Source organism: Bacillus sp. KNSH39 (assembly GCF_052656585.1).
The window spans coordinates 2,997,637-3,053,905 of the sequence record NZ_JBQXYO010000001.1; the positions used below are offsets into that span (position 1 = coordinate 2,997,637).

At 36.5% G+C, this 56,269-nt stretch carries 63 protein-coding genes, 3 pseudogenes and 1 other annotated feature (2 of these 67 running past the window's edge); of the genes and pseudogenes, 21 read left to right on the forward strand and 45 right to left on the reverse strand.

Annotation, left to right across the window (positions count from 1 at the left end; genetic code table 11):
• Window positions 1-508, reverse strand: a pseudogene (locus ACUL40_RS15270) (NAD(P)-dependent malic enzyme); it reaches 700 nt to the left of the window's first position.
• 133 nt (window positions 509-641) lie between these two features.
• Entirely contained in the window at window positions 642-3,968 is a 3,327-nt protein-coding gene (gene dnaE / locus ACUL40_RS15275) for a DNA polymerase III subunit alpha (RefSeq protein ID WP_000673728.1), read from the reverse strand.
• A 42-nt stretch (window positions 3,969-4,010) separates the two neighbouring features.
• Here dnaE and ACUL40_RS15280 point away from each other — a divergent pair, with 42 nt between their 5' ends.
• Complete coding sequence (locus tag ACUL40_RS15280; protein ID WP_002005839.1) at window positions 4,011-4,424, forward strand: YtrH family sporulation protein; 414 nt, start codon at window positions 4,011-4,013, stop codon at window positions 4,422-4,424.
• Window positions 4,421-4,924, forward strand: coding sequence for a sporulation membrane protein YtrI (gene ytrI / locus ACUL40_RS15285; protein ID WP_001265736.1), 504 nt, complete (start codon window positions 4,421-4,423; stop codon window positions 4,922-4,924). Before ACUL40_RS15280 ends, ytrI begins: the two co-directional genes overlap by 4 nt.
• Before the next feature lie 51 nt (window positions 4,925-4,975).
• Here the strand turns inward: ytrI and ACUL40_RS15290 are convergent, their stop codons facing one another.
• A complete protein-coding gene (locus ACUL40_RS15290) occupies window positions 4,976-5,908 on the reverse strand; it encodes a DHH family phosphoesterase (RefSeq protein WP_000545136.1) in 933 nt (310 codons plus the stop codon).
• Window positions 5,909-6,067: 159 nt separating this feature from the next.
• Here ACUL40_RS15290 and ACUL40_RS15295 point away from each other — a divergent pair, with 159 nt between their 5' ends.
• Window positions 6,068-6,373, forward strand: coding sequence for a YtpI family protein (locus ACUL40_RS15295; RefSeq protein ID WP_001144776.1), 306 nt, complete (start codon window positions 6,068-6,070; stop codon window positions 6,371-6,373).
• 7 nt (window positions 6,374-6,380) lie between these two features.
• Here ACUL40_RS15295 and ACUL40_RS15300 read toward each other — a convergent pair whose 3' ends face one another.
• Together ACUL40_RS15300 and ACUL40_RS15305 are read right to left on the reverse strand one after the other, a co-directional pair.
• On the reverse strand, window positions 6,381-6,644 hold the full coding sequence (locus ACUL40_RS15300) for a DUF3949 domain-containing protein (protein ID WP_000093045.1): 264 nt from the start codon (window positions 6,642-6,644) through the stop codon (window positions 6,381-6,383).
• Between the two features lie 210 nt (window positions 6,645-6,854).
• Window positions 6,855-8,168, reverse strand: coding sequence for a CBS domain-containing protein (locus ACUL40_RS15305; RefSeq protein ID WP_000201572.1), 1,314 nt, complete (start codon window positions 8,166-8,168; stop codon window positions 6,855-6,857).
• A gap of 244 nt (window positions 8,169-8,412) precedes the next feature.
• Between ACUL40_RS15305 and ACUL40_RS15310 the strand changes: the two genes are divergently transcribed.
• On the forward strand, window positions 8,413-8,574 hold the full coding sequence (locus tag ACUL40_RS15310) for a hypothetical protein (protein ID WP_000976303.1): 162 nt from the start codon (window positions 8,413-8,415) through the stop codon (window positions 8,572-8,574).
• Between the two features lie 40 nt (window positions 8,575-8,614).
• On the opposite strand, the gene ACUL40_RS15315 is transcribed toward ACUL40_RS15310, so the two are convergent.
• Window positions 8,615-9,298, reverse strand: coding sequence for a metal-dependent hydrolase (locus tag ACUL40_RS15315; RefSeq protein WP_000868927.1), 684 nt, complete (start codon window positions 9,296-9,298; stop codon window positions 8,615-8,617).
• Window positions 9,299-9,447: 149 nt separating this feature from the next.
• Here ACUL40_RS15315 and pepQ point away from each other — a divergent pair, with 149 nt between their 5' ends.
• Window positions 9,448-10,545 (forward strand): Xaa-Pro dipeptidase, encoded by a 1,098-nt coding sequence (gene pepQ, locus ACUL40_RS15320; RefSeq protein WP_000994026.1) that lies wholly within the window; start codon window positions 9,448-9,450, stop codon window positions 10,543-10,545.
• Window positions 10,546-10,576: 31 nt separating this feature from the next.
• On the opposite strand, the pseudogene ACUL40_RS15325 reads toward pepQ, so the two are convergent.
• Together ACUL40_RS15325 and ACUL40_RS15330 are read right to left on the reverse strand one after the other, a co-directional pair.
• A pseudogene (locus tag ACUL40_RS15325) lies at window positions 10,577-10,942 on the reverse strand (DUF3221 domain-containing protein).
• A 20-nt stretch (window positions 10,943-10,962) separates the two neighbouring features.
• On the reverse strand, window positions 10,963-11,337 hold the full coding sequence (locus tag ACUL40_RS15330; protein ID WP_000816717.1) for a hypothetical protein: 375 nt from the start codon (window positions 11,335-11,337) through the stop codon (window positions 10,963-10,965).
• A 93-nt stretch (window positions 11,338-11,430) separates the two neighbouring features.
• Between ACUL40_RS15330 and ACUL40_RS15335 the strand changes: the two genes are divergently transcribed.
• On the forward strand, window positions 11,431-12,258 hold the full coding sequence (locus ACUL40_RS15335; protein WP_000941475.1) for a DUF2785 domain-containing protein: 828 nt from the start codon (window positions 11,431-11,433) through the stop codon (window positions 12,256-12,258).
• A 14-nt stretch (window positions 12,259-12,272) separates the two neighbouring features.
• Here ACUL40_RS15335 and ACUL40_RS15340 read toward each other — a convergent pair whose 3' ends face one another.
• From ACUL40_RS15340 to ACUL40_RS15375, 8 genes and pseudogenes are all read right to left on the reverse strand, one after another.
• Window positions 12,273-12,479 (reverse strand): hypothetical protein, encoded by a 207-nt coding sequence (locus ACUL40_RS15340; RefSeq protein ID WP_001248908.1) that lies wholly within the window; start codon window positions 12,477-12,479, stop codon window positions 12,273-12,275.
• A gap of 63 nt (window positions 12,480-12,542) precedes the next feature.
• A pseudogene (locus tag ACUL40_RS15345) lies at window positions 12,543-12,683 on the reverse strand (anti sigma factor C-terminal domain-containing protein); the annotation flags it as partial.
• A gap of 228 nt (window positions 12,684-12,911) precedes the next feature.
• Window positions 12,912-13,256 (reverse strand): DUF6176 family protein, encoded by a 345-nt coding sequence (locus tag ACUL40_RS15350; protein ID WP_063220476.1) that lies wholly within the window; start codon window positions 13,254-13,256, stop codon window positions 12,912-12,914.
• A 2-nt stretch (window positions 13,257-13,258) separates the two neighbouring features.
• Window positions 13,259-14,047, reverse strand: coding sequence for a GNAT family N-acetyltransferase (locus tag ACUL40_RS15355; protein ID WP_065211805.1), 789 nt, complete (start codon window positions 14,045-14,047; stop codon window positions 13,259-13,261).
• Window positions 14,044-14,376 (reverse strand): cupin domain-containing protein, encoded by a 333-nt coding sequence (locus tag ACUL40_RS15360; RefSeq protein ID WP_065211804.1) that lies wholly within the window; start codon window positions 14,374-14,376, stop codon window positions 14,044-14,046. Before ACUL40_RS15360 ends, ACUL40_RS15355 begins: the two co-directional genes overlap by 4 nt.
• Before the next feature lie 44 nt (window positions 14,377-14,420).
• The gene (locus ACUL40_RS15365) at window positions 14,421-14,825 is read right to left on the reverse strand and encodes a hypothetical protein (RefSeq protein ID WP_445422982.1); all 405 of its coding nucleotides are present in this window, start codon (window positions 14,823-14,825) and stop codon (window positions 14,421-14,423) included.
• Between the two features lie 142 nt (window positions 14,826-14,967).
• Window positions 14,968-16,101 (reverse strand): alanine dehydrogenase, encoded by a 1,134-nt coding sequence (ald, locus tag ACUL40_RS15370; protein ID WP_001219403.1) that lies wholly within the window; start codon window positions 16,099-16,101, stop codon window positions 14,968-14,970.
• A gap of 214 nt (window positions 16,102-16,315) precedes the next feature.
• A complete protein-coding gene (locus ACUL40_RS15375; protein ID WP_002024902.1) occupies window positions 16,316-17,107 on the reverse strand; it encodes an SDR family oxidoreductase in 792 nt (263 codons plus the stop codon).
• Between the two features lie 147 nt (window positions 17,108-17,254).
• Here ACUL40_RS15375 and ACUL40_RS15380 point away from each other — a divergent pair, with 147 nt between their 5' ends.
• Entirely contained in the window at window positions 17,255-17,713 is a 459-nt protein-coding gene (locus ACUL40_RS15380; RefSeq protein ID WP_001066673.1) for a universal stress protein, read from the forward strand.
• Window positions 17,714-17,754: 41 nt separating this feature from the next.
• Here ACUL40_RS15380 and ACUL40_RS15385 read toward each other — a convergent pair whose 3' ends face one another.
• Window positions 17,755-18,450, reverse strand: a complete 696-nt coding sequence (locus ACUL40_RS15385; protein WP_100651132.1) for a hypothetical protein — start codon at window positions 18,448-18,450, stop codon at window positions 17,755-17,757.
• Between the two features lie 95 nt (window positions 18,451-18,545).
• Here ACUL40_RS15385 and ACUL40_RS15390 point away from each other — a divergent pair, with 95 nt between their 5' ends.
• Window positions 18,546-18,725, forward strand: a complete 180-nt coding sequence (locus tag ACUL40_RS15390; RefSeq protein ID WP_000342760.1) for a hypothetical protein — start codon at window positions 18,546-18,548, stop codon at window positions 18,723-18,725.
• 43 nt (window positions 18,726-18,768) lie between these two features.
• Here ACUL40_RS15390 and ACUL40_RS15395 read toward each other — a convergent pair whose 3' ends face one another.
• The 3 genes from ACUL40_RS15395 to ACUL40_RS15405 form a co-directional block, all read right to left on the reverse strand.
• A complete protein-coding gene (locus ACUL40_RS15395) occupies window positions 18,769-19,122 on the reverse strand; it encodes a DUF3139 domain-containing protein (protein WP_000725032.1) in 354 nt (117 codons plus the stop codon).
• Window positions 19,123-19,220: 98 nt separating this feature from the next.
• Window positions 19,221-20,609: an argininosuccinate lyase gene (gene argH / locus ACUL40_RS15400; protein ID WP_000041246.1), complete on the reverse strand. Its 1,389-nt coding sequence runs from the start codon at window positions 20,607-20,609 to the stop codon at window positions 19,221-19,223.
• Window positions 20,606-21,811, reverse strand: coding sequence for an argininosuccinate synthase (locus ACUL40_RS15405; protein WP_000412315.1), 1,206 nt, complete (start codon window positions 21,809-21,811; stop codon window positions 20,606-20,608). The genes argH and ACUL40_RS15405 overlap by 4 nt, the downstream gene beginning before the upstream one ends.
• Before the next feature lie 166 nt (window positions 21,812-21,977).
• On the opposite strand from ACUL40_RS15405, the gene ACUL40_RS15410 reads away from it, so the two are divergent.
• Complete coding sequence (locus tag ACUL40_RS15410; protein WP_000417218.1) at window positions 21,978-22,295, forward strand: hypothetical protein; 318 nt, start codon at window positions 21,978-21,980, stop codon at window positions 22,293-22,295.
• Between the two features lie 14 nt (window positions 22,296-22,309).
• Here ACUL40_RS15410 and ACUL40_RS15415 read toward each other — a convergent pair whose 3' ends face one another.
• Window positions 22,310-22,519 carry a hypothetical protein gene (locus ACUL40_RS15415; RefSeq protein ID WP_000910274.1) on the reverse strand — a complete coding sequence of 70 codons (210 nt, stop codon included), beginning with the start codon at window positions 22,517-22,519 and terminating at the stop codon, window positions 22,310-22,312.
• An 853-nt stretch (window positions 22,520-23,372) separates the two neighbouring features.
• Between ACUL40_RS15415 and ACUL40_RS15420 the strand changes: the two genes are divergently transcribed.
• A complete protein-coding gene (locus ACUL40_RS15420; protein ID WP_001244515.1) occupies window positions 23,373-24,035 on the forward strand; it encodes a YitT family protein in 663 nt (220 codons plus the stop codon).
• 31 nt (window positions 24,036-24,066) lie between these two features.
• On the opposite strand, the gene ACUL40_RS15425 is transcribed toward ACUL40_RS15420, so the two are convergent.
• Window positions 24,067-24,900 carry an EcsC family protein gene (locus ACUL40_RS15425; RefSeq protein WP_322367787.1) on the reverse strand — a complete coding sequence of 278 codons (834 nt, stop codon included), beginning with the start codon at window positions 24,898-24,900 and terminating at the stop codon, window positions 24,067-24,069.
• Window positions 24,901-25,037: 137 nt separating this feature from the next.
• Here ACUL40_RS15425 and ACUL40_RS15430 point away from each other — a divergent pair, with 137 nt between their 5' ends.
• Together ACUL40_RS15430 and ACUL40_RS15435 are read left to right on the forward strand one after the other, a co-directional pair.
• Window positions 25,038-25,673, forward strand: a complete 636-nt coding sequence (locus ACUL40_RS15430) for a DUF1796 family putative cysteine peptidase (protein ID WP_001053729.1) — start codon at window positions 25,038-25,040, stop codon at window positions 25,671-25,673.
• Between the two features lie 70 nt (window positions 25,674-25,743).
• A complete protein-coding gene (locus ACUL40_RS15435; protein ID WP_000283500.1) occupies window positions 25,744-26,178 on the forward strand; it encodes an NUDIX hydrolase in 435 nt (144 codons plus the stop codon).
• Window positions 26,179-26,201: 23 nt separating this feature from the next.
• On the opposite strand, the gene ackA is transcribed toward ACUL40_RS15435, so the two are convergent.
• From ackA to ACUL40_RS15460, 5 genes are all read right to left on the reverse strand, one after another.
• On the reverse strand, window positions 26,202-27,395 hold the full coding sequence (gene ackA / locus ACUL40_RS15440) for an acetate kinase (protein ID WP_000034575.1): 1,194 nt from the start codon (window positions 27,393-27,395) through the stop codon (window positions 26,202-26,204).
• 299 nt (window positions 27,396-27,694) lie between these two features.
• A complete protein-coding gene (locus ACUL40_RS15445) occupies window positions 27,695-28,681 on the reverse strand; it encodes a class I SAM-dependent methyltransferase (protein ID WP_000084367.1) in 987 nt (328 codons plus the stop codon).
• Window positions 28,682-28,879: 198 nt separating this feature from the next.
• Window positions 28,880-29,380, reverse strand: a complete 501-nt coding sequence (tpx, locus tag ACUL40_RS15450) for a thiol peroxidase (RefSeq protein ID WP_000024526.1) — start codon at window positions 29,378-29,380, stop codon at window positions 28,880-28,882.
• 134 nt (window positions 29,381-29,514) lie between these two features.
• On the reverse strand, window positions 29,515-29,910 hold the full coding sequence (gene ytfJ, locus ACUL40_RS15455) for a GerW family sporulation protein (protein ID WP_000350003.1): 396 nt from the start codon (window positions 29,908-29,910) through the stop codon (window positions 29,515-29,517).
• Window positions 29,911-29,922: 12 nt separating this feature from the next.
• On the reverse strand, window positions 29,923-30,561 hold the full coding sequence (locus ACUL40_RS15460; RefSeq protein WP_002164419.1) for a DUF2953 domain-containing protein: 639 nt from the start codon (window positions 30,559-30,561) through the stop codon (window positions 29,923-29,925).
• A 205-nt stretch (window positions 30,562-30,766) separates the two neighbouring features.
• On the opposite strand from ACUL40_RS15460, the gene ACUL40_RS15465 reads away from it, so the two are divergent.
• Window positions 30,767-31,570, forward strand: coding sequence for an NAD kinase (locus tag ACUL40_RS15465; RefSeq protein ID WP_000785180.1), 804 nt, complete (start codon window positions 30,767-30,769; stop codon window positions 31,568-31,570).
• Between the two features lie 152 nt (window positions 31,571-31,722).
• On the opposite strand, the gene ACUL40_RS15470 is transcribed toward ACUL40_RS15465, so the two are convergent.
• The 8 genes from ACUL40_RS15470 to ACUL40_RS15505 form a co-directional block, all read right to left on the reverse strand.
• A complete protein-coding gene (locus ACUL40_RS15470; protein ID WP_000503978.1) occupies window positions 31,723-33,291 on the reverse strand; it encodes an amidohydrolase in 1,569 nt (522 codons plus the stop codon).
• A 71-nt stretch (window positions 33,292-33,362) separates the two neighbouring features.
• On the reverse strand, window positions 33,363-33,794 hold the full coding sequence (locus ACUL40_RS15475; RefSeq protein ID WP_000600348.1) for a VOC family protein: 432 nt from the start codon (window positions 33,792-33,794) through the stop codon (window positions 33,363-33,365).
• 102 nt (window positions 33,795-33,896) lie between these two features.
• Window positions 33,897-35,483, reverse strand: coding sequence for an acyl-CoA synthetase MbcS (mbcS, locus tag ACUL40_RS15480; RefSeq protein ID WP_000817767.1), 1,587 nt, complete (start codon window positions 35,481-35,483; stop codon window positions 33,897-33,899).
• A gap of 197 nt (window positions 35,484-35,680) precedes the next feature.
• Window positions 35,681-35,878 carry an alpha/beta-type small acid-soluble spore protein gene (locus ACUL40_RS15485; protein ID WP_000091640.1) on the reverse strand — a complete coding sequence of 66 codons (198 nt, stop codon included), beginning with the start codon at window positions 35,876-35,878 and terminating at the stop codon, window positions 35,681-35,683.
• 80 nt (window positions 35,879-35,958) lie between these two features.
• The gene (thiI, locus tag ACUL40_RS15490; RefSeq protein WP_000922337.1) at window positions 35,959-37,173 is read right to left on the reverse strand and encodes a tRNA uracil 4-sulfurtransferase ThiI; all 1,215 of its coding nucleotides are present in this window, start codon (window positions 37,171-37,173) and stop codon (window positions 35,959-35,961) included.
• Window positions 37,174-37,180: 7 nt separating this feature from the next.
• Window positions 37,181-38,323: a cysteine desulfurase family protein gene (locus ACUL40_RS15495; protein WP_000638992.1), complete on the reverse strand. Its 1,143-nt coding sequence runs from the start codon at window positions 38,321-38,323 to the stop codon at window positions 37,181-37,183.
• A gap of 378 nt (window positions 38,324-38,701) precedes the next feature.
• Entirely contained in the window at window positions 38,702-40,414 is a 1,713-nt protein-coding gene (gene ezrA / locus ACUL40_RS15500) for a septation ring formation regulator EzrA (RefSeq protein WP_000377303.1), read from the reverse strand.
• Between the two features lie 207 nt (window positions 40,415-40,621).
• A complete protein-coding gene (locus ACUL40_RS15505; RefSeq protein ID WP_071740844.1) occupies window positions 40,622-41,464 on the reverse strand; it encodes a LysR family transcriptional regulator in 843 nt (280 codons plus the stop codon).
• 124 nt (window positions 41,465-41,588) lie between these two features.
• Between ACUL40_RS15505 and ACUL40_RS15510 the strand changes: the two genes are divergently transcribed.
• Window positions 41,589-42,533 carry a DMT family transporter gene (locus ACUL40_RS15510; RefSeq protein WP_001036054.1) on the forward strand — a complete coding sequence of 315 codons (945 nt, stop codon included), beginning with the start codon at window positions 41,589-41,591 and terminating at the stop codon, window positions 42,531-42,533.
• Window positions 42,534-42,544: 11 nt separating this feature from the next.
• On the opposite strand, the gene refZ is transcribed toward ACUL40_RS15510, so the two are convergent.
• Window positions 42,545-43,183: a forespore capture DNA-binding protein RefZ gene (refZ, locus tag ACUL40_RS15515; RefSeq protein WP_226368632.1), complete on the reverse strand. Its 639-nt coding sequence runs from the start codon at window positions 43,181-43,183 to the stop codon at window positions 42,545-42,547.
• 147 nt (window positions 43,184-43,330) lie between these two features.
• On the opposite strand from refZ, the gene ACUL40_RS15520 reads away from it, so the two are divergent.
• Complete coding sequence (locus tag ACUL40_RS15520) at window positions 43,331-43,810, forward strand: GAF domain-containing protein (RefSeq protein WP_000494340.1); 480 nt, start codon at window positions 43,331-43,333, stop codon at window positions 43,808-43,810.
• 62 nt (window positions 43,811-43,872) lie between these two features.
• On the opposite strand, the gene megL is transcribed toward ACUL40_RS15520, so the two are convergent.
• Complete coding sequence (megL, locus tag ACUL40_RS15525; protein WP_322367782.1) at window positions 43,873-45,048, reverse strand: methionine gamma-lyase; 1,176 nt, start codon at window positions 45,046-45,048, stop codon at window positions 43,873-43,875.
• A gap of 399 nt (window positions 45,049-45,447) precedes the next feature.
• Here megL and rpsD point away from each other — a divergent pair, with 399 nt between their 5' ends.
• Window positions 45,448-46,050, forward strand: a complete 603-nt coding sequence (gene rpsD / locus ACUL40_RS15530) for a 30S ribosomal protein S4 (RefSeq protein WP_000135315.1) — start codon at window positions 45,448-45,450, stop codon at window positions 46,048-46,050.
• Between the two features lie 54 nt (window positions 46,051-46,104).
• On the opposite strand, the gene ACUL40_RS15535 is transcribed toward rpsD, so the two are convergent.
• Window positions 46,105-46,233 carry a hypothetical protein gene (locus ACUL40_RS15535; RefSeq protein ID WP_000050944.1) on the reverse strand — a complete coding sequence of 43 codons (129 nt, stop codon included), beginning with the start codon at window positions 46,231-46,233 and terminating at the stop codon, window positions 46,105-46,107.
• Window positions 46,234-46,398: 165 nt separating this feature from the next.
• Between ACUL40_RS15535 and ACUL40_RS15540 the strand changes: the two genes are divergently transcribed.
• The gene (locus ACUL40_RS15540; RefSeq protein ID WP_002198228.1) at window positions 46,399-46,686 is read left to right on the forward strand and encodes a YjdJ family protein; all 288 of its coding nucleotides are present in this window, start codon (window positions 46,399-46,401) and stop codon (window positions 46,684-46,686) included.
• A 78-nt stretch (window positions 46,687-46,764) separates the two neighbouring features.
• Here ACUL40_RS15540 and tyrS read toward each other — a convergent pair whose 3' ends face one another.
• The 7 genes from tyrS to acsA form a co-directional block, all read right to left on the reverse strand.
• Window positions 46,765-48,021: a tyrosine--tRNA ligase gene (gene tyrS, locus ACUL40_RS15545; RefSeq protein WP_000512080.1), complete on the reverse strand. Its 1,257-nt coding sequence runs from the start codon at window positions 48,019-48,021 to the stop codon at window positions 46,765-46,767.
• Between the two features lie 70 nt (window positions 48,022-48,091).
• Window positions 48,092-48,319: a binding site (T-box leader), on the reverse strand.
• A gap of 69 nt (window positions 48,320-48,388) precedes the next feature.
• Window positions 48,389-48,958, reverse strand: a complete 570-nt coding sequence (locus ACUL40_RS15550) for a zinc ribbon domain-containing protein (protein ID WP_001248207.1) — start codon at window positions 48,956-48,958, stop codon at window positions 48,389-48,391.
• 141 nt (window positions 48,959-49,099) lie between these two features.
• A complete protein-coding gene (locus ACUL40_RS15555; protein WP_001293790.1) occupies window positions 49,100-49,345 on the reverse strand; it encodes a hypothetical protein in 246 nt (81 codons plus the stop codon).
• Window positions 49,326-49,871: an RNA polymerase sigma factor gene (locus ACUL40_RS15560; RefSeq protein WP_000057198.1), complete on the reverse strand. Its 546-nt coding sequence runs from the start codon at window positions 49,869-49,871 to the stop codon at window positions 49,326-49,328. The genes ACUL40_RS15555 and ACUL40_RS15560 overlap by 20 nt, the downstream gene beginning before the upstream one ends.
• Entirely contained in the window at window positions 49,852-50,307 is a 456-nt protein-coding gene (locus ACUL40_RS15565; RefSeq protein ID WP_000066427.1) for a hypothetical protein, read from the reverse strand. The genes ACUL40_RS15560 and ACUL40_RS15565 overlap by 20 nt, the downstream gene beginning before the upstream one ends.
• 66 nt (window positions 50,308-50,373) lie before the next feature.
• Entirely contained in the window at window positions 50,374-50,934 is a 561-nt protein-coding gene (locus ACUL40_RS15570) for a maltose acetyltransferase domain-containing protein (protein WP_002026426.1), read from the reverse strand.
• 84 nt (window positions 50,935-51,018) lie between these two features.
• A complete protein-coding gene (gene acsA / locus ACUL40_RS15575; RefSeq protein WP_000862049.1) occupies window positions 51,019-52,737 on the reverse strand; it encodes an acetate--CoA ligase in 1,719 nt (572 codons plus the stop codon).
• 176 nt (window positions 52,738-52,913) lie between these two features.
• Here acsA and acuA point away from each other — a divergent pair, with 176 nt between their 5' ends.
• From acuA to ACUL40_RS15595, 4 genes are all read left to right on the forward strand, one after another.
• Window positions 52,914-53,546 carry an acetoin utilization protein acetyltransferase AcuA gene (acuA, locus tag ACUL40_RS15580; RefSeq protein ID WP_000581388.1) on the forward strand — a complete coding sequence of 211 codons (633 nt, stop codon included), beginning with the start codon at window positions 52,914-52,916 and terminating at the stop codon, window positions 53,544-53,546.
• A gap of 17 nt (window positions 53,547-53,563) precedes the next feature.
• On the forward strand, window positions 53,564-54,208 hold the full coding sequence (locus ACUL40_RS15585; RefSeq protein ID WP_000634583.1) for an acetoin utilization AcuB family protein: 645 nt from the start codon (window positions 53,564-53,566) through the stop codon (window positions 54,206-54,208).
• Window positions 54,205-55,371, forward strand: a complete 1,167-nt coding sequence (gene acuC, locus ACUL40_RS15590) for an acetoin utilization protein AcuC (RefSeq protein WP_000092832.1) — start codon at window positions 54,205-54,207, stop codon at window positions 55,369-55,371. Before ACUL40_RS15585 ends, acuC begins: the two co-directional genes overlap by 4 nt.
• 142 nt (window positions 55,372-55,513) lie before the next feature.
• On the forward strand, window positions 55,514-56,269 hold the 5' portion of the coding sequence (locus ACUL40_RS15595) for an alpha/beta fold hydrolase (RefSeq protein ID WP_137396700.1). It continues 132 nt past the right edge of the window; 756 of the gene's 888 nt are visible here — the first part of the coding sequence; it begins with the start codon at window positions 55,514-55,516; its stop codon lies beyond the right edge, outside the window.

The following is a 56,269-nucleotide window of genomic DNA, read 5'->3' on the forward strand; positions in this document are numbered from 1 at the left end:
CAACTAATTTCAGTGCATTTACAAGACCTGCTACTGTTACAATAGCTGTTCCGTGTTGATCATCATGGAAGATAGGAATATTTGTTTCTTTTTTCAAACGCTCTTCAATAATGAAGCAGTTTGGTGCTGCGATATCTTCTAAGTTAACGCCGCCAAAAGTTGGCTCCATTAATTTTACAGTTTCAACAATTTTATCTACATCGTTTGTATTTAAGGCAATTGGGAATGCATCTACACCAGCAAAGCTCTTGAATAATACAGCTTTACCTTCCATTACTGGAAGAGATGCTTCAGGTCCAATGTTACCAAGACCAAGTACAGCTGTTCCATCTGTCACAACTGCTACCATATTTCCCTTCATCGTATATTCATATACCTTACTTTTATCGTCATAAATTTCTTTACAAGGTTCTGCAACCCCTGGAGAATATGCAAGACTTAAATCTTTTGCATTTTCTACTTTTACTTTTGATACAGTTTCTAATTTTCCTTGATGCACTTTATGCATGTGAAGTGCTTCTTCACGAAGTGTTGACAAACTATCCACTCTCCTCAAATTATTCTTGCTGATATCAATTTCTCCAAGTGGTCTGACCACGAACACTACTACTATAATAATCGAAGTGTAGGGAAATTGTCCATTATATTTTCACAACTACATTTTCTTCCCCGACAATTTCACGAAGTGCTCCTAAACATTCTTCACTTGGATGAATCGATAAACTCCGAGATAATTGTACCATTTTATGTTCCTTTTCATAATAAATTAGTACTTTCGCAAAACCTGAATAGTCGAACAATATTTTCGTAACCTGATTTAAAAGCTTTTTCTCATACTGAGACGGCAATTTCACGTAAACAGATGCGTCTTTCTTTTCTTCATAAACATCCATTTCCTCTAGCGGATATAGTCCATTTACAATCCATTGCAGCTTATGATTTCTTAGCTCAATCGTACCGTCAACTAAAACAATTGCTCCTTCTTGCAACTTATCCGAGAAATGTATATACGTTTCCGGGAAGAGGACCGCTTCCATTTCATCATTTTGATCACAGAATGTAATAAATGCCATCTTTTGAAACTTTTTCGTACGAATCACTCTCACACTTGTTATATACACAATAGCTCTTTGTACTTTTTTCTTGTGTCGCATCGCCTGAGCGAGAGATGGAATTTCTAATTCTTTTGCTAACTTCACATATTGCGCTGTCGGATAACTTGATAAATAAAAGCCAAGCGCTTCCTTCTCTTTATTTAGTTGTTCAATAAAAGATAACTCTTCTCCTTGTACATATTTTGATTTTGGAACAGCATCTCCTAAATCACGTGCGAGATTCGCGTACTCTAACGCCCCTTTAATACTTTTCCATAAATTCGTTCTCGAAACACCAAAATCGTCAAAACATCCCGACCAGACGAAAGCTTCTAAATTACGCTCCGTTACGAACTTTGACGGCATACGAAGACAAAATTCAAATAAATCTTCGAACATTTTTTTCTCTCGTTCTTCTAATAATGCCGTCACTGTAGCCATTCCAATATTTCGGATCGAAAGTAAACTGTAACGTATCGCATTCCCTTCTATTTGGAAGTTGTAGCCACTCCTCTGAAGAGACGGTGGCAAAACGTGAAAACCTTTCCGCTTCGTTTCTCGTATATACTGTACAATCTTATCTTCATTTCCAATTGCGCTTGATAATAATGCCGTCATAAATTCCAGCGTATAATTCGCTTTCAAATAGGCAAGCTGATATCCAATCATACTGTAAGCTACAGCGTGACTTCGGTTAAAACCGTAATTCGCAAATCTTACAATTAAATCGTAAATTTTCTCTGCGGATGTCTCATCATAACCATTTCGCAAACATCCTTGGACGAAATGCTTACGTTCCTGATCTAAAATATCACGATTTTTTTTACTCACCGCACGGCGCAGTAAATCTGCTTCTCCGAGCGAAAAACCAGCTAACTTCGATGCAATTTGCATAATTTGTTCTTGGTATACAATGACGCCGTATGTTCTTTCTAAAATTGGCTTTAAATCCGGATGTAAATATTCAATTTTTCTTTTTCCATGTTTCGATTCAATAAAAGTCGGTATCTGTTCCATCGGTCCTGGTCTATATAACGAGTTAACAGCTACGATATCTTCAAACTCATTCGGTTTTAACCCGCGAAGTACATTTCGCATACCACCCGACTCAAGCTGGAATACACCTGTTGTATCCCCTCTCCCTAATAATTGGAACGTCTTTTCATCTTGAAGAGGTAAGTTTCTTATATCGATTTCTTTCCCTGTTTTGTTCGCGATAAATTTTATAATATTTTCAAGTAACGTTAAATTACGTAATCCTAAAAAGTCCATCTTAAGCAAACCAAGTTCTTCTAGCGCATCGGCTGGATATTGCGTAACATAAACATCGTTATGTCCTTCTTGAATTGCTACACTTCCTGTTAGCGGTTCTTGACTCATAATAACACCAGCCGCATGAATAGACGTATGACGTGGTAAACCTTCTACACGTTTTGCGATTTCAAATACACGCTCATGCAGAAGATTCCCTTGTATAAACTCACGAAGTGATTGTGATTCTTCATATGCATCTTTTAACGTTATACCAAGCTTTGATGGAATAAGTTTTGAAAATATATCAATATCTCGCGGCGGAAGCCCCATTACGCGGGCAATGTCTCTAATTGCCGCTTTTGCTGCAAGCGTACCAAACGTTACAATTTGCGCAACACGGAGCTGACCGTATTTATCTTTCACATAGCGAATCATCTCATCACGTCTTACGTCTGGAAAATCAATATCAATATCGGGAAGCGTCACACGTTCAGGATTTAAAAACCTTTCAAATAATAGATCGTATTCAATTGGATCAATATCTGTAATTTCTAATACGTATGAAACGAGTGAACCAGCTGCCGATCCACGACCTGGTCCTGTTAGAATATGATTTTCATGTGCATACTTCATAAAATCCCATACGATGAGGAAATAATCACTAAATCCCATACGAGAAATAACATTTAATTCATGATCCAAACGCTTTATATGCACTTCTTTCGGTTCACCATATCGTTTCCGCAAACCTTCTTCACAAACACGACGCAAGTATATATCACTCGTTTCATTAGACGGAACAGGAAACTTCGGAAGTTGATTTACATGGAACGGTATTTCTACTTGGCAACGCTCTGCAATTTTTATTGTATTTTGGATTGCTTCCGGCGCATGGGAAAATAGTGCTTCCATTTCATCCGATGACTTTAAATAATACTGATCTGTTTTCAGCCTCGGCCTATCTGGATCAGTCATTTTCGTTCCACTTTCAACAGATAGTAAACATTCGTGAACAAGCGCGTCACTTTGATTGATATAGCGCACATCGTTTGTTGCAACGACTGGAATATTAACCCTACTAATAAATTCAGGTAGTTTCTCTTGTAAAAGCAACTCATCTTGAATCGCATGATGCTGCAAACTCATATAAAAATGGCCAAACATATTTTGATACGTGCGAGCTACTTCTTCAGCCTGACTCTCATTGTCTTCTAGTAATAATTGCTCAATTTCGCCATCTTTACCTGGTGAAATTGCAATTAATCCTTTCGCATAATGCGCAAGCCACTTCTTAGGAATACCTTCTTTGGACTTTGTCATAATACTGCTAGAAATCTTTAATAAATTTTGGTAGCCTATTTCATTCTCAGCAAGTAATACAAGCGGATAAGACCTTTCTTCTTCTTCACTAAAAATAGAAGCGGTTAATCCAATAACGGGCTGTATACCATGTTTCTTACATGCTTTATAAAACGGAATAACGCCATACATAACATTTTCATCCGTAATAGCCAGCGATGAAAAACCGAGTTCTTTCGCCCTGACTACAAGCTCATCAATTTTACAAGCACTTTTTAATAAACTAAAAACGGTTTGACATTGTAAATGCACAAACTTCACTGTTGTACCCTCTCTTTACCTATTTGACTACTTTTATTATAGGTGATGAGGAAAGCGGAAATCAAAACATACTTCTTATACTTTGTCCATATATATGAAGAAGAAAGGGGAATGACGATGGATGTAAGAGAACATACTTTTTTCTCTCTGCTTATTATTAGTTATTTTATTGCCTTTGGGGTTATACTTGGCGGTTCATTAATTGGTGGATTTGGTGCGTTTCTTATCGGAAAACCAGCTCTAACTTACATTAATCAATTCGCCCAAAATTTAAGAATTTGGGCACTCGTTGCAGCAATCGGCGGAACATTCGATACCTTTTATAGCTTTGAAAGAAGTTTCTTTGGCGGAGATATGAAAGATATCGTAAAGCAAATTCTCCTTATTTTTTTCGCAACTGGTGGTATGCAAACAGGTCTCATTATTATTAAATGGCTAACGCAGGAACATGTATGAGAGTACCAAGTGCCAATACAGCAAAAAGATGGTACTTAGTATTAGCTGGGGCTGCTGTTGGAGGCGTGTTGAGCTGGTTTATTTTTTTGTACATATACGGTGTTTTTCAAGAAGAACAAGCTAGTAAAATAGCAGAACAAAGAGAAATTATAGAAAAACAAGAAGCAAAGCTCCACGTCCTTCTCGAAGATCAAGAAAAATTGAACACTGAAAATAAACGGCTCTTAACCATTCAAGAGATTAAAATAAAACTTATCAATCGAGAAAAATACGATTTAGACAATCTCACACTCGAAAATATGACTACATCTATCCATAATGACCTCCAACATCTTTTAACGAAAAACATTCAAAGTATCGCAAAAAATAAAGACCTACTTAAAAAGGTAATCGAAAATAAAACGTACAAACATTACGATCGGCTATACCGTTTTAAAGTCGATACAATATCTTTTGATACAGTGCTTGAAATTAGCATTACTATAGAGAAAGAAAAATAAAGAAGGAGGGCTTTAGCGCCGCTCCTTCTTTTCGTTCTAACATATAGTCTCTTATTTACAAATCTCACGTAAATCAGCAAAAAGACGATCCGCTTCTTCCCAAGAAGATGCCTTCGCACCAGAAGCCATCGGATGCCCCCCGCCGTTATATTGCATTGCTAATTTGTTTATAACTGGTCCTTTTGAACGAAGACGAACACGAATTACGTCGTCTTCCTCTAAAAATAGAACCCACGCCTTTAATCCATCAATATTGCCAAGCGCTCCAACAACACCAGATGCTTCAGAAGGAAGTACATCAAACTCTTCTAATACTTCTTTCGTTAATTTAATGTAAGCTGCTCCTTCTTCTACCATCGTAAAGTTTTGTAAAATATAACCGTTTAAACGAGCAATTTTTTCTTTTGTCTTATACATCTCATTGTATAAATCTGTGAATTTCACACCCATGTCAACAAGCTCACTTACGTAACGAAGTGTTTTTGCTGTCGTATTCGGGAATAAGAAACGACCTGTATCTCCAACAATTCCTGCTAAAATAAGGCGGGCTGCTTCTTTTGTTATTTTTAATCCTTTATCTTTTCCATAGTTATAAAACTCATAAATCATTTCACTTGTAGAACTCGCTGTCGTATCTACCCACGTAATATCTCCATATGGATCTTCATTTGGATGATGATCAATTTTAATTAACATCTTCCCTTTTGTATAGCGTTGATCGTCAACACGTTCTTGATTCGCAGTATCACAAACAATAACAAGCGCATTTTCGTATACACTATCTTCAATATCATCCATTACTCGTAAGTATGCTAGTGACGGCTCATTGTACCCAACCGTATAAATATTTTTCTCTGGAAACGATTCTTGTAGAATTGTACCAAGACCACCCTGTGAACCTAACGCATCTGGATCCGGACGCACGTGGCGATGAATAATAATTGTATCAAACTCTTTAATTGCTCCTAAAATTTGCTCATGCATATGTATAATCTCCTTTTTAATCAACTTCTTCACTTTATCCTCCATTATAACGGAAAGTATTTCATACATGCGAACAATTGCTTTATAATAAAAGTTAGAAAGTTTAGATATTTCTTTTTCTTTTCTATTATTTTTCACAAAGCGATGGGAGTGTGCATGATGCCAGTATTAGTCTTCTGTATTATCGTCTCATTTATGTTGTACCTCTTTTACAAAACAAAATACTTTCGTACAAACCGCCCAATGGAGAAAGGTTGGCTCTCAGGAAAATCCGCAATGGCACTCGGTTCATTCGTTTTATTTTTCGGGATAAACCAATTCTTTTTAGAACTTTCAACCGCTCGTATTATCGTTGGTGTTTTATTCGTTCTATTTGGTAGTGCAAGTGTATTTAACGGGTTTCGCCAATACAAACATTTCTTGCCATTAGCAGTTAAAGAAGCTGAAGTCTATGAAGCAACGTAAAAAAGCATCAATATTGTGATGCTTTTTTACGTCCCTTAACTTTCAAAATCATATACGCAACAAACGCAGATGGTATATTAAATGGGTTCCCTTGTACGTGAAAATGTAATTGTTCTTCTCCAAAAGACATTTTTTCATATAGCTCTCGCTGAGATAATCCTGTCTTTTCCTTTTTTTCATGTAAACCTTGTAAATATAAATATTGAATCGGTATCATTACAAGAAAGTAAAATAGTGCGATACTACCAAAAAAGAGTACGGCTGACGACATAATGTATACCACCTCTCACAATTCCATTTTCTTACAATATAATCATAACACAATATACAACTAAATTGAATTATTATTCCGTCTTTTCTCACATTACTTTTCCACTCCATCCCATACATATTTCAACAAAACTCCCATCTAAAATCATACCTTTCAAATTTAAAACAACAAAAAAAGATGGAACAAATCAAAACGATTTGTTCCATCTTTTTATTTATCGATTAACTGAACCATAAGTAATGCTTTTCCAACAACATTACCTTCATGATGCACCTCTACATCGACCTTACCAAATTTACGTCCAATTTCTAATACTTTCGGATGAACAGATACAACATTATCAATTTGAACCGGCTTTACGAAATAAATCGTTAAGTTTTCAACAATTAAATCACTTTTCTTTTGCGCACGAATGACGCGATTTGTCGCTTCTGTCACAATTGTTGCAAATACACCGTACGATAACGTCCCGATTGAGTTCGTCATTTGCGGCGTCACCGAAAATTGATATAGATGCTCATTCTTCGCTTCTTTTGGTGTCATAAATTGATTCGTTACAATATCATCAATGGTTTCTCCAACTTGTGGCTGACGTTGAATCATTTGCAGTGCCTGAAGTACATCTTGACGGCTAATAATACCTTGCAGTTTGTTTCCTTCCTCAACGACAGGAAGTAATTCAATTCCTTCCCACACCATCATACGTGCCGCAGCTGCGACAGACATTTTACCGTTCACTGTAATTGGGTGTTTTGTCATTACTTTATCAATTGGTGTTTCTTTCGCTACTCCGATCATATCTTTTGAAGTTACGATTCCTAGTACTTTGTTACTTTCATCGACAATTGGATATCTTCCGTGCATTGTCTCTTCGTTATATGCATGCCATTGCTGTACTGTATCACTCGGCTTTAAATATAACGTTTCTTCAATTGGCGTTAAAATATCTTCAACGAGTACAATTTCTTTCTTAATAAGTTGGTCATAAATTGCACGATTAATTAACGTTGCGACCGTAAATGTATCGTAGCTACTTGAAATGATCGGCAGCTTTAATTCGTCTGCTAATTTCTTCACATGATCTTCCGTATCAAATCCGCCCGTAATTAATACAGCCGCTCCAGTTTCTAGCGCTAATTCATGTGCATTGGTACGGTTACCAATAATGAGTAAATTCCCAGCTTCTGTATAGCGCATCATCGCTTCTAATTTCATAGCTCCGATTACGAATTTATTTAATGTTTTATGTAGTCCTTCTCTGCCTCCAAGTACTTGACCGTCGACAATGTTAACGACTTCTGCATATGTCAGTTTTTCGATATTCTCTTTCTTCTTTTGTTCAATTCGAATTGTTCCGACACGTTCAATTGTACTAACATATCCTTTATTTTCTGCATCTTTAATTGCACGGTAAGCGGTCCCTTCACTTACACTCAAATCTTTCGCAATTTGTCTTACAGAAATTTTATGGCCTACTGGCAGGCTATTAATATGTTCTAAAATTTGGTTATGCTTGGTAGCCAAATGGTTTCACCATACTTTCTTTTCCCTAAATTCTTCATGTGTTGTACTTTCAGTATACTATATTTTCAAAACTGTTACACTCTCTCTTTGCATACCTGTACTATTTTTTTTATAACAAAATGACGCTTACATTCCACCAGTCATTCTATTACAACAATGTAATGCTATTGTCATCTCATTCGATAGTTCGCCCACTTAATTGCCTATACAATTAAGACAAGAAATAAAACAAAGGAGCGAACACATGATGAAAAAACTTTTAGAGGTTGTAGGTGCTGTATTTTTAGCTTTCGTAGATGGGAAAAAAGTTGCAATGGAATTGAATGAAACACCTGAACAACCACGTACCAAAAGAGAAGAATCACCAAAACAAATACAAGCATTAAAAGCTGTCCTACACACGTAAAAAACCCTTCACTTTTCTTTTCAAATGAAGGGTTTCTTTTCTATAGTGTAATACTTTCTCCAGCTTCTAATACTTTCCCTGTACAATTTTGTAGCTTTTCTACAAATTGATATGGATCTTGTTCAATAACTGGGAACGTATTGTAATGCATCGGTACAACAGTTTTCGCATTAATCCATTTTGCCGCTAGTACAGCATCTTCTGGTCCCATTGTGAAATTATCACCAATTGGTAAAAATGCTAGATCAACTTTATTTAATTCCCCAATTAACTTCATATCAGAGAATAGTGCAGTATCTCCTGCGTGGTATACAGTTTTCTCTTCTGCTGTAAATAAAATACCTGCTGGCATACCTGTATATGTAATCGTCTTATTTTCTTCATCAATATAACTAGAGCCGTGGAATGCTTGTGTAAACTTCACTTTTCCGAAGTCAAATTCATGTGAACCACCAATATGCATCGGGTGTGTATTTACACCTTGCCAACTTAAAAATGTTGCTAGTTCAAATGGCGCTACAACAACTGCATTATTTTTCTTCGCAAGTTCTACTGTATCTCCAACATGATCACCGTGTCCATGCGATAAAAGAATTGCATCCACTTTTACATCTTCAGTTTTTAAATCTGTTTTCGGATTACCTGTTAAAAACGGGTCAATTAAAATAACTTTTCCATTCGCCTCAATTTTCACAACTGAATGTCCATGATAAGATACTTTCATTATTACATTCCTCCCCTGTTCACATTCTCACTTTGTATTCTACATGATTTTTCAATTCCCTGTCTTTTCTAACATCTATTTACTTGTCATAACGCTTTCTTCCGAGTTAAAGTTATATTTGTAATTAAATATCTCGGGGGTGCCAATCGATGAATGCTAGATTAGAAAATTTAATGCAATGGCTAAAAGAAAAAAACGTAGAAGCTGCGTTCTTAACTTCTACACCAAACGTCTTCTACATGACAAACTTCCACTGTGAACCACACGAAAGATTACTTGGTATGTTTGTATTCCAAGAAAAAGAACCTATTTTAATTTGCCCTAAAATGGAAGAAGGTCAAGCACGTAACGCTGGCTGGGCACATGAAATTATCGGATTTACTGATACTGACAGACCATGGGATATGATTGCAAAAGCAATTAAAGACCGCGGCATCAATGCAAATGCAGTTGCAATTGAAAAAGAACATTTAAACGTAGAGCGCTACGAAGAATTAACGAAATTATTCCCAAATGCAGCTTTCAAATCAGCTGAGGAGAAAGTTCGCGAACTTCGTTTAATTAAAGATGAAAAAGAACTTTCTATTTTACGCGAAGCAGCTAAAATGGCGGACTATGCTGTTGAAGTTGGTGTAAATGCAATTAAAGAAGATCGTAGTGAACTAGAAGTATTAGCAATTATTGAACACGAATTAAAAACAAAAGGCATACATAAAATGTCATTTGATACGATGGTATTAGCAGGTGCGAACTCAGCTCTTCCACACGGTATTCCTGGCGCAAACAAAATGAAACGCGGTGATTTCGTACTATTTGATTTAGGCGTAATCATTGACGGTTATTGCTCTGATATTACACGTACAGTGGCATTCGGCGAGATTTCTGAAGAACAAACTCGTATTTACAACACTGTACTTGCTGGACAACTACAAGCAGTTGAAGCATGTAAACCAGGTGTTACACTTGGCGCAATCGACAACGCTGCTCGTTCTGTTATCGCAGATGCAGGTTACGGAGACTTCTTCCCACACCGACTTGGTCACGGACTTGGAATTAGCGTACACGAATATCCAGATGTAAAAGCTGGTAACGAGTCTCCATTAAAAGAAGGTATGGTCTTCACAATCGAACCTGGTATTTACGTACCAAACGTAGGTGGCGTTCGTATTGAAGATGATATTTACATCACAAAAGACGGATCAGAAATTTTAACGAAATTCCCGAAAGAGTTACAATTTGTAAAATAATAGAAAAAGGCAGCGGGAGTGCTGCCTTTTTCTATTTCCCTACTATTTCAAATTTCTCTACAATCATTTTTGCTGGATAACTTTCAAGTATTTGAGAAAACCATACTTTTATTTTATCCCCTGTTTTTAACTATTTATATGCGTCTTTGTCCTTAAAGCTCAAGACTATATGTGCTGGATGCTCTTTATTCATTTGTTGTTCTATATAATGTTGCAACTCTACTTTTGTTTCAACCGTTTTATCATCGGCAAAAAACACCGTGTCATTTCTTAATATGATATACCCTTCTTTAGGTACTTCTTTTACCGTTACTTGCTCTACTTGTTTTGTATCACACGCTGATAATACGACTAGAAATACACTTAAAAACATAACAATTTTCATATGCCTATTCATTTTTAACTCCTTACTCTAGGCTATTTCAAATTTAACACCATCTTCTCCTCATACTTATCATCCCATTTAATCACAACTTCTATAGGTTCATCTTTAGAGATAGGCGCGCAACTTACACAAGAAGACTTCATTTCAACCTTTGCTCCTCTATGAACTTCTGACGTTTGTGTCATTGTACTAAAGGCTCCATTAATAGCAATCTCTAAGTTTTTAAATTCTGTCTTTCCATCCCCGCCCTTATATTGAAACGTAAACATTCCATCTTCACTGTCATCCTTAATATGCCCTTTATATTGTCCAGTCCAACTTTTGCTCTCGCTAGAAAAAGTAAAATACCAAATCGAGCAGCTTCCTAAAAAGAAAATACTAATGAAAAAGAATAACGCTCTCTTCATCATGCCCCTCCATTCAAATGCACTTATTTATTGTCTATTTCTTCCTTCTATTATACTATTAAAATACAGAATTTTCTAAAATAGAGGGTTTATATGTTACAACAACAGTTAGAAGAAATTCGTAATAATAATTACATACTGGATAACACACTTAACATTGATTCTTTAAGTTCCAATATGCTTGAGCAAATTGGCGATACTGATAGCTATTTAAGGGACAAACTCATCTACTCTACTTTTTTTCATCTCATCAAGAAGGAATATCTTTCACACACACAATTACAGAAACTATTATTAGAAAGCATCGGTGAAAAATATTTATTGTATAAGATTCATTCAGATGATGAAGATGCGGTATTTACCCGAGCATTTACAACATTATTAATTGCCCTCATTATTGATGCTGATACAAATCATAATTTCTTATCACAGACTGATATTTCAAATGTAAAAGATCAACTAATTCTATATATGAACAACGAACATGATTTCCGGGGATATGTGCAAAAACACGGCTGGGCACATAGTATCGCTCATGCTTCTGATACATTTGAGGCGCTTGTGAATAGTCCTAAACTGGAAACTTTATATTACGAAGAAATATTACAAACTTTATTAAACAAAGTTTGTGTTCATTCCATCTATTACAAATATGAAGAAGATGAACGTATCGTTTATCCGATTGTCGCAATGCTACAAAATGGCTTAAAGGAAGAAGCACTCATATTAGCCCTTCGTGATTTAGTAGCTCAATTACCCGTTCAAAAACAAACATTACATATTGAATCATACGAGTTTCTATACGGAAATATAAAATCTTTCTTACGCAGCTTATTTTTCAGACTGCGCAAGCTTTCTATATGCGAAGAAACAGAATGCGAAATTGAAAAATTGCTACAAGAACTTCCAAAATATTATTAAAAAAAGAAGGCCACTCAAAAAGTGCCTTCTTCTATTTCACTAATATTTAATTGAAATTTCACGATCCAAACTGAGAAAAGGTGGACAAGAAGCGCAAACGCCATACATGCTCCGCTTAAAAAAGTTAGTATAGGATGCGAATACACGTGCCCCAATCCATAGGATACCGCCACGAAAAACATTGTTATGTAAATATAAATTGCTCCATGTATTTGCCTCATATAAACCTCCTTTTCCCATATTATAACATAAATTTTCTGATTATTCACATTAATTGCTTGTAATCAATATTTCTCAACTGTTACACCTCTTACAGCAGCCTTAATATATGGTGCTCCTTGTAAACTTTGTAAATTCTCTGTTTTGCCTGTTACGACTACACCGTATATTGGTAGGTCTTTTGGTTTGGTGTTTTTTATTTCTTTATCCCGCATTAACGGGCAGTAAGACCTCACATCAAAATTCAGCGGAAGCAAGAAGTTAGATGGGGGATGAACCCCACACTGATTAAAGTTTCACTTTATAGTTTATCCTAAAATATTCTCAGTATCCCTCTTTATTTTCACTTAAAGACATCCAAATGCAGCTTTTATAAATTGTTTCATAATAAAAAGCACATCCATTTTGATGCGCTTCTCTGAAATACTATTCTATTATTTCATCGCGTCCTTCACAACATCTTGAATCATAACGACTTCTGTTTTCATATCAACAGAGGGTGCTTCTTCATCAATACACTCATACCAAAATTCCAAGTGCTTTTTATCAATTTCATAATGAGAATTTTCGACAAGAGCCCCAGCTTCTCCTTGCACAGAATACCAATATAAGTACTCTTCTCCATCTCTTATTTCCCGGAAAATTGTCTCAACGTACATCTTTTCGTCGTTTAATGTCAAAAGTACTTCTTTCATATTGTCATTCAGAAGCTGCATCCATTCATCTACACGATGACTTTTATCTTGTTTCACTTTAAATCTCGTTAACTCCACATTCATTTTTATTCCCCCGTTTTCTTACGTACAAACAATCTATATTCTATTGGATGATAAAAACTTAATTTACTAGCTAATTTTTGCGAAGGAATATTGTCTACATAACAATCCCAGCACGGTATAATATCATTTTGTATGCAATGTTCAATAAACCTTGCTGCAACAGCTTGGGCTAATCCTTTCCCTTGATATGCTTTATGCGTCACAATATCAATTTCAGCAAATCCGTTCCCACTAAATATTGAAACACATTCCGCTACAATCATTCCTTCTAGTTCTATACAAAATCCAAAACCACCGTTTAAAAACGTTTCTTTTGATCCCCAATATTCTTTGTAGTACTCCTCTGTAAATTCACTGCTTCGTTCTATATCTCTTCTATCAATACGCTTCACTTCATATGTATTTTTGTTACAATCTCGTTTTCTCTCTTCAAAGGTTACGCTTTGAAATTTCATTCGCGGAATGTTTCGAAGTACATGACTAAAACGTTCTTCTATCATCATTTCCCACTCGTTACTCGAAGAGAACAATGTAAATCTCTTCTCTGTTTTTTCAATAGCCTTTTTTATAAAAGAAAATAAATCTTCGTTATAATTTTGATCATCAGTATCACCAAATAAATAATAAATACCGTTAGCTGTACGAATTAGTCCTGCTGTTAATTTCTCGTTTGCAAAAATCTCACCATCTATCACTTGATCACATACCGCATAAGCAAACGTCGTCGTTTTTGTATGACTTTCTAAAATCGGAAGGATTTTTCTATACTCGACTACGGATAATTTTTTCATAATTGCTTCACTTTAATCGTATCCGCCTCTATATGTTCAAAACAAAGATTTACAGTTCTCTTTAATGCTCTCGTTCTATGAATCTTACATGCTGGAATTAAGATTGAATCATTTGGCTTTAAAACCGCTGTTTCTCCATCTTCAAAATCAATAAGTAATTCTCCCTCTAACACAATAAATAATTCATCCGAATTAGAATGATAGTGCCAATCATATTCACCAGTAAATACAGCGATTCGTAAGCAATGACTGTTTATATTTGAAACGACGAAGTTTTTATGTTGATCTTTAATATCCTTTGTTAATTCTATTAAGTTCACAGTCTCCATCTTTCGTCCCATCCTTTCATTAGTCGTTCTTCTAAAAAACTAACTTAATCTCCTCCACCATCACTTGAGTTACTACAGTCATTGCTACTGTAGTCACCGAATCCACTTGATGAGCTTGAAGCGTATGAAGATTTTTTGCTTCTTTTTCTATCTTTTTTACTTTCATGACTAGGCCATACTGTATCAAATAATATAAAGAATAAGACTAATTCTATTGCAACAAGGAGAAATTCTAAAATACTCTCAATAATATTAGGAGTTATCTCAAAACTGTAAAACACTCCAAATGAATACATACACAAAATTACATACAGAGCCATACAAATATACCGAAATGTTTTCTCTATCGTAATGACTACTTTTTGTGAAAAAGGTATGTTCTGTTCCTTTTTGTTCTTTATATACCTTTGTCTCTTTGCCTGTTTTTTCTTCCTCTTTTTGCTCCCCATCGAATCCCCTCTTTTTATTATATAATTCTAAATTATCATAATAAAAATCGATTTACACCAATAAATAACAATTATTCACATGTTATTTCTCCATATAAAAAAGACCCTCCTCACGAAAAGGAAGGTCTCAAATGTATTTCTATTATGATAAAGCAGGAGCTTTTTCAAGAAGCTCTTTTGCATCAGCGTATTGTAAGCCGTGAGCTTCCGCAACTGCTTCGAATGTTACATAACCATCTAATGTGTTAATACCTTTTAATAATGCAGTGTTGCCTAAGCAAGCTTCTTTGTAGCCCTTGTTAGCAATTTGTACTGCATATGGTACTGTTACGTTTGTTAACGCAAGAGTTGACGTACGTGGAACTGCACCTGGCATATTAGCAACTGCATAATGAACAACGCCATGTTTTTCGTAAGTTGGGTTGTCATGAGTTGTAATACGATCAGTTGTTTCAAAAATACCACCTTGGTCAATCGCGATATCTACAACGACAGAACCTGGTTCCATTGATTGAATCATTTCTTCAGTTACAAGTTTTGGCGCTTTTGCACCCGGAATTAATACTGCTCCAATAACAAGGTCAGATTCTTTAACAGCTTCTGCAATGTTGTATGGATTAGACATTAATGTTTTTACTTGGTTACCGAAAATATCATCTAATTGACGAAGACGTTCTGCACTTAAGTCAATGATTGTTACATCTGCACCTAAACCTACTGCAATCTTAGCTGCGTTTGTACCAGCTTGACCACCGCCAATGATTGTTACTTTGCCGCGTTTTACCCCTGGAACGCCTGCAAGTAAAATACCTTTACCGCCTTTGTTTTTCTCAAGGAATTGTGCACCGATTTGTGCAGACATACGACCAGCCACTTCACTCATAGGTGCAAGTAATGGTAAAGAACGATTGTCTAATTGTACTGTTTCGTATGCGATTGATGCAACTTTGTTATCGATTAATGCTTTCGTTAATTCTGGTTCTGGAGCTAAGTGTAAGTATGTGAATAAGATTAAGCCTTCACGGAAATAGCCGTATTCACTTGCTACTGGCTCTTTTACCTTCATAACCATATCTTGATTCCATGCTTCTTCAGCAGTTTCTACAAGTTTCGCACCAGCTTGTACGTATTCTTCATCTGTAAAGCCAGATCCTAAACCTGCTCCTTTTTGAACAAAAACTTCGTGACCATTTTGTACTAAATGTACTGCTCCCGCTGGCGTCATTGCCACACGGTTTTCATTGTTTTTAATTTCTGTTGGAATACCGATACGCATGATTAGTTCCCCCTTGAGTTATGAAATGACCCCTGAATCATTTTTTAAAGCGCTTTCTACGCTCTTATATTTTAACATAATATCTCAATATTTGACAAAAAAATAACACGAGTTTTCCGATAGATTTAATTTTATATTAAAGGACAGTATTATCCGCACCTCTCAGCACAATGGATAAACTGTCCAATTATTCGAAACTTCATCTTATTTTATTCTATCGATGTCTATGAATAACATCCACTGCACCAGTCACTTCAATAATTGTACCGGTAATCATATCGGAATCGTCCTCACATAAAAACGAAATGGTTCTTGCAATATCTTCACCTGTTCCAGATCTACCAATCGGTGTGTTATGCTCTTTCAGCTGACGTGCTTCTTGAATAGTTGCCTCTTTCATATCGCCAATAATATCACCAGGACATACCATGTTCGCAGTGATACCATACTCCGCTTCTTCATAAGCAACTGTTTTCGTTAATGAAACAAGTCCTACTTTCGCTGCGGCAAAAGCTGAACGATAAATCCATCCCGGTGCACTATCCGCCCCTTGAAATCCGTAATTAATAATACGGCCAAAGTTCTGTTTTCTCATGACCGGAACGACAAGTTTTAATAAATGAAATACCGCTGTTAAATTTCCCTGAATCATTTCATTCCATTCATCTTCTTCATAATCAACTAACTTTTTTCGTTCAAATACATATGGACCAGCATTATTAATTAAAAAGTCAATTTTGCCAAAACGGCTCATCGCTTCTTCTACTATTTTATGTAAATCTTCCTTTTTCGTGACATCCGCTTGCACGAATTGTAGACGCTCTTCCACATCTTTATATGTTTCTTTCATCGTTTCCATAGCCGTGATATCGCTATGGTACGTTACTGTTACTGAATAGCCTTTAGCCAATAACTTTTCTGTTACTTGCTTTCCTAAACCTTTCGTACCGGCTGTAATGAGCGCATGTCTCACAAAACTGCCCCCTTTTAAATTGCTATACTTCATATGTAACAAGTTCTCGCTCCAATTACAACTAAAATGAATTGAAACAGAGTTTTCAAAATTCTGTAACGTTTCTGGCAAGCACGTTACCAAAATTTGTTTTATAATTAAGTTGTAAACAGTTATAAAACAGATTGGGAGGAATTTACTATGAATAATACATATACAAATATTTTAATCGCGGTGGATGGTTCTAAAGAAGCAGAAAAAGCCTTTAAAAAAGCAATTCAAGTCGCAAAGCGCAACAATGCAACATTAACAATTGCTCATATCGTTGATGTAAAAGCATACTCAGCAGTAGAAGCTTATAGCCGTGCAATTGCGGAACGTGCAAATCTATTTGCAGAAGACCTATTAGAAGACTACAAAAAAACTGCGCTTGAAGCTGGTCTTGAAAAAATTGAAACTGTATTAGAATTCGGTAATCCTAAATCAAAAATTTCAAAAGAAATCGCTCCAAACCATAAAGTAGATTTAATTATGTGTGGTGCGACTGGTTTAAATGCTGTTGAGCGTTTCCTAATTGGTAGCGTCTCTGAACATATTATTCGCTATGCGAAATGCGATGTCCTTGTTGTTCGTGGTGATGAAGAGCAAGGTGAGCTTTAATTTATAGATAAAACACCAAGTCCACATAGGCTTGGTGTTTTTCATTTTATAAACTTCACTATAAACAAAAGACATGCTACGACAACAACGGTAATTGCCAACACATAAGGCGGAAGAAACTTCAAAGACCATAATGCCATCATAATCGTCGCAACCGTTAAGTACGTTCGCCTTGCACCTTCTGTCATTTTTTTACGAAATAAGAAAACATACAAATAACCAATTGGCGGCGTAATAAAGCAAAGAACGTATATGATTTTTGATTTTAAATACCACTTTTGTTCTCCAAGTTTCTTTATATCCGCTTCTATTCTCTTATGCTCTTGTTCTTTCTCTTCTTCTACAAGCGGATTTTCCTCTTCTCCTCGCTTTTCTTTCATATAAGGAAGAAAGTGCATAAAAAAATAGTATGCGAATACGAATGCTCCAAATCCAATATTTACTCTTTCTAATGGAATATGTTCACTAAAAAAAGCAGCAGTAAGCACTAAAGACAAACAGTATGTCATCATCCAAAAGGAACGTTTTCTCTTTTTCCGTTCCATTTCTTTTTTGCCTTGTATATCTTTTCTTTTCGAAAGCCATATAGAAATAAAGCAATCTACTACAAATAGAGCAAAAATAAATATCGCAACGTGTACTGTTTCTAAATCCTCAAATGAAAAGATATTTGGGAATGCAACATGTAATACAATGAATGTGTACAAAATTAGCCCTATAAAATAAATACGTCTCATTTTCCATCCCTTTCTTATTTCCTAACATTACGTTAACATACATTTTTTAGAAATAGACGGACAAAATATATATGTGTAAAAAAGGAGGATGCTATATGGATGATTCTGAACGCATTATTTTAGATGTGAACGGCAAAGAAATTGAAATGCTAGATACGATTCGCACTCATTTTAAAGAGAAGCACGGCGTTGAACTAAGTAATGGTGCATTACTTCGTGATTTGATGGATATTGAGTATATTCGAATTACGGAAGATCGACATAAGTATGATTAAAAGAAAACGACTGCAGGCGAATGCCATCAGTCGTTTTCTTTCTTTATTTAAGCTCTTGATGTTTCCCGCCCATACCACCAGACTCATTGCTATCTTGGTGTACAGTTAGTTTATTTGTTTTCGCATCTTTTAAAACTCTATATGTATATGATTCATTTGGTTCATCTTTAAACTGTACATTCATACCATAAGAATCCATTTTGCTATAAAAGGCCGGTTTTATATATAAAATATCACTTTCTTTATATCCTTTATCTTGTAAATGCCACATCGTTGCGATAACCGCTTCTTCTCGCTTTTCTTTTTCACCAACATACATATATTTGTCCAAAAGAAACACTTTAGCATTTGCAATTAAGCTAATTAACAGTACAATGATCAACACTATTTTTTTCATAGACTTCCCCTAAATTGTTATTTTTTACTACATTGTAACTTAAATGCTAGTAAAAAATAAAGTACGCCAGACTTTACTAGACTGGCGTACTTCCCAACTCAATTCTTAATAACTTCTTTCGTTAACCCCTTCGCCTTCTCCAAAGCGTTTTTGATTTGTTCAAACCCAGTCCCGCCAGCACTGTTACGACGCTTTACAGCTGCATATGGTGACAGCACTTCATACAAATCTTCTTCAAATAAGGAGCTCATTTCTTTATATGTTTCAAGAGAGACATCTAATAAATAAATTCCTTTTTGTGTGCAATATAGCACTAACTTTCCAACAATTTCATGAGCTTGACGGAATGGTAGTCCTTTGTTCGCTAAATAGTCAGCAATTTCTGTTGCGTTGGAGAAATCTTGCGTCACAGCTTGCCCCATTTTTTCTTTGTTTACAGTCATCGTTTCAAGCATGCCCGCCATAATATGAAGGCATCCTTCTACTGTTTTAACTGTATCAAACATTCCTTCTTTATCTTCTTGTAAGTCTTTATTGTAAGCGAGCGGTAATCCTTTCATTACTGTGAGTAAACTGAATAAATTACCGTATACTCTGCCTGTTTTACCACGGATTAGTTCCGCCATATCCGGGTTTTTCTTTTGCGGCATAATGCTGCTTCCCGTTGCATATTGATCGCTCATTTCAATAAATTGAAACTCTTGGCTACTCCATAAAATAAGTTCTTCGCAAAAGCGTGATAAGTGCATCATAAGCATAGAGGAGTTACTTAGGAACTCCAGTATGAAATCACGATCGCTTACTGCATCTAAACTATTTTCATAGATTCCATTAAATCCAAGAAGCTCCGCACTATACTCTCGGTCAATGGGGAATGTCGTTCCAGCTAACGCTCCTGCTCCTAATGGCGAAATGTTAATACGTTTTAACGAATCTTCATAACGATTCACATCACGCTCTAACATCCAAAAGTAAGCGAGAATATGATGAGCAAATGAAATCGGCTGGGCACGCTGCAAGTGCGTATAGCCCGGCATAATGGTTTCAATATTATTTTCTGCTTGTTGAACAAGAACAGTTTGCAATTGTTTTGTAGCTTTTATAATATGTTCTACCTTTTCTTTTAAATACAAATGCATATCTGTCGCTACTTGATCATTACGACTTCGGCCAGTGTGAAGTTTTCCTCCTACTTCGCCAATTTGTTCAATTAACATTTTTTCGATGTTTAAATGAATATCTTCTGCTTCTACTGAAAATTGTAGCTTATTCTCTTTTGCTTCTTTCAATAAATATTGAAGACCTATCTTTATTTTCTCTGCTTCTTCTTTCGTCACGATGCCCTGCTTTGCTAGCATCGTGACGTGCGCAATACTTCCTTTTATATCTTGATTTACTAATTGTTGATCGAAGGAGATGGATGCTCCGAACTCTTCAACCCATGCTTCCGCTTCTTCTGTAAAACGTCCGCCCCAAAGTTTGCTCACGCTTCCACCTTCTTTTGATTCACTTGGCTGTATACTTTCGTCGGTAAACCGAATAATGAAATGAATCCAACTGCTGCATCATGATTAAATTCATCTTGAGCAGTATATGTTGCTAATTTTTCATCGTATAAAGAGTATTCAGATTTACGTCCTTCTACAATCGCATGACCTTTAAATAATTTCACACGCACTGTACCTGTTACATTCTTTTGCGTTTCTTGTAAAAATGCATGAAGCGCTTGTTTTAAAGGTGAGAACCATAAACCATTATAAATAAGTTCTGTTATTTTCTGTTCAATCACTGGTTTAAAATGTGCTACTTCTTTTACGTGTGTTAAATCTTCCAACTCTTTATGCGCAGTGATTAACGTCATTGCTGCTGGGCATTCGTATACTTCACGAGATTTAATACCGACAAGACGATTTTCTACGTGATCAATACGTCCAACGCCGTGTTTTCCAGCAAGCGCATTTAACGTTTTAATTAATTCTGCAAGTGAATATGCAGTGCCATTTAAAGTAGTCGGTACGCCTGCTTCAAATCCGATTTCTACAAACTCTGGTTTATTCGGTGTATCTTCTAATGCCAATGTCATCTCATATGCATCTTCTGGCGGCGCTGCCCATGGATCTTCTAAAATTCCACATTCGTTGCTGCGTCCCCATAAGTTTTGATCGATTGAAAACGGGCTATCTAAATTAATCGGAATTGGTACATCGTTTTCTTTTGCATATGCAATTTCTTCTTCACGTGACCACTTCCATTCACGTACAGGTGCAATCACTTCTAAGTAAGGATTTAATGCTTGAATAGAAACTTCAAAACGAACTTGATCATTTCCTTTCCCTGTACATCCGTGTGCAACTGCAGTTGCGCCTTCTTGTTCTGCGATTTCTACTAATTTCTTCGCAATAAGCGGACGAGATAATGCAGAGACAAGAGGGTATTTCCCTTCGTATAATGTGTGTGCTTGCATCGCCATCAATGCATATTCGTTTGCAAATTCTTCTTGAACATCAATCATATATGATTTAATTGCACCTACTGAAAGTGCCTTTTCTTTTACAAATGCTAAGTCTTTACCTTCCCCTAAGTCTAAACAAAGCGCGATAATATCATAATTCTTCTCTTGTAACCATTTAATTGCAACGGAAGTATCAAGACCTCCGGAATATGCTAATACAACTTTTTTCTTCTCCATTTTGCATCCCCCTAAAGAATAAATATTCATTTTCTTTTATAATAATCCACACTTTACCACCTTTCACAAAATGTATCAAGAGTCATTTTCAAATTTTTTCAAACAATTTCGTCGAACTTCTTTCTGTTTTTATGTACAATATAAGCAGGAAAACGGGGGTGAACTTATGGAAAAGTATTTCTTATACGATGAACATCTAGGAATTGAAATTCCACATTTACAAGAAGACTGGGAAGAAATCCCCGAAAAAATGCAACATGCTATTTTACTAAAATGGGAACAAGTTCGCGGGAAAATTCCTGATCGTATAAAAGAACTTGAGCACTATATTAATACAAAACAACATTATTTAAATAACGAAGAAGACTTCGAAGTTTCTTGTAAACTAAATTCAGAAATTGCCGATCTCGCTTCCATCATTAATGACCTTTGGCTTTGGTATCGACTCACTCAAAATGTATCTGAGGGGAAAGCACACCAATGAAAAAAGCATGCCCCTCAATAACTTTGGGTCATGCTTTTTTTGTCATAACATGATTTACAATATATTTCTTGTGCTGTTTTCGCCAAACATACATCGAATGGACCAACTAATATACTTCTTTCTTTCGGCAACTTTACAAAAGCAACAAGCTCTTCTTCATATTGAATTTTTTTCTGACATGAAATGCATATTAATTCTTTTCTTTTGAACATGTCTTTTAGCATACCTTCACTCTCCCCTTCATCTATCTATATTAATATACTCTCATAATAGTTAAGACTTGTAAAAAAATGACACATTCTGAATCGAATGATTCATATACTATGTACAAAAGGAGGTTTAAAAATTATGCGTGCTTTCGTTATTATCACTTTAACTTTTTTAAGTGTGATTAGTTGGGATGCGTTTTTTAAAGATAAAAGTGATGAAAAGAACACAACGGAATAAAACCCTTTTTTTCTTACTTATTGGACAAACCGTTATAAACTGTCCAATCCTCCGAAATAACTTAGGCTTTTCTACAAAAATATTTAAACATAACATTTTTTGTAGATTCCCTCCGTTTATTGTCGGTTTCCATCCGCATACATTTTTTAAAAGTATGATATAATAGTATAAATCTTGAAGGAAGGGATTTTGATATCATGATCGCTCGAAGGAGCATGTGGCATCGTATTGACGAATCATACACGTAGCGTATTTTTCAGCTCAGATACTTTAGTCTAGCGAAAAAAATACGAGAGTGGGGAAATTATGATTGCCCGAAGGATAATTTGGCAAAAAAAAGACTCTTCTTACACATAGCGTTTTGTTTAGGACTTAATTGTTACTAACTAAACAAAACAAAGAAGAGCAGGATTGCTAAATGACGAATCCTACTCCACGTTTTGTTTAGTCGTTTTAAGACTTAAACTAAAACGAAGGTAGGGAGAATTGATGGACGAGAGGATTATTCGTTATTTCTTCAGCGACATATAGCGTAGTTAGTTTTTTCGTAAACTAACTGAAAGCTACATGTGAGCTCGTAGTTAGTTTACACACAAAAAGGACTACTAACTACGGAAAGAAGGAATAACGATGAGGAACATCCAAAGTCGGCAAATTATTAAAGAAATTTTTATGGTTTTAATCGGTTCATTTATTTTAGCAGCAGCGCTATATCACATTCACTTCCAAAACCACTTAACAGAAGGTGGATTTGTAGGAATTGCACTATTCATTCAAAACTTTTATGATATTTCACCATCTATTTCAACTGTATTAATGGATATCCCAATTATTTTACTGTGCGCTTCATTTTTAGGTAGAAAAATGGTTGGTTATTCATTCCTAGGTTCAATTTCATTCGGAGTATTTTATTCCTTTATGGAAAATTATTCTCCATTTACGGTAGATTTATCAAATAACTTATTTATAGCTGCAGTAGTTGGCGGTGCGTTAGCTGGTATTGGACTCGGTTTTATATTACGATTTGGCGGTGCAACCGGTGGAGACGATATTTTAACAATTGTATTAAGTAAACGAACTCGTTTTACAATTGGGCAAATTTTCTTCGTCTTTGACGCGATTGTTCTTGCGCTTTCATTATATTATTTAAATTGGACAGAAATTGCTTTTACTATTCTTTCGATTGCCGTACAAGCAAAAACATTGGATTTAATTTATTATCCAAAAACAGAAAAAACAGCAGAAAAGCAGCCAGTATCTGTTCCAATGTCCAAAAAACATGCAACGAATTAAAAAAGCGAAAGGCTTCGGCCTCTCGCTTTTTTTATGCTCTTTTTTCTTTCTCGACTATATGGCGCACTTGATAAAATCTATTTGCAAATTCAGTAACGTTTCTTGTTAAACGATAATTCACTGTAGATCCAATTGCCATTCCAATTACCGGTATACCTTGGAATAATTTACGACGAAGAGCATAAATCGAAAATGTCTTCAAAATTTGTTTTAACACAACCTCAGTAGAAGCTGTTTGTAGCACTGCTTCGTCTCCTTCGTAAAAGAACGAATCTTCTTGCTCCAGCTCTTGCAATAAATTGTACCATGCATATTGCTGAAGTCTTCCTGGTAGTAATGACGCATGAAACACCTTTAACGCAAGCATCATTTCATACGGCTTGTTCACATCATGTCCAAATGATGTTGCAATAAGTTGGACTGCCTTCACATTTAACGCGATCATAACCGGAAAATCCGCCGTTAATAATAATAAACCTCCAGCACCTGTTGCCCCGCCTTGTACAAATGAATATAGACGATGACGTGCTGTTTGCTGCTCTGCTATGTATGTTAATTGATCAATAGATAATGCTTTCAAATCTTCAAGCTGTTCAATCGATTCATCAAATAACCTTGATGTTCCTAAAATCCGATTACGTGCATCTAACTGTGCTTGTGAACTTTGAATAAATGCATGCAAATGAAAGAGCCATCCATCTGCTTTCGTGAAGAATTCTTTTCGCTTGTTCTCAGGTAATTTCGCAACTGTAGTATGTAACCATTTATCAAACACTTTTTGAAAATCGGTCGCTTCTTGCTCAACTAATTGCGCTTCCCATTCTTTTATATTGTCTAAAATGGCTTGTTCTCGCTTCGATCGCATCGTAACAACCACCTCGTTCGATTTTTTTCTATTGTAACATATTTCTGCTTATTCTTTGCAAATATGCTTGTCTATCTCTATTCACATACCATTTTTGAATGGCATAAAATATTAACAAAAAGGATGAGATAAATCACATGAATCTATCCGATATAAAAAAAGAATATAATGCGGTATTCAGCTTAGGACAAAACTGCTGGCCTGCTTGGGCATTATATCAATTAGAATTATCACCATTTTTTGGCGTTATTGATTTTATGCTAAGCCCCTCATTAGAAAAAGTGAATGTATTATTACAAAATCGATTTGACCGCTTTTTAAATTTCGAAAATTTATCCTTCATCTCATTTTGGGATGATGATGCAAAATTAAGATTAAGGGACAACCTTTATGAAATTGACTCCTGTCATGACTTTAAAACAGATGTAAACACACCCACTTCTTGGCCTTCTTATACAGAAATTAAGTTAAACTATGAACATCGTATTAATCGTTTTCTAGCTACAATTGAAACGGCAGAATCCATATTATTTATTCGAACTGGAGGAACATATGAAGAAGCATGTTCCCTAGAACAAATTTTATCTCAAATCGTTACACATACATTCTCTGTCCTGTTACTAATTCCTGCCGATATACCAACTATCACCCAAGAAGATTGGGGATTACAACGTATTTGCGTTATGAAATGTCCTATTATGGATGTATACCAATACAATGAAGCATTTTGGAAAGACTTATTTGATGGAATTACAGTTAGACCGCACACTTAAATACACGATACTTTTATCACACCATACATTATAATCGTCCTTATACAAAACAAATAAGGAGTGATTCTATATGTATCCACGTGCAAAAGCTTTCGGTCTTGCTGTACATCAAGATCGCCTTCTCGTACAAGAATATTATACAGAAGGCGAAATATATTATCGTCCTCTTGGCGGTTCAATTGAACTTGGTGAAAAATCAGCACATACTGTTATTCGGGAGTTTAAAGAAGAGCTTCATACGGAGATAGAAATCACCAATTATTTAGGGTGTTTAGAAAATGTCTTTCATCTCGATGGAGACATTGGTCATGAAATCATTCAACTATATTCTTTGCGTTTATTAGACACGTCACTATATGAAATGAAAATATTAAATATACAAGATGAAGAAACAGTAGCGTATGCGAAATGGATTCCTATTACGGCATTCATTCAGAAAGAAAAAATATTATATCCAGATGGAGTTTTAAAATACATCCAAAAGAAAAAAGACGAAATCCTATAGGATCTCGTCTTTCTTTTCATATATTAACCAATATCTCCAAGACGTAGTACGTCACGAGCAATCATAACTTCTTCGTCAGTTGGAATTACGATAATTTTTACTGGAGAGTGTGGGAAGCTGATGAATGCTTCTTCACCGAATACGTTATTACGTTTTGCATCGAAGTATACGCCCATGTACTCAAGGCCTTCTAATACACGCTCACGAATAATCGCACTGTTTTCACCTACACCAGCTGTGAAGATGATTGCGTCTACACCTTTCATACGAGCAGTGTAAGAACCGATGTATTTGTGGATACGGCTTACGAATACATCAAGTGCTACTTTCGCACGGTGGTCGCCTTCTTCTTCTTTCGCAATGATGTCACGTAGGTCACTAGAGTAACCAGTAAGACCTAACATACCACTCTTCTTGTTTAATACGTTAACTACTTCTTCTACTGTTTGGCCTGTTTTTTCCATGATGTATGGAATTAACGCAGGGTCAAGGTTACCAGAACGTGTACCCATTGTTACACCAGCAAGTGGTGTGAAGCCCATAGAAGTATCGATAGATTTACCGCCTTCTACTGCTGCGATACTTGCACCGTTACCTAAGTGACAAGAAAGTAAGCTTAAGCTTTCGATTGGACGACCTAATAATTCAGCCGCACGCTCAGTTACATATTTATGAGAAGTTCCGTGGAAACCGTATTTACGGATGCCGAATTTTTCATAGTACTCATATGGTAAGCTGTATAGGAATGCAGATTCCGGCATTGTTTGGTGGAATGCTGTATCGAATACTGCTACTGCTGGTACGTTTGGTAATACTTCTTGGAATGCTTTAATACCAACAACGTTTGCTGGGTTATGAAGTGGTGCTAAATCGCTTAATTCTTCGATATCAGCTAATACTTCATCAGTAATTAAAACAGAGTCAGCAAATTTTTCGCCGCCGTGAACAACACGGTGACCGATACCGCCAATCTCATCTAGAGATTTAACGATTCCGTTTTCAGTTAACTTTTTAAGAAGCATATTAACTGCTACTGCGTGATCTGGAATGTTTGTAATTTCTTTTTGTTTTTCGCCATCTACAGTAATAGTGAAGATACTATCTTCTAAACCGATACGTTCTACTAAACCTTTTGTTAATACTGTTTCACTTGGCATTTCAAATAATTGGAATTTTAAGGAAGAGCTTCCTGCGTTAATCGCGATGATTTTTGACATCTAGTCTTTCGCCCCTTTTTCTCTTGGTAGTTGTGTGGATGTTTCCACAAACCGCTCGATTTTATCTGATCAAATTCACCAAATATGAAAACGTTTCATCATTAGCAAATTTTATACTCACGATTTTAATTTAAACATCGTCCGACATATATTTCAAGTGAAAAAATTGTAACACCAAGAAAAAATATATATTACAGATTTCAAAAAAATTCAGTTAAATCTTGTATATATTTAAAAATATGACATATTATATAAAACTGTACTACATGAATCACTAATGCTGTTACATATACCCAGCTTTATTTATGTGTTGCAAACCAAGTATTTAATTGATCCATAATGTCTTCCATCGCCTTCATGTTAGAGAATTTAGGCAACTCCACTAATAATGCCTGTTTTGGCATTGTTACATTAGCGCCTTTCTTTTGGAGAACAAATATACTTTTTGCATTTTTCTCGTTTTTAAACATGGAAACAGGAAGCTGTAATAACCCTTGAATAAAGCATGTTTCTTTAATAAATGCATGTAATTTTGGTGCCTGGTCACTTTCAAAAATGAAGTTTGGTACTAAGAAGAATAAGTAACCGCCCTCTTTCGTATGTTTCACACTTTGTTCAATAAATAAGTGATGGGCATACGACATTCCTTCATCTGCTTTTAATTTATATTCACTTGCACCGATTTCGTTTGGATAATAACCAACCGGTAAGTCTGAAACGACTGCATCAACTGGATCGATATAAAGTGGTGCTAGTCCATCTTGATGGAAGAATTCGATTGCATGCTTTTGTAAATTTGCATTTACTAAAGCAAGTTTAATTAGCACTTCATCCACTTCTACACCAAATCCACTCATTGTTAGTCCTTCTTTGGCGCTATTAAACACTGTAGTCATTAAATTACCTGTTCCAATTGCAGGATCTAAAACTGTGATCTCGTTTTGACCTTGCATAAATTTATGGAATAAGTAACTCATGAACATTCCAACTGCATCAGGCGTCATTTCATGATTCGCTTGTACGCCTTCTTTCATTCCTTTTAAGATGGCTAACTGAAATGCTTTACGAATTTCTTCACCTTTATATGTTTCTTCATTAAACGTACTATATTCACGATTCAGCCTTTCAATTGCTGATTCGGATAATTCCTCTTGTAAAATCGCTCCCTCAAACAAGTTATCACCTGTTTCTACAAGCGCCTCTAAATATGTTACATCTAATTCTTTACGTAAAACTACCGCAGAAGAATCAAAAATAGAAAATAATGTTTCTACTGTCTGACTCACGTACATTCCTCCTTCTCTCTTTTACACATAACTTATATCATACCACAAAGTGATTTTTTCCAAAAAGAAAAAGCGACCTCCTGTAAAGAGCTCCCCTTTAGTTATATATGATATAACGTTTTTTCTCATATATCGATGCTGTTACAGAGCAATATATGAGAAAAAACGACCTCTTTATAAGAGGTCATTCTCTTCACATTACTTCGCAGATTTAGCTGCTTCTAATGCTTCTTCATAGTTTGGATGGCTTGTACCTTCGCTTACGTATTCTGCGTAAACTACTTTGTCATTGCTATCTACTACGAATACTGCACGAGCAAGTAAACGAAGCTCTTTCATTACTAAGCCATAAGCTTCACCGAATGAAAGGTCGCGGTGGTCAGAAAGTGTAACAACATTTTCTAAACCGTTTGCTGCACACCAGCGTTTTTGAGCGAATGGTAAATCAGCGCTAATTGTTAATACTTTCGCGTTTTCAATACCTGCTGCATCTTGGTTAAAACGACGTGTTTGTGCATCACACACACCTGTGTCGATTGAAGGTACAACACTAATTAATTTCACTTCGCCTTTGTATGTTTCTAAACTTACTGGAGATAAGTCGTTTGCTAATACTTGGAAGTTTGGCGCTTGATCGCCAACTTTAACTTCTGTTCCAACTAAAGTCATTGGATTACCTTTAAAAGTTACGTTTGCCACTTGAAAATCCTCCCTTATTTAAACAAAATATGTACAATGTAAATGATAGTTTGTCCCTATCGATAATGCAAATAAAATCGCTTTATTTACAAAAAAATTAAAGAAGCTAACCTATTGATTAGCTTCTTTATTCGTTAAATTTGAAATTCAGGATCATCTTCTTTTCGTTTATCCATCATTTCTTTCACTTTATCAACAGCTTGTGGCGCTAATTCAATTATTTTATCGATGACGTGTGTTTGTTTATCTAAGTGCAATACTTTCACACCATCTCCATTTATAACAAGAAAGGCAACAGGATTAATAGAAACTCCTCCACCACTTCCCCCGCCAAATGGATGACGGCCTGAATGTTCTACTTTACCAAATTCACTTCCACCAGCAGCAAATCCGAAACTTACTTTCGAAACTGTAAGAATTACGCTTCCATCTGCCGCTTTAATTGGGTCACCAACAATTGTATTTACATCAGTCATTTGTTTTAAATGCTGCATTGCTGTTGTCATTAAACCTTGAATTGGATGGTCCATTCTATATCCCCCCTATGCTTGAACAGATTTTTCTGTCATACCAGATCTTTGTCTTCTCATAAATACGAGTAATTTGACGCCAGTTTTTATAGCGCGGAATATACGAAAAGATGCTGTTAACTCGCATCTTGATGCAAATCCTTTCCCTTGAAAAACTGGGGTAATTTCAAATTCTGGTACGTCGACAATATGCATATATTGTCCGACAACTCCAGCAGCCATACCTTTTGTCCCCCATGCATATCCAGTGACAATTCCAGTACTAGCTGCATCGCCTGCTCCAATTTGTGTATGCCATTTCCAACCATTGATTTTCACTCGTTTGAGAAAATCTTTAACAATAGTATGAACTTCTTGAAGCTTTTTTATCAGTTCACCAATGCTGTCAAGTTGCGCCATAATTTTATTATCGAGTCCGCCGTCCTCTTCAGCTTTTTCGATTTTCTGTCCTGTCTTTTTCTGCTGTTTTTCAATTCTTTCCAACACATCAAATGTATATCGAATCATCCATATTTTCACTTGAAGCAAACATTGCTTTTCCATTTCTGAATATAAAAATGTCACCTTAAGCTTTATTTTCGACAATAGTATAAACAAAATAAAAAGAAGAAGAATTATTATTCCAATTACGAGCCACTTCATACGTATCATCCTTTCACTCCGTACCCATTATCGACAAGTTTATTCATCGTTAAACAGAGTTCTATAAGATTGAATATAAAAATTTTTCTAAAAATAAAAAGGTATTTTGACAATTTATATCGAAATATATTATTTGAACATATCATCAGGGAACGGACTCTAATGATATGTAGCACGAAAAACAGAAAATTTAACTGCAGTGGAGGGATACATAATGGCAGATCGTCGCAATTTATTTTTCTTTTATGGTGATGACAAAGCAACGCTCGTTGAAAAAATGAAACCAATCTATCGTATTTTAGAAGAGAATGGATTTACCATATTAGATCATCCAAAAAATGCAAACGCTATCGTCAGTGTTGGAGATGATGCAACCTTCTTACAAGCCGTTCGTAAAACTGGTTTTAGGGAAGATTGCTTATATGCAGGGATTTCTACGAAAGATGAAATTTCGTTCTACTGCGATTTCCATATTGATCACGTTGATACAGCCCTTCAAGAAATTACAAAAAATGAAATTGAAGTGCGAAAATATCCAACAATTCAGGTAGATGTAGATCACAGTACATCTTTCCATTGTTTAAATGAGTTCTCATTACGTTCTAGCATTATTAAAACATTCGTTGTAGATGTTCATGTTGATGATTTATATTTCGAAACATTTAGAGGGGACGGTTTAGTAGTTTCTACCCCAACAGGAAGTACTGCTTACAATAAATCATTGCATGGTGCAGTTGTTGACCCGCTTATCCCATGTTTCCAAGTAAGCGAACTAGCATCTTTAAACAACAACACTTACCGTACGCTCGGTTCACCTTTCATTTTAAATCACGAACGTACATTAACTTTAAAACTAAGACCAGACGGTAACGATTATCCTGTTATCGGCATGGATAACGAAGCGCTTAGCATTAAACAAGTGGAAAAAGCTGTTGTACGCTTAAGCGATAAACAAATTAAAACAGTTAAATTAAAAAACAATTCTTTCTGGGAAAAAGTACAGAGAACGTTTTTATAAGATTAAAATAACCGCAGAATTATGGAATTCCATAATTCTGCGGTTATTTATTTACCCCGATTGACGCGAACAATACTCTCTTACTATCCGGCCGTTATCCTTGTCAGTTTTTGTCTGTAATTCGATATATTCCGAAAACCGCTCATATATTTTTACGCATCTTTTCTATAGACAACTTGGCCATCTATTACGGTCATTTCTGCTTGTACTTCTTTTATTTCTTCTGCCTCAATTTCAAAAATATTGCGGTCTAATATTGTAAAGTCTGCTTCATATCCTTTTGTAATTTGCCCTCGCTTCGCTTCTTTTCCAATTGCATAGGCACTTCCTGTTGTAAATAAAGAAACAGCCTCATATACCATTAATCTCTCCTCAGGCATATAGCATACACCGTCAATAAAACTTCTACGTGTAACAGCGCTATATATGCCTAGAAACGGATTTACTTGTTCAATGGGAGCATCTGAGCCACCGTTGCAGTGTAATCCTGCTTCCAGTAACGTCTTCCAAGCGTACGCATAACGAAGACGGTGCTCGCCTAGTTTTTCAATGACTGACGGAAAATCTGATGAAAGAAAGACTGGCTGTATATCGATAATGGCTTGCAAGTTTTTCATTCTTTCTATCAACTCTTCACGAGCAAGCTGACAATGAATAATGCGGTCACGTAACCCTTCTGCTGGTGGATATAATTCGAGTGCATCAATGACATATTCAAGCGATAAGTCACCGATAGTATGAATCGCAACTGGCATATGTAAATCTCGTGCTTTCTTTACTAATTCCGCAAGTTCTTCACGTGAGAAAATCGCAACTCCATTTGTTTCCTTCGCATCTTCATACGGTTCACTTAATAATGCTGTTCTTCCGCCAAAAGAACCGTCAGAGAAAATTTTCATTGCTCCAAATTCAATATAATGTTCATTTTCATATTCTTTTCGTTCATGTGCTACTTCATGGTGAACGAGCAAATGGGCTTTAAATGGCATTTCTTTTATAACGTGAGAAAACGCATTATATGTTTTTCTAAAACCACCATAATAATTTAAATCTTCCGTATGCCCGCCAACAAGTCCGTATTTCCAGCAATCTTTAATCGCTGTTTGCAGAGCTCTTTGTAAATAAGCTTCATCAATTTCTGGCTGAACATGTTTAATTAATTCTTGCCCTTGTTCATATAAAAGCCCTGTTAACTTATTTGATGAATCCCTACCAATTTTCCCGCCTTTTGGATCTTCTGTCGCTGCTGTTATATTCGCTTCTTGCAGTATGTATGCATTCACCCATGTAACGTGACGACAAACTCTCTTTAATAAAATGGGATGTTCTTTCGAAATTTCATCTAAATCACGCGCGTGAACATCTTTCGTATCTGTAAAGTTATTTTCATTCCATCCTTCTCCAATAATCCAAGAGCCCTTTGGAGCTTCTTCCACTCGCTTCTGAACAAGAGTAAGCACTTCGCCATAAGATGTACAATTTGATAAATCTAGACGGAGTAATCTCTCTCCATGCCCAATAAGATGCATATGACTATCAACGAGACCTGGGATCATTGTTTTGCCTTTTAAATCGTACAATGTAACCGCGGCATATTGGTTTTCTAACTCTTCTTTACTTCCAACATCAACGATCGTACCGTTTTCAATGTAAACAGCGTCCACTTTTTCATTTTCTTCTCTCATTGTGTAAATGGTGCCGCCATACCAAATTTCTCCCATATATCCCATCTCCTTTATTTTTTATTGTATAAAAAAAAGCACCATTTCAAAACATGGTGCTTTTCTAAAAATTACTTTTGTTCAGTAGTAGACGTTGTAACTTGCCATTCAATATTAAATTTATCTTTTACTTGTCCGTATGCTGGGCTCCAGAATGTTTCTTGAAGTGGCATGATAACTTCTCCACCTTCTTGTAACTTATCGAATACTTCTTTTGCTTTTTCTGCATTACTAATTTGAATTGCGATTGTTACTTGAGATCCGATTGCATGCCCTTGACCTGGGAATGTATCAGAAATCATAAGATCCGTATTACCAATTTTTAAAGTAGCGTGTAAAACGCGCTCTTTCGCTTCAGCTGGAATCGGGTATTCTGGATTTTCAGGCATGTCACCAAAAGTTTGCATAACTTCTACTTTTGCATCTAAAGCCTCTTTATAAAACTGTACAGCTTCTTGCCCACTACCATCTAAAACTAAGTACGGATTAATACCTAAAATCATACGGACACCTCTTTTTTAAATTTATAAAATCGAACTTGTGTTCGTTTTTATTTTATCATTGTTTTACATTTCATTCAACTATTTACTTCACTGTTTTCAAAATTATTTTGACGGAATCTCCATCTCTTGTTTTCTAAGTTCAATACGGCGAATTTTTCCAGAAATCGTTTTTGGTAGTTCATCTACAAATTCAATTTTGCGAGGGTATTTATATGGTGCAGTGAGTTCTTTAACGTGTTGTTGGAGTGTTGGAATTAATGTTTCTTCGTTCTTTTCTATATTCTCTCTTAATACGATAAATGCCTTCACGACACTTCCACGAATTTCATCAGGACTTGCGACAACTGCACATTCTCTTACATAAGGATGTTTTACAAGTGCATCCTCTACTTCAAACGGCCCGATTGTATAACCAGAGCTAATAATGATATCATCGCCGCGCCCTTCAAACCAGAAGTAGCCGTCTTCATCTTTCTTCGCTTTATCACCTGTAATATAATAATCACCGCGGAATTGCATCGCTGTACGTTCATCGTCTTTGTAATATTGTTTAAAGAGGGCCGGCGTTTCAATGTGAACTGCAATATCACCAACTTCGCCTACTTTAACTGGAGTACCTTCCTCATTTACGATATCGACGTGGTTACCTGGCGTTGGTTTCCCCATTGATCCTGGTCTAATATCCATCCCTTTCATTACACCAACAAGTAATGTATTTTCCGTTTGCCCATAGCCGTCTCTCACTGTAATATGAAAGTGCTTTTTGAACGTTTCAATGACTTCTCTATTTAACGGCTCACCTGCCGATACAGCGCTATGTAATGCCTCTAAATTGTACTGGCTTAAATCTTCTACCTTTGCCATTAATCTATACTCAGTCGGTGTACAACAAAGTACATTCACCTTATTATCGTCTAATAAGTTTAGGTACGTTTTCGGTTCAAACTTACCGTGATATACAAACCCTGTTGCCCCTGATCCTAAAGTTGCTAAAAACGGGCTCCAAATCCACTTTTGCCAGCCTGGACTAGCTGTTGCCCATACAATATCATTCTCTTCAATTCCGAGCCAATTTGGAGCGCTCGTACGTAAATGAGCGTATGCCCACGCATGTGTATGAACGACACCTTTTGGATTTCCTGTCGTTCCTGACGTGTAAGATAAAAAGACCATATCTTCTTTATCTGTCTTCGCCATTTCTAACATGTCACTCTCTGTTTCTAACGCTGTTTTTAAATTAATCCATCCATCTACTGACTGCTCGCTCAGGACAAATTTTCGAAGAGATTCCATCGCTTCTATATCATCAAACTGCCTAATATACGGCTCATAGCTTACTATCGCTTTTACTTCTCCATGTCCAATTCGATATTCTATATCTTTTTTACGTAACATTTCCGAGCTTGGAATTACGACAAATCCTGCTTTAATAGCAGCAATATACGTCATGTACGCTTCAATTAAACGCGGCATCATAATGAGAAGCTTGTCCCCTTTTTGCAAACCACTTTTTATAAAAGCGTTTCCAATTTTATTCGCACCTTGCATTAATTCAGCGTATGTAACTTCCCTTCGATTCCCTTTATCATCTTGCCAAATTAAAGCTAACTTCCCTTTATCACCTGTATATTTCTCTATTTCAGAAACTAAATTATAAGACGGTGGCGCCAACAATTCTTCTCGCTTCATAAAATATCCTCCCTTTTCTTTATGCCTCCTTTATATAATAAAGAATTTTCAGTTAATTTTGAACCCTCTTCTTTTGACAAATTTTTCAGTTCTGTCGAATTAGTAAACGAAATTACATCGACTTACCGACAAATAGCGACACAACACAAAAAAAGAAAGAGCGGGAGAACCCGCTCTTTCTAAGCCATCATATGGGATTATTTTTGGTAACCGCCTAATTGTTGCTCAGCTAGTGAAACTAGACGTTTAGTGATTTCACCACCAACAGAACCGTTAGCGCGAGCTGTTGCATCAGCTCCAAGTTGAACACCAAACTCTTGAGCGATTTCGTATTTCATTTGGTCTAATGCTGATTCAGCACCAGGAACCGCTAATTTATTTGTGCTACGTGACATGTTATATCACCTCCTTGTGAGTATAGAGTGTGATAAATAACATGACTTCATACACGTTTTAGATATGGTAATTTATGGTTTTAGAAAAGTTCTTCAAATTTTTCTTCTTCCGCCACTACTTCTACCGTTTGTAATACCATTGTTTCTTTGTTCGCTACAGCTTCATCGATTAATGGTGTGAAATCGTATTTCGCTTCAAAACGATTTGCTTTTTCACGTTTCGGCTTCGTCGCTGGGCTTGCTGGTGTAAATACAGTACAGCAATCTTCATATGGACGAATTGAAATATCATACGTGCCGATTTCTTCAGCGATTTTAATAATCTCTAATTTATCCATCGTAATAAGCGGACGAATAACTGGGTAGTTTGTTACTTCGTTAATCGTATGCATACTATCTAACGTTTGGCTTGCTACTTGTCCAAGACTTTCACCAGTCGTAATTGCAAGTGCGTTACGCTCCTCAGCAATACGTTCTGTAATACGCATCATCATACGGCGCATAACCGTCATTGAATAGCTAGATGGGATTTCTTTATTAATCGTTTTTTGCACTTCTGTAAACGGAACAAGGTGAAGCGTTACTCGTTTACAATACTTCGTTAACTCTTGTGCTAAATCGATTACTTTTTGTTTTGCACGCTCACTTGTGAAAGGTGGACTATGGAAGTGAACTGCTTCCACAGATACGCCGCGTTTCATCGTTAAGTAAGCTGCTACTGGGCTATCAATACCACCAGAAAGAAGTACCATTACTTTTCCGCCAACGCCAACTGGTAAACCGCCAGCTCCCATACGCTCATCGCACATGATATAGCTATAGCCACTGCGGATCTCTACGCGTACATTTACATCTGGATTATGAACATCTACTGTAATATCTTCTGTATTTTCTAGAATGTGTCCGCCAATCTCAGGTAATAATTCCATCGTTCTCATTGGGAAATGCTTATAAGAACGGTGTACAGTAATTTTAAATGTTTTCACATCACCTTTTACTTGTAAGAAAGCTGCTAATGCACCTTCTTTAATGTCTTCTAATTCTGATGGTACTTTCATCGCTAAGTTAAACTTATGAATACCAAATACATCCTTCAATCTTTCAGAGACTGCTTCATGATCTTCACCATTTAACTGGATGTACATACGATCATGTGTTGCATCGATTTTAATATTTGGGAATTTTTTCAGTTTGAACTTCACGTTATCTTTTAATGTGCTTACAAACTTAGAACGGTTCTTACCTTTTGTCGTCATTTCTCCGTAACGCACTAAAATATATTCATATTTCAACATAATTTCTTTACCTCATCACTTCATATAATTTTGGCATCGTCTCTTTTACAATACCTTCAAATTGTTTTACTTCTTCCATTGTGTTTTCTGGTGCCAAACTAATACGAATAGCGCTTGCAGCTGCTGCATGCGGCACTCCCATTGACACTAACACTCTGCTCACTTCATTTGCTTTTGAAGAACAAGCAGATTTCGTTGACACATATACACCGTGTTCTTCTAAAGCATGAACGACTACTTCTGGTTTTAAACCAACAAATGATACATTTAAAATGTGCGGTGCTGCATATGCAAGCGACGTGTTAATCGTTACATCTTCCATCTCTTTAAAGAAACGAACAAGCTCTGCTTGTAAACTTTGCAAATGAGCTACCTTTTCTTTCACTTGTTCCATTGTCATACGAAGTGCTTTCACCATCGCTACAATGCCAGGTAAATTTTCTGTACCAGAGCGATACTTAAGCTCTTGTTGACCACCTGATAAAATCGGATCTAATCTTACGCCATCGCGTACATAAAGAAGACCCGTTCCTTTTACACTGTGGAATTTATGTCCAGATATTGAGCAAAGATCAATATGAGACGCATATAAATCAAGCGGTACTTTCCCTATCCCTTGTACATGATCTACATGGAATCTTATTTTCGGATGATTCGATAATAACGTTCCAATTTCAGCAACGGGCTGAATTGCTCCAGTTTCGTTGTTCACATGAATAATTGACACAAGAATCGTATCTTCACGAAGTGCTCGTTTCACATCTTCTACCGACACAACACCATGCTCGTTAACCGGTAAATATGTTACATCAAACCCGAGTTCTTCTAATTGCTTATATGCCTCAAACACAGACGCGTGTTCAATATTTGTTGTAATGATATGTTTGCCACGCGAACGATTCCTCATCGCTATCCCTTTAATCGCAAGGTTATTCCCTTCCGTTCCACCTGATGTAAAAATAATTTCAGAAGGTTTAACACGAAGAAGCTGCGCTGCAATCGTTCTTGATTGTGTTAATAGACGCTCTGCCTCTCCTCCAAGCGAATGAATAGAAGAAGGATTACCAAAATATTTCCCAGCAACCGTCACGTACGATTGAAGAGCTTCTGGATATGGCTTCGTCGTCGCACTATTATCAAAATAGATCATCGTTCTTCCCCTTTCAGCGCTATCACATCGTATAATCATATCATAAATACGTGTCATTACGCTAAGACTACGCAAAGGTTCCATTTTATCTCGATTGGTGAAGGCTAATAATTGTCGAGGATGCCCTCCTATTACAGTTTCACTTTATCCCGCATGAACGGGCAATAAGACTCTCACCTCAAAATCCAGTTAGAGCAAAGAAGTTAGGTAGGAGTCGGGCTGTCCGTAAATGCCCGATTGGTGAAGGCTAGTAATCAATGGGGATGAATCCTCCTACTGATTACAGTTTCACTTTATTTTGAAACGAATAACCTTGCTGTATTCCGCTATTCATTATAGCAACATCGTCTGCAAAATTACACAAAAAAACAAACCCTTTTATGAAAGGGTTTGTTCATTGTCTACATATTCAGCTATTTTTTGAACAACGCCAGGTTCAAGTTGCTCTAATACTGAAGCCGCTTGTTCTAAAGCTGCATCGTATTGGTATTCACGGAATAATTTCTCAGCATAATTTAAACTTTCTGCTAGGTTTTCATCATGACTACGGTAACGGTTACCGTACTGAATTAATTTTTCCACTAAATATGCTTGTCCAATTAACTCTTCTGTCATTTCAGCCACACCGTTCACAGTTGTGTATGCTTCTTCTAAACTGCTATTTACAGCGTTCATATTTAACGGCTTCACTTCTAATTGTTCATATACAGCTTGCATTGCCATTTGCCCTCTTTTTAAATCTTCCATAATACTCTCTGGAAGACCTGGCAAATTCGACTTTTGCATAAAGCGTTTCGTTTCGAAAATAGTATTTCGCATTTCTTGTAACTTCTCACGTGCTTCAAATTCTTCTTTGCGCATCGCTTGCAGCATTTCTTTATATTCTGCATGAAGTACTTTTAACGTTTCACATTGCTCATAAACCTCTTCTAGTTCCTCACGAATAATAGAGAAGGCAATATCTTGTTCTGCAACGCGTAATTGTAGCATTTCAAAACGTTTCGTTAAAATGTGCATTTGCTTTTCAATTACTTTTTGAGACTCAATGTCTTTATCTTGTAACTGATAGCTTTGTTTCACAAGTTGTGTTTCTGTTTTCGTTTCAATCGTTTCGATACGCATTTCTTCTAAGTCATCGTAAACAGAAAGTGTTTTTTGCTCCACATAATGTCTCGCATGTACTTCTTGTTCCAATTGATCGTAGAAGCCATCTAAACGTGTTTTTAAGTTTTCTACTTTTTCAGCCGCTTCTGTTATATGAAGCTCCTGTATATCCATTAAACATGTTTGTAGTTGTTTCGTCATATCGCGAACTTCTTTAGGGACTTCCAAATAATCTAATACATAACCTTGTCTTACCATATCATTATGTCCGTGTAATAAATCTTCCAGCTGAACTGGTAACGTCGCTTGACACTCTACCAATAAATCTGGAATTTGGTGAATAATGATTTCTAAATCTGCTAAACCTTCTTCCAAACTAATAACAATTTCTCTCGCTTTTAAATAGTCGCCATTGTTTGTTGCTTCTTCAAAGGTTTTAAATTTCTCAGATTCAGCGTCTAGCATCTCTTCGATTTTCTGCTCTGCTGCTCCATACATATGTCTATGAGCAAGAACACTCTTTTTCATACTACGATATGTATCACGTAACCCTTCAATTTCCGAGCTATTTTTCTCATGGCTTTCTAACAATTGCTGTAATTCATTTAAAATGTCAGTAATACGATTATCAGCGTCATCTAAACCACTTATGGATTCGTTCATCGCATGCTTTGCTTTTCGGAAGGAGAATTGCGAGGCGAATTTTCGCGCTTGCGCTAAATCTTTGTCAGCTTTCGGAAGGGTTGTTGATACAATTTCATCCCATTCTTCACGCCATTTACCAAACAGTTCTTCTGTTTGACCCGTCATGTTTAAATCTTTTACCCGTTTTAGTTCATCTGCCACAGGTTTATCTTTTATCTCTTGTTTCCACTGCTCCAGTGCTTCAATATCTTTATATGAACGATTTCTTATCACAAGCTCTATCATGAGCAGCACTAGAATAGAGCTTACTACAATGATAACGATCGTCAGGATAGAATCCATGCAAAAAAGCCTCCTAGTTATATCTCTTTTTTTGTCCGTTCCGTTTATGAAATGGAAGGCATTATGTATAAAAAGGGAATTCCCCTATATTTAACAACTAACAATGTACTAATCATACCATGTAATGGTTTGTTTTTGACCTAGTTTTTTTTAAAATTTCATGTTTCTTTCAATGTGATTGTAATCTTTCTCAATATTCCGCCTACCTCACTCCCTATCCTCAAATGATTGTAATAACAAACAATCTTTCGTATGGGATACGAAATAAATTTTCCGCATGAGTGGTGGTTCAACAGAAATTACATGTACATTTCCTTGCCTTACAGACTGCTCTACTGCCCTTTCTGGAAGTAACGTGATACCAAGGCCAGCTTTTACCATTGCAAGCATCGGTTCTGCGTAAGATGTTTCCACAGCTATAGTTGGTTTTACACCTATTTCATGAAACATGTTCATAATCATTTTCCTTACATCACATATTTCTGGATATACAATTAATTTTTCATTGTGCAGCTCTTCTATTTGAATGACTATCTTCTCTTTGTACGGATGATTATTTGAAACGGCACAAACAATTTTCTCTTGTTGCACTTCTTTTATATACGTAGCACCTTCTACTACTGAATCGATGAACATCGCGTCAATCTCCCGCGCTTTAAATAAATCTCTTAATACTTCCGTATGCCCGATTTGCCATTCCACTTCGAACTCATCACCTAATATATTTTTACATTCTGATATGTAATGCTCCGCTAAACTCGGTAGTATACCAATTGAAAACTTCCGGTTCTCTTGATACCCCCTCATTTCTGTTTTCACTTCATTTATTTGCTCCAAAATCGGTAACATTCTTTTTATAAATAACTCTCCTGCCTCCGTTAACTCTACTCCTTGCGCAGAACGCTTAAGTAACGTAACCTCTAAATCCGCTTCTAACTTTTGAATTTGTTTACTAAGCGCTGGTTGCGATATATGTAAAATCTTACTTGCCTTTGATAAACTTCGCGTATGCTTCACTTCAATAAACGATCGTACTGCCTCCAAATCCATCGTACACACCTCTAACAAAAAGTTATAACCGTTATAAGAAATCGATATTTCCTCCTATAAACAATTACTCTTTATACTTATTTCATCAACTTACTATAACGAAATGTAAAGGGGAAAGATACTCTTGAACAAAAAACAAATGCTACTCGGATCCTTTCTATGCTTACTCGCTGTCACTGCCTGGGGATTTATGTTTCCTGTAATGGCAAATGCTCTGCAATTTATCGATCCATTCTTCTTCACAACGATTCGCTATGGATCAGCAGCTATTATTTTTCTTATTTTGCTATTAATTACTGAAGGAAAGACTTCACTCCGCTTAGAAAAAAGAACACTTTCTCTATTCTTTTACGGGACAGTCGGTTTCGCGGGGTATGGTTTTCTCGTTTTCTACGGACAACAACTTGCCGGACCTTCCGGAGCAATCCATGCAGCTATGATTCAATCCCTTATGCCACTGATTGCCTTATCACTGCAATGGATAACCCAAAATCGCCGCCCACAAAACTATACATTCCTTTGTATGTTCGTTGCATTACTTGGTGTTATGCTTGTCATTTCAAAAGGAAATATTGAATTACTATTTGGAGCTGCAAGCCACTTATCAACAAATATATTGATGCTATGCGGCGTTACTTGCTGGGTCATTTATACAAACGGGGGTGCTCGTTTTCAATCTTGGTCACCACTTAGGTACACGACATTAACTTGTTTATTTGGCTCCATTTCACTCATCGTTATTGTTACTTTCTTAACGTACACAAATATAGTTACTATGCCGTCACTGCGTACAGTTGTGAGCGTTCGTTTTGAGCTCTTTTATATGTCGATTATCGCAGGCGTTATCGCTGTATTTTGCTGGAATATGGGAAATCGCTATATTTCATCTATTAACGGCATATTATTTATGAATTTAGTTCCTATCCTTGCACTGATCGGTTCTATCTTTCGAGGTTATACAGTCGATAAAATTGAAATCGCTGGAGCTGCATTAACAATTATCGCGCTTTTATGTAACAATTTATGGCAAAGAAAAGTAAACATAAAAATCCCCACCTCAGTTCGTTAGGTGGGGATTCTTCACATATGAACAGCTCTTGGCCATTCATGGTACATATTCGCCTTACATAATGCTTGTTCCATCCATTGCTCAATCTCTTTCGTGTATATTTCTATGAAAAATGTCTCAGACGGGAAAGAATGCAGTACTTCTGATATATATTGTGGATATAAAAACGGCATATTTATCATACCTTTTAATTGCGTCATAAACATTGTAAATGATACTTTCTGAAATTCTTTTTTCATTTGTCCTTGTCTAATCATTTGTTCTATATAATATCTTTCTTTAGAAAAATAAACGGTCATCACTTCACGAATTAATGTCGTATCAAGCGAAAGCTCTCGGTAGAAGAAACGTGTTAGTTCTCTATTTTCAAATTGATATCGTAAAATCCCGCGCACCATTTGCACCATCACATCTTTAGCCGACAAATACTCTCTCTGTTCAAACGACATTTCAATCACATGAATATATCCTTCTAAAAAATCAGTAATAAGCTGTTCTAATAAACCTTGCTTCCCAGCAAAATAATATGAAATATTCGCTACATTCACATCCGCTCGCTTTGCAATGTCTCGCACCGATGTTCCATCATACCCTTTCGTATTAAACAACGATATTGCCGCATCAATTACTTTTTGTTTCGTCTGCTTCATGCGCTCACTTCCCCTCACTGAACAGCTATAGTTTAAATTTCTTGACTTTTAAGACAAATTCCTTTAATTTTCTATCGACAAAGTCATGTGAAATACATCGTATTTTGCTAATATTTTACACATCTCGATAAAAAAGGAGCTGTTTCCATGTTTACTAAAGAAAGTTATGCAGGATCTCGCGTGCAGCAATATGAGACAGTAATTAAACAACTGGATGCGTTATTAACTGGCGAATCAAACGTAGTCGCAAACTTATCAAATGCGTCCGCATTATTAAACCAATTTTTAGATCGCGTTAATTGGGTTGGCTTTTACGTAACAGAAGGAAATCAGCTTGTCCTTGGACCGTTCCAAGGAATGCCTGCTTGCGTACGCATTCCATTTGGACGAGGCGTTTGCGGCGTAGCAGCTGAAACGAAAACAACACAGCTTGTAGCAGACGTTCACCAATTCCCAGGTCACATCGCTTGCGATAGTGCTTCTAATTCAGAAATCGTTGTACCGATTGTGAAAGAAGGAGCTGTCATTGGTGTACTTGACATTGATAGTCCTGAAAAGAATCGTTTTGATGAAGTAGATCAGCGCTATTTAGAAAAGTTTGTGGAAACACTCCTAAAACATATGTAAAAAGAAAAGAGCGAGTTATCGATTTAGTACGCCCTGTACAAAACCGATAGCTCACTCTTTTTTCATTGATTTACAGTAGATATTTTCTTTAATGCCTGCTCTAAATCAGAAACGATATCCTCCCACGATTCTAAACCGACTGATAAGCGTATTAAATTATCGAAAATGCCCATTTCTTTTCTTAGTTCAGCTGGAATCGCAGCGTGCGTCATCGTTGCTGGATGCTGAATTAACGTTTCTGTATCTCCTAAACTCACCGCAATTGTAATAAAGTGAAGATCATTAATAAACGCTTGCGTCTCTTCTTTTCCGCCTTTTACTGAAAAAGAAATAACACCGCCCCCGCGTTTCATTTGACGAGATGCTAACTCCCCTTCTGGATACCAAACACCTTCTACCGCGTCATGTTTTCTTAGGAACGATACAATTTTTTCTGCATTATCACAATGACGATCCATTCTTACTGCTAACGTCTTTAACCCGCGTAATAATAACCACGCATCAAACGGTGCCATAATACCACCGATATCCTTTCGCATCGGGCGAATCTTTTCAGCTAATGCTTTCGTTTTACAAATTGTTACGCCTGCTACAACGTCACCGTGACCACCAATATATTTTGTCGCACTATGCACAACAGCGTCACAGCCAAGCTCAAGCGGTCTTTGTAAATAAGGTGAACAAAATGTATTATCAACAATAACAAGTAAGCCTTTTCGCTTCGCAACCCGAATCACTTGTTTTAAATCAATTAATTTCATCGTTGGATTAATTGGTGTTTCAACGAAAATAAGCTTTGTATTTGGGCGAATTTTATTTTCAATATCAGCCTCTGTCTCCATATCACAAAACGAATGCGTAATCATAAATTTTTCTTCTAACACTTCTAAAAAACCGTACGTGCATCCGTATAATCCATTTGAACAAATAATATGATCTCCAGCCTTTAAAAAACCGATTAAAGTAGCTGAAATAGCTGCCATACCAGACCCGAAGGCAAGTGCCTCTTCTCCTCCTTCTAACACCGCCATACGTTCTTCAAATAATTTCACAGTTGGATTTCCAAGCCGTGAGTAAATATAAGATGGATCCACTCCCGCAAAACTCGCCTCTCCTTGCTGCGCAGTCTCAAATGTAAATGTAGAAGTTTGAAATAAAGGTGGTGTTAAACTTCCTTTATGTTCCTCAGGTTTATAACCGTGATGAATTAACGCTGTCTCCATATGCTTCTTTTTCATAAAAACATCCCCCTTATGTTTTTATTGCCGCATATTCATCCATAAAAATTTGATGAACGTTTTCCTTCATTTTATGTAAGCGTTTTATTTGTGTTTCTATCTCTTCTTCTATATTGTTTTAAATTCCTTCTTATATTAATTTCCAAAATTTTTATGCATAAAACAAAAACGTACTTGCTTGACGAAACTCTGGGTAAAAGATATAATAGCGTTTGTGTAAAATAAAAAGGCAGCCTTGTAATGTGAGTTTATCGTTTGTATTTTGTTCCTCTACGGAGGTGTATCTCGTAACTCCCTGCTGCTGGAGCGAAGGTACATGAAAACAAAATGCCCGTAAATATCGATTACGTCTGTTTTTATTTTACGTAAATAAAAACATTTTTAAAGGAGGAGTCAACTATGGCTCGTTATACAGGTCCAGCTTGGAAACTGTCTCGTCGTCTTGGAATCTCTCTAAGCGGCACAGGAAAAGAATTAGAAAAACGCCCTTACGCACCAGGTCCTCACGGTCCTAACCAACGTAAGAAACTTTCAGAATACGGTTTACAATTACAAGAGAAACAAAAACTTCGTCACATGTACGGCATGACTGAGCGTCAATTCCGTCGCACATTTGACCAAGCAGGTAAAATGCCTGGTAAGCACGGCGAAAACTTCATGATCCTTCTTGAAGCTCGTCTTGACAACTTAGTTTACCGTATGGGCTTAGCTCGCACTCGTCGTGCAGCTCGCCAATTAGTAAACCACGGTCACATCATGGTTGATGGCGCTCGCGTAGATATCCCATCTTACCGTGTAAAACCTGGTCAAACTATCAGCGTTCGCGAAAAATCTAACAGCCTTGTTGTTGTTAAAGAAGCGATCGAAGTTAACAACTTCGTACCAGAATACTTAACTTTCGATGCTGACAAATTAGAAGCTACTTACACTCGTCACGCTGAGCGTGCTGAGTTACCAGCTGAAATCAACGAAGCATTAATCGTAGAGTTCTACTCTCGTTAATGACAAAAAGCCAATCCTGTGGATTGGCTTTTTTCGTTTATATATAAAATAAAATTATTTATTTTCCTCTTTTTGAACATATACATAAGCATCTTTCTGCTCTTTATGTACATCCACCTTCGAATTCTCTGCAAGCTGACCCGCATTTAGCAAAGAAAAAATAATGAGCGCTTCTAGTGACATTTTGTTTTACCACTCCTTTCTATTTGTTATACATTTATCATACCGCTTACATGTGATTTCCGTATGAACTCGAAAAGGAGATTACAACAAAAAGGTTACAGGCCTATGAATGCACGCTATAATAACCATTAAATAGGAGGTGGATTCTTTTTGACAATAAACCAAATGGTTCAACTCGGAAGTTCATTTATGCTATTTATTACTTCAGCACTGATGAGTTGGTATCAAGGGAGTAATTTAATAGATAATCCTGATGAATGGAAATATAGCGCTAAGTTTACGAATTACTTCAAAGGCACCGTTTCAAATTACCAAGATATTTATCAAATCGATTTCTTTATATATGCAGCAAAATTTTATCCAACAGCATTTATCGTTATGCTAGTTAGTTTACTTTATATGCTCATATTAATTCTTTATATTCTATTTTCAAAAAAAGATCCGGCGATTTAAATCCATACATAAAAAACCCCGAATCATAAACTTTTCAGCCTATAATTCGGGGTATTATTTGTTTATATTCGTTTCTAATTAGTAACGAATTAAGAAATATTTCTTTTTACCGCGGCGAATGATTGTGAATTTACCCTCGATGCGGTCGTTTTCTGTTACAACGTAGTCTAACGCTTGTATACGCTCACCGTTTACGTAGATTGCGCCGTTCGTTACATCTTCACGTGCTTGACGTTTTGATGGAGAGATTTTGCTTTCTACAAGTAAGTCTATTAATACTGTATCTTCTGCAGTACGTTCTACAGATGGTACGTCTTTGAATCCTTGCTCGATTTCGCTTGCAGTTAGTTCTGCTACAGAACCGCTGAATAATGCAGCTGAGATTTTAATCGCTTGCTCTAATGCTTCTTCGCCGTGAACAAGTTTTGTCATTTCAGAACCTAATGCTTTTTGTGCTGCACGTTTTTCTGGTGCTTCAGCTACTTGCTTTTCAAGCTCAAGAATTTCTTCATGAGATAAGAATGTGAAGTATTTTAAGTATTTAACAACGTCGCGGTCATCTGTGTTGATCCAGAATTGGTAGAACTCGTAAGGAGTTGTTTTCTCTGGGTCTAACCAAATTGCGCCGCCTTCTGTTTTACCAAACTTCGTACCGTCTGATTTTGTAACAAGTGGAATTGTTAAACCGAATGCTTTCGCATCTTCTTCTGATTTACGGATTAATTCAAGACCAGCTGTAATGTTACCCCATTGGTCACTACCACCGATTTGCAGACGGCAATTATGGTGTTGGTATAAGTTTAAGAAGTCGTATGATTGTAAAATCATGTAACTGAACTCAGTGAATGAAATACCAGTTTCTAAACGAGATGCTACTGTATCTTTTGCTAACATATAGTTTAAACCGAAGTTTTTACCGATATCGCGTAAGAATGAAATTACATCTAAGTTACCAAGCCAGTCATAGTTGTTAGCCATTGTTGCTGGGTTGTCCACGTTTTCGAACTCTAAGAAGTTTGAAAGTTGGTTTTTAATGCTTTCTGTGTAGTAAGCAACTGTATCTTTCGTATTTAATGTACGCTCTGCTTTTTTACCACTTGGGTCACCGATCATACCAGTACCACCACCAACAAGTGCGATTGGTTGGTGACCAGCTAATTGGAAACGACGTAACATTAATACTGGTAACATATGACCGATGTGTAAGCTATCTGCTGTCGGATCGAAACCACAGTATAATTTAACGCTTTCTTTTTCTAATAATTGCTCAAGGCCCTCAGCATCTGTTTGCTGATTAATTAGACCGCGAAATTCAAGATCTTGTAAAATACCCATATCCTACATACTCTCCTTTAAGTTCATTACTGGCGTGAAGGTTGAAAACATAAAAAAATCGCCCCTTCAAATAAGGGACGATTTTGATTATCGCGTTACCACCCTAGTTGCAGGCCAAAAAGCCTACCACCTTATTTACATAACGGCTTAGCACCGTCTTTTCCCTTTTGAATACAATTCAATCGAAAAAAGATGCTCTAGGGGCGTAATTCGCGATCATCTATGTGCTGATTTTCACCGACCATCAGCTCTCTAAAACAGGGAAATGATCACTACTTCTCCCTTTCCACGCTCAATTATTCATATACTTTTCTTTATATCATTATTTACTAGCATGTGTCAAATTGAAGAAAATACTATATACAAACTACCTTGAAGATTTTTCCCCTCCATAAAACTCTTGCATCTCCTTTTCGGAAACCTTTGTCAGTTTTAATTTATGCGATTTCTTTCCCTCTTCACTCATGTACAACGTTGTATCATCCAATAATTCCAATTTCACTCTTCCATTCCAAGGGTATGACATATTACATATTACTTGATTATCATTATAATCTACTACACTCCCTTTAACTCTTTCTGTTTTCCCTCTCTTTTCATAAAACACTATTTCAATATTTTTATCGTCTATTTCTTGAATCTGAAGGTAAGCCCCTTTACCGCCAGCATACCAATACCCTTTCATCTTATTAAAAGTAGAAGAATGAGTTAAAAAAATATAAATAGTGCTTGCAACGATTATTAAGGCTATTGCACTTACAACTACGAATCGTTTATGGGCTAGAAAACTAGTTTTTTTCTTATTCTCTACATTCCATTCATTGTTCGTTTCTAATATCTCCTCTGAACATTGTTGTTTCTCTAAATTCATACCACAATCCCCACAAAAATTATCATGCTGTCGCACCTGACTTCCACAATTGGAACACTGTCTCATAATTTATCTTCCTCTCAATAACATATTAATTATATATTTGTATATTAACATATCATTATTGCATTTGGAATTAATTTCATAATATGTCTAAATGTAAAAAGCACATAGCTTTCACTATGCACTTCATTTCTCCTACCCTATTTAAAATCCTATAATTAATATCATAATTATAGAAATAACCGGAAGCCCAACTAATAACGATACATGAAACACAACCGATAAATCATTCCCAATGGTCGCCTCCACAGGATCTTTCGCCGGGGAACCAAGAAACCCGATTAATCGATTGAATCGACTTACCGTTTTTGGAAAGTCTGGTATTTCTACATGATCACTATCTAAATGTTGCTTTAACTTATATTCACTCTTAAAGGGATTTTCGCTCAATTTCATCCACCTCCAGCAATTGTTTCAATTTCTTTATTCCATTATGAAGTCTCGATTTCACTGTTCCAATCGGAATGTTTAATATTTCTGCAATTTCTTTTTGCTGCATATCATGATAATAAGAAAGGATTAGGACCGCTCTTTGCTCTTCTGGAACTTTCAAAATTGCTTCTCTTACTGTGAGCCGATCTTCGTGAGAAAATTCTTTTTCCGGAATCGGCACTAAAAATGGCAAAAGCGTACGCCACTTTTTTCTCCTATTCAATTTATTAATCATAAGACGATAACCAATTTGAAATAAATACGTTTTTATTTTACCTTTTTCAATTTCATACATATGTTTCTTACGCTCTAGCGTCAAAAACGTATCTTGCACAAGATCGATACTTAATTGTTCATCTCGGTTAAATCGATACAAAAATGTGTATAGCGCTGGTTTGATTAAAATATATAGTCTTTCTCCCGCTTGTTTATCTCCACTTTGATACGCAAGCATGAGCTCCTCCTCAATCCCAATCTGCGCCATGATTTTTGATCTCCTTTATTCCTTTTAACGTTAATGAAATACGGGAAATTAAATATGCAATCGCAATAAAAATCCACAATTGTGATTGATTTGTAAAAAATTGCACATATGGGTTTTGAATCGTAAATCCCATTGCAACTAAAATATTTAACGCTTGCACACATATGCATGCATACAACGCAAGGCAGACAGAAATAGTATCAAATACATTCCAGCGAAAATACACTTTTGTTTTTGTAAAATCAATTTTATATCCATTTTTCCGTACTATATGTTTTCTATCAAATGGAATAATTATTGAAAACAGAACTCCCATTATAGCTCCAGCTGTAAGCATTGATACTCTATATCCAATTGGTATCGGTAAGAAAAGACCACAAGAAAATACAACTATAATTCCAATTAAAGCAAAAGCAAGAAGTAATTTATTAGACATATAAAAGCCTCCCTCATCTATTCTTTCATAAATGTATACAGACGAGGAAGGCACTTCGTTCAAATATTATTTTAGTTTTTTTATAATCTTTGCAGGATTCCCGCCAACTACTACATTATTAGGCACATCTTTCGTTACGACAGCACCAGATGCGATTACCGCATTGTCTCCAATTGTTACACCTGGATTAATAATTGCTCTTCCGCCAATCCATACGTTATCGCCAATTGTAACTGGTTTTCCGTATTCTGATCCGCTTATACGCTCTACTGGATCAAGCGGGTGCGTTGCTGTATAAATGTGAACACCTGGAGCTAACATACAGTTCACTCCGATTGTTACCGGGCATACGTCTAAAATCGTACAGTCAAAGTTCGCGTAAAAATTTTCGCCAACGTGAATGTTATAGCCGTAATCACATCTAAAAGAAGATTCAAGATGAATATTATCTCCTGTCGTTCCGAATAATTCTTTTACGATTTCGCTACGCTCTTTCAATTGCTCTTCTGGCGTATCATTTAATTTTCTCGTTAATATACGTGCTTGCTCTCTTTCTTGTACTAAAACTGGATCAGCCGGTATGTACATTTCTCCTAGTATCATCTTTTCCTTTTCTGTTTTCATCATACTATCCCCTTTAACTTATATATATGAGTTCATGATATCATAAAAAAGAAAGGCCTGAACATTTTTCGTTCAGACCTTTCTCTCTTAATCTTCCATCGTTGATAAGTCACCTGTTGGTAAATTCAGCTCCCACGCTTTTAATACGCGGCGCATAATTTTACCACTTCTCGTTTTCGGTAATTTATCTCTAAATTCAATTTGCCTTGGCGCTGCATGAGCTGCTAGGCCTTTCTTTACAAATTGACGAATTTCTTCTTTTAATTCATCAGATGGTTCGTATCCTGCTCGAAGTGCGATAAATGCTTTAATAATTTCGCCGCGCACCGGATCAGGAATACCAATTACACCAGCTTCTGCAACAGCAGCATGCTCGATTAATTTACTTTCTACTTCAAACGGACCAACGCGCTCACCTGACGTCATAATTACATCGTCAATACGTCCTTGGAACCAGAAGTATCCATCTTCATCCATATAGGCAGAGTCACCTGATACGTACCAATCTCCCGGCATGAAATAAGATTCATATTTTTGCTGGTTATTCCAGATCCCGCGCATCATAGATGGCCAACCTTTCGCAATTGCTAAGTTACCCATTGTGTAAGGAGGCACTTCATTTCCTTCATTATCAACAATCGCTGCTTTCACACCTGGAATTGGTTTACCCATTGAACCTGGACGGATTTCCATACAAGGGTAGTTACAAATTACTTGTCCACCTGTTTCTGTCATCCACCACGTATCATGAATACGAAGTCCAAATGCATTCATACCCCAGCGAATTACTTCTGGATTTAACGGCTCACCAACGCTTAATACGTGACGAACTTGTGATAAGTCATATTTTTTAATTGCGTCTTGTCCAGCTCCCATTAACATACGGAATGCTGTTGGTGCGCTGTACCAAACCGTCACACCGTAATCTTGCAGTGCTTCATACCAAGCTTCTGGACTAAAGCGTCCACCTAAAATAACATTTGACGCTCCAACTAACCACGGTGCGAAAATACCGTAAGCTGTTCCAGTTACCCAGCCCGGGTCAGCAGTACACCAATATACATCGTCTTCTTTTAAATCTAATACCCACTTCGCCGTTTGATAGTGCTGAACCATTGCGTTTTGCGCATGAAGCACACCTTTTGGCTTACCAGTAGAACCAGACGTGTAATGTAGAATCAAACCGTCTTCACGGCCTAACCATTCAATATGTAATTCTTTTGAAGCTTGTTCAAATAACGGATTGAACGCTACCGTTTTACCGCCTTCTTCTACATTATCTCCAACAAGGAAAACTGTTTTTAAAGCCGGTAAATCATTTAATGGTACGCGCTCTAATAATTCAGGCGTTGTAATTAACACCTTTGCTTCGCTATCTTCTAAGCGATCGCGAACTGCGCCTTCCATAAATGCTTCAAATAGCGGTCCAACAATTGCTCCTAATTTCACTGCACCTAAAAGTGCGAAATATAACTCTGGAGAACGTGGCATAAAAATAAAAACGCGATCGCCTTTTTCTACATCGCCATAATTCTTAAGGACGTTTCCTGCTTTATTAGAAAAATCCTTCATTTCCTTAAATGTATATTTCTCTTTTCGCGATCCATCTTGATAATAAAGAGCTACTTTATTCTTTCGATCGGATTTCGCATGCTTATCAATTGCCTCATACGCCATATTTACTCGGCCTGTTTCATTCCAAGTAAAGTTTTTATTAACCTCTTCCCAGTTAAAATTCGCGTATGCCTCATCATAATTCGGCAAATTATTTTCTCCTTTAATGACAGGAAGCGTTTCTACTTTCATACTTTACATCCCCCTCCTATATATTCTATTATCTATTATAATGGCATTATTTAAAATTTTCAGTATATTTGTTGATTTTTAGACAAATTTTTAATGACAAATTTCGATTCACATCGCATATATTATAAAGTACGATATTAATAGATTCACAAACCCTCAAGGTGGTGAGCAATACATTGATTCATAAAAAAATATATAATGCTAGAAACTTAAAAACAGCGAAAGGCACTTTAATTATTGAAGGTCCTGTCTCTACACATAACTTAGAAATGTATGAGTTTCATCCAGACTTAATTGCGTTTCGTCCTGCCGAGCAACAATATAAAGCAATTGTCGAAATTTCTAAATTACCAGAAGCTCGTCTCATTATTGCTAGACATGACCAAACAATTGTTGGATATGTTACATACTTGTATCCTGATCCACTTGAACGATGGTCAGAAGGAAAAATGGAAAACTTAATTGAGCTTGGGGCAATTGAAGTAGTCCCAGCCTTCCGCGGGAGTTCTGTCGGAAAGAACTTACTAGAGGTTTCTATGATGGACGATTATATGGAAGATTACATTATATTGACGACTGAATATTATTGGCACTGGGATTTGAAACAAACAGGATTGAATGTGTGGGAATACCGAAAAGTAATGGAGAAGATGATGAATGCTGGCGGGTTACAATGGATGGCTACAGACGATCCTGAAATTTGTTCACATCCTGCCAACTGTTTAATGGTCCGCATCGGTAAACGCGTTGATACGGATTCTATTCAAGCTTTTGATCGTCTACGTTTTCACAATCGTTTTATGTATTAATAAAGGGGGCAACTGGAATGATTGTAGAAGAAATTATGAATCAAAATGTAGTTACATTACATCCAAACGATACAATCGAAACAGCAATCCGAACGATACGCACGAAAGGCATTCGGCACATTCCAATTGTCGATCAAAATAATCACGTCGTAGGCATTATTTCTGATCGGGATGTAAGAGATGCAAGTCCGTCTATTCTAGATGAACAAGTTTCACTCGATATGCTACAGCAACCGCTCGAACTTATTATGAAACATCCTGTTATGACTTGCCATCCTCTCGATTTCGTTGAGGAAATTGCTACTTTATTTTTTGAAAATAAAATTGGCTGTCTTCCTGTTACAAAGGCCGGGAAGTTAGTTGGAATCATTTCTGAATCTACAGTATTACACACGTTAGTAAAATTAACAGGAGCACATCAACCAAGTTCGCAAATTGAAATTCAAGTAAAAAACGAACCTGGTATTCTTGGAAAAGTCGTTGCTATTTTTAGTGATTTACAAATAAATATCGTGAGCGTTCTCGTCTATCCAGCAAAAGATGAGAATGATAAAGTACTCGTTTTCCGCATTCAAACGATGAATCCTCTAAAAGTGATTGATGCACTTGAAGCAGAAGGCTACCGCGTATTATGGCCAAACATCATGGGGATGCAGGCATGAGTAGCGCGTTTATTTATTCGGATGACTTCCGGGGCTATTCATTTAGCCCTGATCATCCTTTTAACCAACTGCGCGTCACACTTACGTATGATTTATTACAAAAGGGCGGTTTCATCTCTCCCTCTCAAATCATCTCACCACGGACGGCTACAGATGAAGAAATCGCCTACGTTCATACAGAGGAGTACATAAATGCGGTAAAACGTGCTGGAGAAGGAAAGTTAGAAAAATCAATTGCAATGACATATGGACTCGGAACAGAAGATACACCGATGTTCCCAAATATGCACGAAGCAAGCGCATTGCTCGTTGGTGGTACATTAACAGCTGTCGATGCTGTTCTTTCTGGGAAAGTAAAGCACGCACTTAATTTGGGCGGCGGCTTACATCACGGCTTTCGCGGCAAAGCATCTGGCTTTTGTATTTATAACGACAGTTCTATCGCAATGAAATATATTCAAAAGAAATACGGTTTACGCGTCTTATATATTGATACAGATGCTCATCACGGTGATGGCGTACAGTGGTCGTTTTATGATGACCCTAACGTATGCACAATTTCATTACATGAAACTGGTCGCTATTTATTTCCTGGAACTGGCGCTGTAAATGAACGCGGACAAGGTAATGGCTATAGTTATTCTTTTAACGTTCCACTCGATGCTTTTACAGAAGATGAATCGTTCTTAAAATCATATCGAACTGTTGTAAAAGAAGTTGCAGCGTACTTTAAACCGGATATTATTTTAACGCAAAATGGTGCTGACGCACATTATTATGACCCACTTACACATCTTTGTGCGACAATGAATATTTACCGTGAAATACCGAAGCTCGCTCGTGAAATTGCAAATGAATATTGCGACGGTCGCTGGATCGCTGTCGGTGGCGGTGGCTATGATCACTGGCGCGTCGTTCCAAGAGCTTGGGCACTCATTTGGCTCGAAATGAACAACATCCAAAACATCTCAGGTTATCTCCCTCCAGAATGGATTGAAGCTTGGAAAGGACAAGCAGAAACAGAACTTCCCCTCACATGGGAAGATCCAGACAACATGTATAAACCTATCCCCCGTAAACCAGAAATTGAAGAAAAAAACGCATTAACTGTAGCGAAATCCCTTGAAATTATTCGGAATAATATGACAAAATCTTTGTACTAAACGAAAAGGAGGCTCGTTTTTGAATAGCCTCCTTTTATTTATTGTCGGTTTCTGTCGGTAAGTCGATATATTTTAATAATCGCTGATATATTTCGAAATGCGCCGATATATTTTCATTTCATAACAGCCTGGCCCAACTTTTATGAGAAAAGGTAGTGATATTATGTGGAAACGACAAATGATCCACACGAAACGTGGTACATTTGAACTCTTTACAAAAGGAGATGGCGAATCGCTTTGTATTACACATCACTATTCACAATTTAATGAAACTGGTGATTACTTTGCGGATGTTTTTACTGCTACGCATCGTGTATTTCTCATTAATTTACGAGACGCTGGTAACTCGTTAAAAGCCAATTCAGAAAAAGAATTAAGCATGATTGAAACAATCCACGACTTGGAAGCCATACGAGAAGCATTACAACTTCCAACATGGCATTTCGCTGGCCATTCAACAGGTGGTATGCTTGGACTTTTATATGCAATTACATATCCACATTCCTTACAATCATTAGTCGTAGCAGGAGCTGCAGCAAGTAACTATACCGAAACACCATTCTGCATTTATCACCCAGCACATCCACAGTTTCATTATATGCAAAAACTCATCGAAAACTTAAAAAGCCCTCACCTTACAAATGAAGAACGGAAAGAACTATCTACTAAGAGAACAAAATTATCATTGTATAAACCAGAAAACTACAACTCTTATTTTTGTAAACCAATCAATAAAACAATGTCCATTAGCCGGATGAATGCTTTCGCCAATGAATATCCTTCATTTGATTTAAGAGAGAATTTACCTTCCATCCAAACAAAGACACTTATTATATGCGGAAGATATGATGTACAGTGCCCAATTCAATATTCTATCGAGATACATGATGGGATACGT

Excerpts from the sequence above, each read along its gene's own strand:
- ACUL40_RS15410 (WP_000417218.1), top strand. The coding sequence starts at position 21,978 with ATGGAAAAGTATTTCTTATACGATGAACATCTAGGAATTGAAATTCCA.
- ACUL40_RS15485 (WP_000091640.1), bottom strand. The coding sequence starts at position 35,878 with ATGTCACGTAGCACAAATAAATTAGCGGTTCCTGGTGCTGAATCAGCA.
- ACUL40_RS15355 (WP_065211805.1), bottom strand. The coding sequence starts at position 14,047 with ATGAAAAAATTATCCGTAGTCGAGTATAGAAAAATCCTTCCGATTTTA.
- ACUL40_RS15395 (WP_000725032.1), bottom strand. The coding sequence starts at position 19,122 with ATGAAAAAAATAGTGTTGATCATTGTACTGTTAATTAGCTTAATTGCA.
- ACUL40_RS15365 (WP_445422982.1), bottom strand. The coding sequence starts at position 14,825 with ATGGGGAGCAAAAAGAGGAAGAAAAAACAGGCAAAGAGACAAAGGTAT.
- ACUL40_RS15310 (WP_000976303.1), top strand. The coding sequence starts at position 8,413 with ATGATGAAAAAACTTTTAGAGGTTGTAGGTGCTGTATTTTTAGCTTTC.
- ACUL40_RS15505 (WP_071740844.1), bottom strand. The coding sequence starts at position 41,464 with ATGGATTTGGAGGCAGTACGATCGTTTATTGAAGTGAAGCATACGCGA.
- ACUL40_RS15520 (WP_000494340.1), top strand. The coding sequence starts at position 43,331 with ATGTTTACTAAAGAAAGTTATGCAGGATCTCGCGTGCAGCAATATGAG.
- acuC (WP_000092832.1), top strand. The coding sequence starts at position 54,205 with ATGAGTAGCGCGTTTATTTATTCGGATGACTTCCGGGGCTATTCATTT.
- mbcS (WP_000817767.1), bottom strand. The coding sequence starts at position 35,483 with ATGAAGCGAGAAGAATTGTTGGCGCCACCGTCTTATAATTTAGTTTCT.
- ACUL40_RS15300 (WP_000093045.1), bottom strand. The coding sequence starts at position 6,644 with ATGTCGTCAGCCGTACTCTTTTTTGGTAGTATCGCACTATTTTACTTT.
- ACUL40_RS15475 (WP_000600348.1), bottom strand. The coding sequence starts at position 33,794 with ATGATTTTAGGTATTAATCCGTACTTAGTTTTAGATGGTAGTGGGCAA.
- ACUL40_RS15390 (WP_000342760.1), top strand. The coding sequence starts at position 18,546 with ATGGATGATTCTGAACGCATTATTTTAGATGTGAACGGCAAAGAAATT.
- tyrS (WP_000512080.1), bottom strand. The coding sequence starts at position 48,021 with ATGGGTATTTTACAAGATCTTGAATTTCGCGGTCTAATTAATCAGCAA.
- ACUL40_RS15360 (WP_065211804.1), bottom strand. The coding sequence starts at position 14,376 with ATGGAGACTGTGAACTTAATAGAATTAACAAAGGATATTAAAGATCAA.
- ACUL40_RS15535 (WP_000050944.1), bottom strand. The coding sequence starts at position 46,233 with ATGTCACTAGAAGCGCTCATTATTTTTTCTTTGCTAAATGCGGGTCAG.
- ACUL40_RS15570 (WP_002026426.1), bottom strand. The coding sequence starts at position 50,934 with ATGATGAAAACAGAAAAGGAAAAGATGATACTAGGAGAAATGTACATA.
- ACUL40_RS15290 (WP_000545136.1), bottom strand. The coding sequence starts at position 5,908 with ATGCATGAGCAAATTTTAGGAGCAATTAAAGAGTTTGATACAATTATT.
- ACUL40_RS15430 (WP_001053729.1), top strand. The coding sequence starts at position 25,038 with ATGAATCTATCCGATATAAAAAAAGAATATAATGCGGTATTCAGCTTA.
- ACUL40_RS15350 (WP_063220476.1), bottom strand. The coding sequence starts at position 13,256 with ATGAATGTGGAGTTAACGAGATTTAAAGTGAAACAAGATAAAAGTCAT.
- ACUL40_RS15375 (WP_002024902.1), bottom strand. The coding sequence starts at position 17,107 with ATGAAGTATAGCAATTTAAAAGGGGGCAGTTTTGTGAGACATGCGCTC.
- ytfJ (WP_000350003.1), bottom strand. The coding sequence starts at position 29,910 with ATGGACCATCCAATTCAAGGTTTAATGACAACAGCAATGCAGCATTTA.
- ytrI (WP_001265736.1), top strand. The coding sequence starts at position 4,421 with ATGAGAGTACCAAGTGCCAATACAGCAAAAAGATGGTACTTAGTATTA.
- ACUL40_RS15465 (WP_000785180.1), top strand. The coding sequence starts at position 30,767 with ATGGCAGATCGTCGCAATTTATTTTTCTTTTATGGTGATGACAAAGCA.
- ACUL40_RS15295 (WP_001144776.1), top strand. The coding sequence starts at position 6,068 with ATGCCAGTATTAGTCTTCTGTATTATCGTCTCATTTATGTTGTACCTC.
- ACUL40_RS15470 (WP_000503978.1), bottom strand. The coding sequence starts at position 33,291 with ATGGGAGAAATTTGGTATGGCGGCACCATTTACACAATGAGAGAAGAA.
- ACUL40_RS15560 (WP_000057198.1), bottom strand. The coding sequence starts at position 49,871 with ATGGCGCAGATTGGGATTGAGGAGGAGCTCATGCTTGCGTATCAAAGT.
- ACUL40_RS15495 (WP_000638992.1), bottom strand. The coding sequence starts at position 38,323 with ATGATCTATTTTGATAATAGTGCGACGACGAAGCCATATCCAGAAGCT.
- ACUL40_RS15425 (WP_322367787.1), bottom strand. The coding sequence starts at position 24,900 with ATGCGATCGAAGCGAGAACAAGCCATTTTAGACAATATAAAAGAATGG.
- thiI (WP_000922337.1), bottom strand. The coding sequence starts at position 37,173 with ATGTTGAAATATGAATATATTTTAGTGCGTTACGGAGAAATGACGACA.
- ACUL40_RS15460 (WP_002164419.1), bottom strand. The coding sequence starts at position 30,561 with ATGATACGTATGAAGTGGCTCGTAATTGGAATAATAATTCTTCTTCTT.
- ACUL40_RS15565 (WP_000066427.1), bottom strand. The coding sequence starts at position 50,307 with ATGTCTAATAAATTACTTCTTGCTTTTGCTTTAATTGGAATTATAGTT.
- ackA (WP_000034575.1), bottom strand. The coding sequence starts at position 27,395 with ATGTCAAAAATCATCGCGATTAACGCAGGAAGCTCTTCCTTAAAATTC.
- ACUL40_RS15385 (WP_100651132.1), bottom strand. The coding sequence starts at position 18,450 with ATGAGACGTATTTATTTTATAGGGCTAATTTTGTACACATTCATTGTA.
- ald (WP_001219403.1), bottom strand. The coding sequence starts at position 16,101 with ATGCGTATCGGTATTCCAACAGAAATTAAAAACAATGAAAACCGTGTG.
- ACUL40_RS15380 (WP_001066673.1), top strand. The coding sequence starts at position 17,255 with ATGAATAATACATATACAAATATTTTAATCGCGGTGGATGGTTCTAAA.
- ezrA (WP_000377303.1), bottom strand. The coding sequence starts at position 40,414 with ATGGATTCTATCCTGACGATCGTTATCATTGTAGTAAGCTCTATTCTA.
- pepQ (WP_000994026.1), top strand. The coding sequence starts at position 9,448 with ATGAATGCTAGATTAGAAAATTTAATGCAATGGCTAAAAGAAAAAAAC.
- refZ (WP_226368632.1), bottom strand. The coding sequence starts at position 43,183 with ATGAAGCAGACGAAACAAAAAGTAATTGATGCGGCAATATCGTTGTTT.
- ACUL40_RS15315 (WP_000868927.1), bottom strand. The coding sequence starts at position 9,298 with ATGAAAGTATCTTATCATGGACATTCAGTTGTGAAAATTGAGGCGAAT.
- rpsD (WP_000135315.1), top strand. The coding sequence starts at position 45,448 with ATGGCTCGTTATACAGGTCCAGCTTGGAAACTGTCTCGTCGTCTTGGA.
- ACUL40_RS15550 (WP_001248207.1), bottom strand. The coding sequence starts at position 48,958 with ATGAGACAGTGTTCCAATTGTGGAAGTCAGGTGCGACAGCATGATAAT.
- ACUL40_RS15330 (WP_000816717.1), bottom strand. The coding sequence starts at position 11,337 with ATGAAGAGAGCGTTATTCTTTTTCATTAGTATTTTCTTTTTAGGAAGC.
- ACUL40_RS15415 (WP_000910274.1), bottom strand. The coding sequence starts at position 22,519 with ATGCTAAAAGACATGTTCAAAAGAAAAGAATTAATATGCATTTCATGT.
- ACUL40_RS15405 (WP_000412315.1), bottom strand. The coding sequence starts at position 21,811 with ATGGAGAAGAAAAAAGTTGTATTAGCATATTCCGGAGGTCTTGATACT.
- ACUL40_RS15435 (WP_000283500.1), top strand. The coding sequence starts at position 25,744 with ATGTATCCACGTGCAAAAGCTTTCGGTCTTGCTGTACATCAAGATCGC.
- acsA (WP_000862049.1), bottom strand. The coding sequence starts at position 52,737 with ATGAAAGTAGAAACGCTTCCTGTCATTAAAGGAGAAAATAATTTGCCG.
- ACUL40_RS15335 (WP_000941475.1), top strand. The coding sequence starts at position 11,431 with ATGTTACAACAACAGTTAGAAGAAATTCGTAATAATAATTACATACTG.
- ACUL40_RS15420 (WP_001244515.1), top strand. The coding sequence starts at position 23,373 with ATGAGGAACATCCAAAGTCGGCAAATTATTAAAGAAATTTTTATGGTT.
- ACUL40_RS15585 (WP_000634583.1), top strand. The coding sequence starts at position 53,564 with ATGATTGTAGAAGAAATTATGAATCAAAATGTAGTTACATTACATCCA.
- megL (WP_322367782.1), bottom strand. The coding sequence starts at position 45,048 with ATGAAAAAGAAGCATATGGAGACAGCGTTAATTCATCACGGTTATAAA.
- ACUL40_RS15540 (WP_002198228.1), top strand. The coding sequence starts at position 46,399 with ATGGTTCAACTCGGAAGTTCATTTATGCTATTTATTACTTCAGCACTG.
- ACUL40_RS15340 (WP_001248908.1), bottom strand. The coding sequence starts at position 12,479 with ATGAGGCAAATACATGGAGCAATTTATATTTACATAACAATGTTTTTC.